The sequence below is a fragment of the Candidatus Benthicola sp. genome (assembly GCF_058719085.1).
In genome coordinates this window covers 1-57,671 of record NZ_JBZQEK010000058.1, presented here as the reverse complement: position 1 = coordinate 57,671, position 57,671 = coordinate 1, and the positions used below count along the sequence as shown (strand labels likewise).

At 67.4% G+C, this 57,671-nt stretch carries 50 protein-coding genes (1 of these 50 running past the window's edge); 31 read left to right on the top strand and 19 right to left on the bottom strand.

Annotated features, from left to right (window positions below; genetic code table 11):
• On the bottom strand, positions 1–412 hold the 5' portion of the coding sequence (locus tag AC36XV_RS04370; protein ID WP_492202523.1) for an alanine/glycine:cation symporter family protein. Its footprint begins 962 nt before the window's first position; the window shows 412 of its 1,374 coding nt (coding positions 1–412); the start codon lies at positions 410–412; its stop codon lies off the left edge, out of view.
• 154 nt (positions 413–566) lie between these two features.
• On the opposite strand from AC36XV_RS04370, the gene AC36XV_RS04365 reads away from it, so the two are divergent.
• Positions 567–2,135: a DbpA RNA binding domain-containing protein gene (locus AC36XV_RS04365; RefSeq protein ID WP_492202457.1), complete on the top strand. Its 1,569-nt coding sequence runs from the start codon at positions 567–569 to the stop codon at positions 2,133–2,135.
• Between the two features lie 22 nt (positions 2,136–2,157).
• Here the strand turns inward: AC36XV_RS04365 and AC36XV_RS04360 are convergent, their stop codons facing one another.
• Positions 2,158–2,442, bottom strand: coding sequence for an HU family DNA-binding protein (locus AC36XV_RS04360; protein ID WP_492202456.1), 285 nt, complete (start codon positions 2,440–2,442; stop codon positions 2,158–2,160).
• 198 nt (positions 2,443–2,640) lie between these two features.
• Between AC36XV_RS04360 and AC36XV_RS04355 the strand changes: the two genes are divergently transcribed.
• Positions 2,641–3,669 carry a potassium channel family protein gene (locus AC36XV_RS04355; protein WP_492202455.1) on the top strand — a complete coding sequence of 343 codons (1,029 nt, stop codon included), beginning with the start codon at positions 2,641–2,643 and terminating at the stop codon, positions 3,667–3,669.
• A 28-nt stretch (positions 3,670–3,697) separates the two neighbouring features.
• Here AC36XV_RS04355 and AC36XV_RS04350 read toward each other — a convergent pair whose 3' ends face one another.
• Positions 3,698–4,366 (bottom strand): PspA/IM30 family protein, encoded by a 669-nt coding sequence (locus AC36XV_RS04350; RefSeq protein ID WP_492202454.1) that lies wholly within the window; start codon positions 4,364–4,366, stop codon positions 3,698–3,700.
• A 124-nt stretch (positions 4,367–4,490) separates the two neighbouring features.
• Here AC36XV_RS04350 and AC36XV_RS04345 point away from each other — a divergent pair, with 124 nt between their 5' ends.
• Entirely contained in the window at positions 4,491–6,806 is a 2,316-nt protein-coding gene (locus AC36XV_RS04345) for a heavy metal translocating P-type ATPase (RefSeq protein WP_492202453.1), read from the top strand.
• Positions 6,807–6,828: 22 nt separating this feature from the next.
• Here the strand turns inward: AC36XV_RS04345 and AC36XV_RS04340 are convergent, their stop codons facing one another.
• Both AC36XV_RS04340 and AC36XV_RS04335 read right to left on the bottom strand, forming a co-directional pair.
• Entirely contained in the window at positions 6,829–7,638 is an 810-nt protein-coding gene (locus tag AC36XV_RS04340) for a hypothetical protein (RefSeq protein ID WP_492202452.1), read from the bottom strand.
• A 63-nt stretch (positions 7,639–7,701) separates the two neighbouring features.
• Positions 7,702–8,916, bottom strand: coding sequence for a 2,3-bisphosphoglycerate-independent phosphoglycerate mutase (locus AC36XV_RS04335; RefSeq protein ID WP_492202451.1), 1,215 nt, complete (start codon positions 8,914–8,916; stop codon positions 7,702–7,704).
• 196 nt (positions 8,917–9,112) lie between these two features.
• Here AC36XV_RS04335 and AC36XV_RS04330 point away from each other — a divergent pair, with 196 nt between their 5' ends.
• From AC36XV_RS04330 to AC36XV_RS04285, 10 genes are all read left to right on the top strand, one after another.
• Positions 9,113–9,652 (top strand): hypothetical protein, encoded by a 540-nt coding sequence (locus AC36XV_RS04330; RefSeq protein ID WP_492202450.1) that lies wholly within the window; start codon positions 9,113–9,115, stop codon positions 9,650–9,652.
• A 37-nt stretch (positions 9,653–9,689) separates the two neighbouring features.
• Positions 9,690–10,484: an ABC transporter ATP-binding protein gene (locus AC36XV_RS04325; protein ID WP_492202449.1), complete on the top strand. Its 795-nt coding sequence runs from the start codon at positions 9,690–9,692 to the stop codon at positions 10,482–10,484.
• Entirely contained in the window at positions 10,484–11,161 is a 678-nt protein-coding gene (locus AC36XV_RS04320; protein WP_492202448.1) for a heme exporter protein CcmB, read from the top strand. The genes AC36XV_RS04325 and AC36XV_RS04320 overlap by 1 nt, the downstream gene beginning before the upstream one ends.
• Before the next feature lies 1 nt (position 11,162).
• Positions 11,163–11,834, top strand: a complete 672-nt coding sequence (gene ccsA, locus AC36XV_RS04315; protein WP_492202447.1) for a cytochrome c biogenesis protein CcsA — start codon at positions 11,163–11,165, stop codon at positions 11,832–11,834.
• Positions 11,827–12,045, top strand: a complete 219-nt coding sequence (locus AC36XV_RS04310; RefSeq protein ID WP_492202446.1) for a hypothetical protein — start codon at positions 11,827–11,829, stop codon at positions 12,043–12,045. Before ccsA ends, AC36XV_RS04310 begins: the two co-directional genes overlap by 8 nt.
• A 36-nt stretch (positions 12,046–12,081) precedes the next feature.
• A complete protein-coding gene (locus tag AC36XV_RS04305; RefSeq protein ID WP_492202445.1) occupies positions 12,082–12,537 on the top strand; it encodes a cytochrome c maturation protein CcmE in 456 nt (151 codons plus the stop codon).
• A 9-nt stretch (positions 12,538–12,546) separates the two neighbouring features.
• The gene (locus AC36XV_RS04300) at positions 12,547–14,580 is read left to right on the top strand and encodes a heme lyase CcmF/NrfE family subunit (protein ID WP_492202444.1); all 2,034 of its coding nucleotides are present in this window, start codon (positions 12,547–12,549) and stop codon (positions 14,578–14,580) included.
• Positions 14,581–14,611: 31 nt separating this feature from the next.
• Positions 14,612–15,175 (top strand): redoxin domain-containing protein, encoded by a 564-nt coding sequence (locus tag AC36XV_RS04295; protein WP_492202443.1) that lies wholly within the window; start codon positions 14,612–14,614, stop codon positions 15,173–15,175.
• On the top strand, positions 15,172–15,735 hold the full coding sequence (locus AC36XV_RS04290; RefSeq protein WP_492202442.1) for a cytochrome c-type biogenesis protein: 564 nt from the start codon (positions 15,172–15,174) through the stop codon (positions 15,733–15,735). The genes AC36XV_RS04295 and AC36XV_RS04290 overlap by 4 nt, the downstream gene beginning before the upstream one ends.
• A 106-nt stretch (positions 15,736–15,841) precedes the next feature.
• Positions 15,842–16,726, top strand: a complete 885-nt coding sequence (locus AC36XV_RS04285; protein ID WP_492202441.1) for a sigma-70 family RNA polymerase sigma factor — start codon at positions 15,842–15,844, stop codon at positions 16,724–16,726.
• A 71-nt stretch (positions 16,727–16,797) separates the two neighbouring features.
• On the opposite strand, the gene AC36XV_RS04280 is transcribed toward AC36XV_RS04285, so the two are convergent.
• Both AC36XV_RS04280 and AC36XV_RS04275 read right to left on the bottom strand, forming a co-directional pair.
• Positions 16,798–17,229, bottom strand: a complete 432-nt coding sequence (locus AC36XV_RS04280; protein ID WP_492202440.1) for a vitamin K epoxide reductase family protein — start codon at positions 17,227–17,229, stop codon at positions 16,798–16,800.
• 25 nt (positions 17,230–17,254) lie between these two features.
• The gene (locus tag AC36XV_RS04275) at positions 17,255–17,938 is read right to left on the bottom strand and encodes a DsbA family protein (protein WP_492202439.1); all 684 of its coding nucleotides are present in this window, start codon (positions 17,936–17,938) and stop codon (positions 17,255–17,257) included.
• A 238-nt stretch (positions 17,939–18,176) separates the two neighbouring features.
• Here AC36XV_RS04275 and AC36XV_RS04270 point away from each other — a divergent pair, with 238 nt between their 5' ends.
• Positions 18,177–19,085: a hypothetical protein gene (locus tag AC36XV_RS04270; protein WP_492202438.1), complete on the top strand. Its 909-nt coding sequence runs from the start codon at positions 18,177–18,179 to the stop codon at positions 19,083–19,085.
• A 39-nt stretch (positions 19,086–19,124) separates the two neighbouring features.
• Here the strand turns inward: AC36XV_RS04270 and AC36XV_RS04265 are convergent, their stop codons facing one another.
• The 7 genes from AC36XV_RS04265 to uvrA all read right to left on the bottom strand — a co-directional run bounded on the left by AC36XV_RS04265 (position 19,125) and on the right by uvrA (position 29,725).
• Complete coding sequence (locus tag AC36XV_RS04265) at positions 19,125–20,534, bottom strand: hypothetical protein (RefSeq protein ID WP_492202437.1); 1,410 nt, start codon at positions 20,532–20,534, stop codon at positions 19,125–19,127.
• Positions 20,527–21,219, bottom strand: coding sequence for an HAD family hydrolase (locus AC36XV_RS04260; protein WP_492202436.1), 693 nt, complete (start codon positions 21,217–21,219; stop codon positions 20,527–20,529). Before AC36XV_RS04260 ends, AC36XV_RS04265 begins: the two co-directional genes overlap by 8 nt.
• Positions 21,210–21,968: a gamma-glutamyl-gamma-aminobutyrate hydrolase family protein gene (locus AC36XV_RS04255; RefSeq protein WP_492202435.1), complete on the bottom strand. Its 759-nt coding sequence runs from the start codon at positions 21,966–21,968 to the stop codon at positions 21,210–21,212. The genes AC36XV_RS04260 and AC36XV_RS04255 overlap by 10 nt, the downstream gene beginning before the upstream one ends.
• Positions 21,965–23,005, bottom strand: a complete 1,041-nt coding sequence (locus tag AC36XV_RS04250) for a threonine ammonia-lyase (protein ID WP_492202434.1) — start codon at positions 23,003–23,005, stop codon at positions 21,965–21,967. Before AC36XV_RS04250 ends, AC36XV_RS04255 begins: the two co-directional genes overlap by 4 nt.
• Before the next feature lie 6 nt (positions 23,006–23,011).
• Positions 23,012–25,546: a DNA gyrase subunit A gene (gene gyrA, locus AC36XV_RS04245; RefSeq protein ID WP_492202433.1), complete on the bottom strand. Its 2,535-nt coding sequence runs from the start codon at positions 25,544–25,546 to the stop codon at positions 23,012–23,014.
• A 251-nt stretch (positions 25,547–25,797) separates the two neighbouring features.
• Positions 25,798–26,829, bottom strand: a complete 1,032-nt coding sequence (locus AC36XV_RS04240; RefSeq protein ID WP_492202432.1) for a glycosyltransferase — start codon at positions 26,827–26,829, stop codon at positions 25,798–25,800.
• Positions 26,830–26,836: 7 nt separating this feature from the next.
• On the bottom strand, positions 26,837–29,725 hold the full coding sequence (gene uvrA, locus AC36XV_RS04235) for an excinuclease ABC subunit UvrA (protein WP_492202431.1): 2,889 nt from the start codon (positions 29,723–29,725) through the stop codon (positions 26,837–26,839).
• Between the two features lie 179 nt (positions 29,726–29,904).
• Here uvrA and AC36XV_RS04230 point away from each other — a divergent pair, with 179 nt between their 5' ends.
• Positions 29,905–31,725: an ABC transporter ATP-binding protein gene (locus AC36XV_RS04230; protein ID WP_492202430.1), complete on the top strand. Its 1,821-nt coding sequence runs from the start codon at positions 29,905–29,907 to the stop codon at positions 31,723–31,725.
• Positions 31,722–31,946 carry a PLDc N-terminal domain-containing protein gene (locus AC36XV_RS04225; RefSeq protein ID WP_492202429.1) on the top strand — a complete coding sequence of 75 codons (225 nt, stop codon included), beginning with the start codon at positions 31,722–31,724 and terminating at the stop codon, positions 31,944–31,946. Before AC36XV_RS04230 ends, AC36XV_RS04225 begins: the two co-directional genes overlap by 4 nt.
• A gap of 1 nt (position 31,947) precedes the next feature.
• Here the strand turns inward: AC36XV_RS04225 and AC36XV_RS04220 are convergent, their stop codons facing one another.
• Positions 31,948–33,288, bottom strand: coding sequence for a 3-deoxy-D-manno-octulosonic acid transferase (locus tag AC36XV_RS04220; RefSeq protein ID WP_492202428.1), 1,341 nt, complete (start codon positions 33,286–33,288; stop codon positions 31,948–31,950).
• A 191-nt stretch (positions 33,289–33,479) separates the two neighbouring features.
• On the opposite strand from AC36XV_RS04220, the gene AC36XV_RS04215 reads away from it, so the two are divergent.
• Genes AC36XV_RS04215 through AC36XV_RS04200 form a run of 4 tightly spaced genes read left to right on the top strand, consistent with a single transcriptional unit; the run spans position 33,480 to position 36,883 of the window.
• The gene (locus AC36XV_RS04215) at positions 33,480–34,568 is read left to right on the top strand and encodes a DNA adenine methylase (RefSeq protein ID WP_492202427.1); all 1,089 of its coding nucleotides are present in this window, start codon (positions 33,480–33,482) and stop codon (positions 34,566–34,568) included.
• 47 nt (positions 34,569–34,615) lie between these two features.
• On the top strand, positions 34,616–35,692 hold the full coding sequence (locus AC36XV_RS04210; RefSeq protein WP_492202426.1) for an aminopeptidase: 1,077 nt from the start codon (positions 34,616–34,618) through the stop codon (positions 35,690–35,692).
• 11 nt (positions 35,693–35,703) lie between these two features.
• Complete coding sequence (locus AC36XV_RS04205) at positions 35,704–36,576, top strand: universal stress protein (protein WP_492202425.1); 873 nt, start codon at positions 35,704–35,706, stop codon at positions 36,574–36,576.
• Positions 36,503–36,883 (top strand): Fe(2+)-trafficking protein, encoded by a 381-nt coding sequence (locus AC36XV_RS04200; protein WP_492202424.1) that lies wholly within the window; start codon positions 36,503–36,505, stop codon positions 36,881–36,883. Before AC36XV_RS04205 ends, AC36XV_RS04200 begins: the two co-directional genes overlap by 74 nt.
• 39 nt (positions 36,884–36,922) lie before the next feature.
• Here the strand turns inward: AC36XV_RS04200 and leuS are convergent, their stop codons facing one another.
• Positions 36,923–39,385: a leucine--tRNA ligase gene (gene leuS, locus AC36XV_RS04195; RefSeq protein WP_492202423.1), complete on the bottom strand. Its 2,463-nt coding sequence runs from the start codon at positions 39,383–39,385 to the stop codon at positions 36,923–36,925.
• Between the two features lie 182 nt (positions 39,386–39,567).
• Here leuS and AC36XV_RS04190 point away from each other — a divergent pair, with 182 nt between their 5' ends.
• The gene (locus AC36XV_RS04190) at positions 39,568–40,203 is read left to right on the top strand and encodes a hypothetical protein (protein ID WP_492202422.1); all 636 of its coding nucleotides are present in this window, start codon (positions 39,568–39,570) and stop codon (positions 40,201–40,203) included.
• Between the two features lie 21 nt (positions 40,204–40,224).
• Here the strand turns inward: AC36XV_RS04190 and AC36XV_RS04185 are convergent, their stop codons facing one another.
• Positions 40,225–41,151, bottom strand: a complete 927-nt coding sequence (locus AC36XV_RS04185) for a cation diffusion facilitator family transporter (RefSeq protein ID WP_492202421.1) — start codon at positions 41,149–41,151, stop codon at positions 40,225–40,227.
• Positions 41,148–41,384: a hypothetical protein gene (locus tag AC36XV_RS04180; RefSeq protein WP_492202420.1), complete on the bottom strand. Its 237-nt coding sequence runs from the start codon at positions 41,382–41,384 to the stop codon at positions 41,148–41,150. The genes AC36XV_RS04185 and AC36XV_RS04180 overlap by 4 nt, the downstream gene beginning before the upstream one ends.
• Before the next feature lie 208 nt (positions 41,385–41,592).
• Here AC36XV_RS04180 and AC36XV_RS04175 point away from each other — a divergent pair, with 208 nt between their 5' ends.
• A complete protein-coding gene (locus AC36XV_RS04175; protein WP_492202419.1) occupies positions 41,593–43,041 on the top strand; it encodes a cytochrome c3 family protein in 1,449 nt (482 codons plus the stop codon).
• A gap of 164 nt (positions 43,042–43,205) precedes the next feature.
• Here AC36XV_RS04175 and AC36XV_RS04170 read toward each other — a convergent pair whose 3' ends face one another.
• Positions 43,206–43,592 (bottom strand): hypothetical protein, encoded by a 387-nt coding sequence (locus AC36XV_RS04170; protein WP_492202418.1) that lies wholly within the window; start codon positions 43,590–43,592, stop codon positions 43,206–43,208.
• A 254-nt stretch (positions 43,593–43,846) separates the two neighbouring features.
• Between AC36XV_RS04170 and AC36XV_RS04165 the strand changes: the two genes are divergently transcribed.
• The 9 genes from AC36XV_RS04165 to AC36XV_RS04125 all read left to right on the top strand — a co-directional run.
• Positions 43,847–44,293 (top strand): Rieske (2Fe-2S) protein, encoded by a 447-nt coding sequence (locus AC36XV_RS04165; RefSeq protein WP_492202417.1) that lies wholly within the window; start codon positions 43,847–43,849, stop codon positions 44,291–44,293.
• 13 nt (positions 44,294–44,306) lie between these two features.
• Entirely contained in the window at positions 44,307–45,539 is a 1,233-nt protein-coding gene (locus tag AC36XV_RS04160; protein WP_492202416.1) for a cytochrome b, read from the top strand.
• Positions 45,536–46,828, top strand: a complete 1,293-nt coding sequence (locus tag AC36XV_RS04155) for a cytochrome c3 family protein (protein WP_492202415.1) — start codon at positions 45,536–45,538, stop codon at positions 46,826–46,828. Before AC36XV_RS04160 ends, AC36XV_RS04155 begins: the two co-directional genes overlap by 4 nt.
• Complete coding sequence (locus AC36XV_RS04150; RefSeq protein WP_492202414.1) at positions 46,818–48,806, top strand: NapC/NirT family cytochrome c; 1,989 nt, start codon at positions 46,818–46,820, stop codon at positions 48,804–48,806. Before AC36XV_RS04155 ends, AC36XV_RS04150 begins: the two co-directional genes overlap by 11 nt.
• Before the next feature lie 101 nt (positions 48,807–48,907).
• Complete coding sequence (locus AC36XV_RS04145; RefSeq protein ID WP_492202413.1) at positions 48,908–50,884, top strand: cytochrome b/b6 domain-containing protein; 1,977 nt, start codon at positions 48,908–48,910, stop codon at positions 50,882–50,884.
• A 263-nt stretch (positions 50,885–51,147) separates the two neighbouring features.
• A complete protein-coding gene (locus AC36XV_RS04140) occupies positions 51,148–53,964 on the top strand; it encodes a hypothetical protein (protein WP_492202412.1) in 2,817 nt (938 codons plus the stop codon).
• A 126-nt stretch (positions 53,965–54,090) separates the two neighbouring features.
• Positions 54,091–55,545: a hypothetical protein gene (locus AC36XV_RS04135; protein ID WP_492202411.1), complete on the top strand. Its 1,455-nt coding sequence runs from the start codon at positions 54,091–54,093 to the stop codon at positions 55,543–55,545.
• Positions 55,542–56,489, top strand: coding sequence for a cytochrome c3 family protein (locus tag AC36XV_RS04130; protein ID WP_492202410.1), 948 nt, complete (start codon positions 55,542–55,544; stop codon positions 56,487–56,489). The genes AC36XV_RS04135 and AC36XV_RS04130 overlap by 4 nt, the downstream gene beginning before the upstream one ends.
• 114 nt (positions 56,490–56,603) lie before the next feature.
• Positions 56,604–57,671, top strand: a 1,068-nt coding sequence (locus tag AC36XV_RS04125) for a c-type cytochrome (RefSeq protein WP_492202409.1), incomplete at its 3' end; no start/stop codon positions are given.

Genomic DNA, 57,671 nt, shown 5'->3' with positions numbered 1-57,671 from the left:
AGTACATCGGTCCGCCGGACTTCTCGCCGCGCGCGTCCGTCTCCCGGAAGCGAACACCGAGCACGGCCTCCGAGTACTTCGTGGCCATGCCGACGAGCCCGGTGATCCACATCCAGAACAGCGCCCCGGGACCACCGGCCGAGATGGCCGTGGCCACTCCCACGATGTTGCCCGTTCCCACGGTGGCCGCGAGTGCCGTCATCAGGGCCTGGAAATGCGAGATGTCGCCGTCCGCCCCTTCTTCCGTGCGCCGGAAGAAGGCGAGGTACAGGGAGTGCGAGAGCTCTCGGAATTGCAGCCCGCGGAGCAGGAGCGTTAGATATAGCCCGGTCCCCACGAGAAGGACGATGAGCGGCATGCCCCACACCGCGTCTCGCACGGCCGTCACCCGCCCCAGAAGTCCGGCGTCCAGGGCTTGCGGGAGAAGGGAAGGCGAGCCTGTGAAGCTGACCAATGTCGCTCCGATCGACGAGGATGTGGACTCGATGAGCGGCCGGTAGACTAGAGAGCCGCCGGTCGCCGCGTCAACCGGCCCCCAGCCACACGCACAGCGAGTGTGACACGATATGTCAGATCTCAACATCTTGACCGAGTTCGCCGACCGGATGGGCCTTCGCGAGGTACCGGAGGTCCTGGAGGCGTCCGCTACCCCGATCCAGCGCGGGCATCACCTCGCCCTGGTGGCTTCGCGGGGATCCGGCATCGAGTCCGTGTACGCTCTCGCCGTCGGCGAGACGTGCGCGCCGGAGGGAGGCCTCCAGGCGCTGATCTTGACGGCCTCGCGGGATCGTGCCGAGGAAGTAGCCCTGTCCGTGCAGCGCGGGCTGGGGCCTCTGGGCCTGCGGACGTGCGTCGCGCCTTTGAGGACGGATGGCAGCCTCGACCCGGCCGGCGCCCCCGGGGAGTGCCTGGTGGGGCGTCCGTCGCTCCTGCTGCCCGAGGTCCGACTCGGCCGGCTCGGACTCGCAGGATTGACGCTGCTGATCCTGGACGGCGTGGCCGACCTCGAGGACATGGACGAGTGGACGTCCGTCGAGCCCATCCTCGACACGCTGAGCACGGACGCGAGACGGGTGGCGGTGACCCGCCGGGTCGACGACACCTTCCGTGAACTCGTGAAACGCCAGCTCCCGAGGGGACGACGTTGGCCGGAGACTTCGCTCGACGATGACCCTCTCGCTCCGGACCCGGTCGCAGGAGGGTATCCGGCTCGGCTGGAGGTCGGCCTCGGCGCGGCACCGAAGGAGAGTCTCGCGGCCCTGGTGCACGCGTTGGACGAGCACGCCGCGGTGACCGTCCGGTGCCGCATGGCCCCGGACATCCCGATGGCGGGCGCAGCGCTCGAGAGCGCTGGCTGGAAGCTGGATGAAGCGCCGGAGGGCTGGGACCTGGCGGCCACCCGTTCGCCGGAGGGTCGACGATCCGGAAGCGCGCGCGCATGGTACGGACTTCCGTGGTCTCTCGCCTCTCTGGTCACGCAGGACTCGGACGCCCCGGCGATCGCCGTCGTCGAGCCCTCCCATTCCGCCCAGCTGGAGTTGCTCGCGGGCCGCGCCGGTTGTGATCTGCGATTCCTGCCGGGTCCCTACCCCGGCGCCGAGCTCAGCCCTCTGGACCGCTATCGAGCTCTCGTGCGGGCCCGCATCGAGAAGGGAGGGATGGACGCGGAGTTCCTCGTGATCGATCCTCTCGTCCGGGAGTTCGGGACGACCCGAGTGGCGGCCGCGCTCTCCGATCTCTATCGCCGGATGCGTGACGGATCGTCCGAGCCGAGACCGTGGGCGGACGTCGAGGCAGCCTCGAGGCGCGGAGAAGATCGTGGCGGGTCGCGGACCGGAGCCGCCGGGCGAAGCGGGTCCGGCGAGGAGGATCGCGCCCATCGGGGCACGCGTTCGGCCTGGTCCAGGATCTTCATCGGGGCCGGCAACCGGGATTCGGTTCGGGCGGGCGACCTGGTCGGAGCCATCACGGGAGAGACCGGCATTCCGGGCGGCCAGATCGGCAAGATCGACATCAAGGGGAGTTTCTCCCTCGTCGAGATCGATTCGCAGGTCGTCGACCGGGTGATCGAGAAGTTGAACGGCACGGCGATCCGGGGCCGCGAGGTGGTCGTCAAGCGCGATCGAGGGCGCTGATCGATCCGGACGACCGGGATCGTCAGCCGAGCGTCTCGCGCAGTGGCTTGCCCGGTCGGAAAGCGATCGATGTGCGGGCCGCGATCCGGATCGGTTCCCCCGTGCGGGGGTCACGGCCGAGCCGGGCCGCCCGCCGACGCGGTTCGAAGCTCCCGAAGCCCGTGATCCTGACCGTGCGACGTCTTCGAAGCGCCCGGGCGATCACGCCTCGCCGTGGGTCGAACAGCGCCCTGACCGCCCGCTCCGCATCGGCCTGCGAGAGGCCGCTCGACCGGGCCAGCGCCCTGGTGAGCTCCGTTCGGTTCATTCCACCACTCCGGTTCGGATGAGACCCCGCGCCTGCGGCCGCCGGTCGGCTCGATGACGGGCAACGTCCGCACCGAGCCGTCACGGAGCAACCCCCGTTGCCGCCTCCGGAAGCGGCACGGCGGGCCGACTGACGGGACCGGTCAGCCGACCCTATATTGCCGACCATGTTCCCGTACGACATGCCGGAGGGCCCCGCGTGAGGAGGTTCCGTCGACGTCTCGCCTGGATGTCGGTCGGCGCCACGACCCTGATCACGATCGGGACGCTGGGGTTCCTCGCCCTTCCCGAGTACGACCTGTCCGACGCGTTCTACATGACGGTGATCACGCTGTCCGCCGTGGGCTACGAAGAGGTACACGAGCTCGGGACGGGCGGTCGCGTGTTCGCCGCCTTCCTCATCCTGGGCGGACTCACGCTGCTCGGCGTCTGGTTCGCACTCGTCACGTCCGCCATCGTGGAGATGGACCTCGCTCACGTCTTTCTGACCCGGCGCACCATGAAGAAGATCGAGACGCTCAAGGACCACTACATCGTATGCGGGGCCGGACGAACCGGGAGGCAGGTCGCTCGCGAGCTCGAGGCCGCGGGTAAGCCCTACGTGGTCATCGAGAAGGATGCGGAGCGAGCGGAGGCGCTCCGCAGTCAGTTCGAGGAGGTGCTGGTCCTGGTGGCCGACGCGACCCGGGACGAGGCCCTCGTGGAAGCGAGGATCGGGAACGCCGCCGGTCTCGTGACCTGCCTGAGCGCGGACACGGACAACCTCTTCGTGTGCCTGAGCGCCCGCGATCTGCAGCCGGGCCTCACCATCGTGGCCCGGGCCTACAACGAACAGACGCTCCAGAAGCTGTACGTGGCCGGGGCGGATCACGTCGTGAGCCCCAACCTCACCGGCGGAATGAGGATGGCCGCGATGCTCCTGCAGCCCCAGGTGGTCAGTTTCCTGGACGTGGCGACGCGGAGCCAGGAGCTCGATCTGCGCCTCGAGGAGGTGCACGTTCCGGAGGGATCCCCGTTCGCCGAACAGACCCTCGCGGAGGCCAGGATTCCGAGCCGGACGGGGCTCATCGTCATCGCCGCGCGACACGTGGATGGAGAGGCGGGCGGCAGAGACGGGGCCTGGGTGTACAACCCGGGTCCCGAATATCGAATCGGGGCGGGCGACGTGCTGATCGTGATGGGAAAGGAAGAACAGATCGACCGGCTCACGCGCAGCCTGCAGGCCTGAGCCGAGCGCGCTCGACCGGGGTACTGCGTCAGCCGTCTTCCTGCATCCGCCTCTTCAGCTCCTCGAGCTGGAGCTCCGCCAGCTCTTCGCGGGACAGGCCACGCGGCTCATCGAAAGCGTCGTCCGGACTCCGGCCTCCCAGCTCGTCCTCGATCGCTCGCGACGCCTCGCCGAGGTCGTCCTCCCGTTCGATCTCATCGACGAGGCGATCGAACTCGTCCACGCTCGACCCGCTTCCGCCCCTCATGCGCCCCGTGGTTCCGGCGCGACGGGCCTGGATCCCGATGACGTCCTTTCGGGCCCGGGCTTCCTTCAACTGCTCGGTCTGCTCGGCCACCATCTGACGCTGCATCGCCAGCTCGGCTTCGGCCGCCTCGATCTTCTGTTCCCAGACGTCGATCGCCACGCGATGCTTCGCTTCGAAACGGAGCGCCACCTCGACGGTCTCATCGTCCCCGATGTTCTGAGCCTGAAGCGCCCGCCGATGACAGTCCTCGGCCTTCCGGGACTCGACCGCGTGCGCCTTGCGGAGCTTCTCCAGGTCCGCCTCCAGCACGGGAAGGCGAGCCTTGTTGTCGATCAGCTCCTTTCGCATGCCCTCCAGGAGCCGGTCGACATCGGCGCTCGAGAAATCGCCGGACTTGCCCTCGAGGGCATCCAGAGCCGATTCGATCGCTTCCCTCAGCTTCTTGAACATGGCTTGAGTCTAACGCCGAGGGTGTCCGGGTGGAACCCGCTCGGGTACACTGAGAAGAGGGCCGTAATGGCGGCCGCACGACCGTCGGCCCGGGTCGGATCGGGGATCGAGGCAAGGCACCAACATGCAAGACACGCACACTTCCGAGGAGCGCGCGGGCCGGCAGGGTGCGCGCGTGGAGACTTTCGCGGTCGAAGGCATGCACTGCGGCGCGTGCAGCGCAGCGGTGGAGCGGGCGCTCAATCGCCTGGAGGGAGTCGAGGCGTCGGTCAGCCTCCCCGCCGAGACCGCCACCGTCCGCTTCCTCCGGGAGGGGATCGGCTTCGAGACCCTCGAGGCCGTCGTGGTCGACGCCGGATACTCCCTCGTGGCCCCCGACCCGGGCGGGGACCGGGCCGAGAGGGAACGCGAGCGTCTGAGGCGGGACGCCGAGCGTGTTCGGACGGCGAAGCGCCGCATGGTCACCGCATGGGCTCTCACCCTCCCGATCATGGCGTGGATGATTCCGGAGATGTTCTTCGGCGGGCCGTGGCCGGGTGCGACGATCTTCCACCTCGGTCTGGTGGTCCTGGCGCTGCCCGTGCTCATCGGGCCGGGCCGCGAGACGCTGGGATCCGGGGCCCGGGCGCTCCTGCGTCGGAACCCGAACATGGACAGCCTGATCGCGCTCGGGAGCGGAGCCGCCGTTCTGACCGGATTCGCCGCCCTCCCACACCAGTTCGGCGCCGGTCCCGAGATCATGAACTACGCGGGTGTCGGTGCGATGATCATGGCGATTCATCTCACCGGCAGGTACGTCGAGACGAAGGCCCGCGGAAGGACTTCGGCCGCGATCCAGAAGCTCCTCTCCCTGGAGGCGAGAACCGCGAGGGTCCTGCGAGACGGACAGGAAGTCGAGGTCCCGATCTCATCCGTGGTCGTGGGAGATCTCATGGTGGTGAGACCAGGAGAGAAGATCCCCACCGACGGCGTGGTGGAGTCGGGAAGCAGTGCCGTGGACGAATCCCTCGCCACGGGGGAGTCCATGCCCGTGGACAAGCGGGCGGGGGATCCGGTGATCGGGTCGACCGTGAACCGCCAGGGCCTTCTTCGCGTGAGGGCGACCGGTGTCGGAGAGAACACCTTTCTCGCCGGTGTGGTCCGGATGGTCGAGCAGGCTCAGGGCAGCAAGGTGCCGATCCAGGAATTCGCGGACCGCGTCACCGCGGTATTCGTTCCCGTCGTCCTGGCCGTATCGGCCGGCACCCTGATCGGCTGGCTCGTCTTCCCGGATTTCTTCCACTCGATCGTGGAGCACGCCGCAGCCCTGATCCCGTGGGTGCAGCCGGATCTGGGACGCGTCTCGCTTGCCCTGTTTGCCGCCCTCGCGGTGCTCGTGATCGCCTGTCCGTGTGCTCTCGGTCTCGCCACCCCCACGGCGCTGATGGTCGGCACCGGTCTGGGTGCCGAGAACGGGGTGCTGATCCGTGACGGTGCCGCGATTCAGACGCTCGAGGGCGCGGACGTGATCGTGTTCGACAAGACGGGTACCGTGACCCGGGGAGAGCCGTCTCTCACGGAAGTCCTGCCCGCCGGGGAATCAGAGCCGGCAGAGGTTCTGAGGCTGGCGGCTTCGGTGGAGCACGCCTCGGAGCACCCGCTCGCCCGCGCCGTGGTCGCGGCGGCCCGGGAACGGGGCCTTTCGCCGGCGGAGGTCGTCGGGTTCGAAGCCATCACGGGAATGGGCGTGACGGGGAAGGTGGACGGGCAGACGGTGCGGGTAGGAAGCGAACGCCTGATGCGGCGGAGCGGCGTGGAGACCGCGGCCCTGCAGCAGAGTGCCGCGGACCTCGAGGCCAGAGGCCGAACGGTGATGCTCGTGGCGCGCGGTGAACGTCTGCTCGGGCTCGTCGCGGTCGCGGATCGCGTCAAGGAGGACAGCCGGCGGGCCATCTCGGAACTGTCGTCGCTCGGTTTCCGCACCCTGATGCTCACGGGGGACAACGAGCGCACGGCACGGGCCGTGGCCGACGAGGTGGGAATCGACGACGTCCGCGCCGGCCTTCTTCCGGACGGAAAGGTCGAGGCGATACGGGAGCTCCAGGCGGCGGGCCACGTGACGGCCATGGTGGGAGACGGCATCAACGATGCGCCTTCGCTGAAGCAGGCGGACGTCGGAATCGCGATCGGTACGGGGACCGACATCGCGATCGAGGCCGCCGACATGACCCTGGTCCGCGGAGACCTCGGCGCGGTCGTTCGGGCCGTCCTGCTCTCCCGGGCCACCTTCCGGAAGATCCGCCAGAACCTCTTCTGGGCCTACTTCTACAACACGATCGCGATACCGGTGGCGATCCTCGGGCTGCTGCACCCGATCCTCGCCGAGGCCGCCATGGCGCTCAGCTCCATCACGGTCGTCAGCAACGCGAACCGCCTGCGTCGAGCTCGCATCGACCCCTGAGCGACCGGACGACCCTCCGGCCTCAGTTCCGGCCGGTGACCTCCCTGGCCCGAACGGCTTCGGCCTCCAGCATGCCATCGTGCATGCGATACTCCGGACGATCCGACACGAGGCCGGCGGGCAGGGCATCGAGGAACCGCCCGTACGCCTCCAGGAGCGCGGTCTCATCTCCCCGCGCCTCGGCGACCCTCGCCTTCAGCGAGAGGGCCAGCAGGTGACCGTCGTCCAGGGACAGGATGAGATCGGCCTCCCGGTCGGCGCCGTCGGCATCGCCGAGCACGAGTTCGAGCAGTCCCAGGTGAAAGCGCGCGTCCTCGTCGATCTCCTCCGGCGGCAGCATCCCGTAGGCCTGGATGGCCATGGTGGCGAACTGCTGAGCCTGCGCCTCGTTGCCCGCCTCGTCCTCACGCATGACCCGATCGAACAGCCGGTCGGCCGCCTGGCGGGGCGTCATGGAGCCGAGGTCCACGGCGCCCGGGCCCGCCCCGGCGATCGGACTCCCGTCGGGAGCGACGCGCTCCGCTTCCGGGAGAGCCCCGCTCAGCGGCATGTCGCCCACCCGTGTGGCGGTCTGGCTCTGTATGAACAGGGTCAGGGCGACGGCGAACGCCACGAGGGCGAATGCGGAGAGGACCCAGGGAAGATAGGCGGCCTTCCCCTTCGCCGGACGGTAGCCCGTCGGCTCCCCGCACTCGGCGCAGAACAGGGCTTCGGACTCGAGAGCGGAGCCACACTTCGAACACGTGCCCGCCCGGGTCTTCGTTCCGAGCCCGGCCCCGCACTGCGAGCAGAACTTCCCGCTTTCCTCGCTACCGCACTTCGGACACCGCATCGTCTCTCCTCTCGAGGCCGCATCCCGGGGGACGGGCCGTGTTCGTTTTCGGGCCCGGGGCCCTCACGCCCCGAACTTCGCCAGCCGGCCCGCCCTCGCCATGGCGAGGCGCATCAGATCGCACCCGCGTATCCGCCCGAGGGAGCCGCGGGCGCATCCGGCCTCTCCGAAGCCGACACCCTCCTCGCCCGGGTGTCCGCGCGAAGGTCCCCCATGCAGCAGAAACGGTACGGGGTGCCAGCTGTGACTTTTCATGAGCGCCGGCGTGGAATGATCGCCCGTGATCAAGGTGACGTCCACGCCCACCTTCCGCAGGGCGGGCAGAATCTCGTCGACCTGCTCGATGATGTCCACCTTGCGCCGAAAGTCACCGTCCTCTCCCGCCTTGTCCGTGCCCTTCACGTGCAGGAAGAAGAAGTCGTGGTCGGCGAAAGCCTCCCGGAGGGCCGGTTCGAGCGCGGACAGGTCATCCTCGATGGCAACCGCATCCATGCCGACCAGGCGGGCGACGCCCCGGTACATCGGATAGGCGGCGATGGCGATCGGGCGGACGCCGAAGACCTCGGGAAAGCGCGGCCAGTCCGGGAGCGTGGCAAAGCCGCGCAGGAGTGCCATGTTCGCCTTCGACTCCCCGGCCAGGGTCTCCCGGGTTCGGTCGAGCCACTCCCGGGTCGCTCGGGCGGCGGGCTCGGAACCCGGGGACGCGGCCGTCGCCTGGAGAGGCGCCGCACCCGTCCGTCCCGGGTCGGTGTCCCCGACATCGGCTCCGGTCGCTTCGTCCAGTCGGAGGACCAGGAGGAATCTGTGCTCCTTTACGGACCGCACGAACGTCTGCGCGCCCGGCACGCGGATTCCGTCCAGGCGCTCGAGGATCGGGAGCGCCTCTTCGGTGGAGATGCGACCGGCACGACGGTCGATCACCCTGCCCTGCCCATCGACCGTGCAGAGGTTTCCGCGGACCGCCACATCCCCCGGCTGCAGGGGAAATTCGATACCGAGAGCCGAGAGCGCCCCCCGTCCCACCTGGTACCGGAGGGGGTCATAGCCGAACAGGGACAGGTGGCCGGGCCCGCTTCCAGGCGTCACTCCTTCCGCCACCGGCACGTGGAGACCGCCACCGCCCGCGCGGAAGAGCTCGTCCATGTTCGGGGTGCGGGCCGCCTCCAGCTCGGTCGGTCCGCCGGTCTCCAGCGGAAGCCCTCCGAGGCCGTCCAGAACCAGGAGCATGATCTTGCCGTCGCCCGCCTGCTCCAGCTTCGCGGTGTCGCCCAGGTCCACGGTTCCTCCAATCCATCCGAGTGCTTCCGTACCACCGTCGCTCCGAACGGAGCCGAACATATCGCCCCCTCGGGCCCGGTTCCAGAAGGACCGGGCGGGGGCCGTGAAGCTTGCGTTGGCGGCCCTCAGGCCGCATAACCAAGTGCTCGTGCCAAGCCGGATCGAGCATCCGGCACATCGAGGGTGAGGAGGTCAAATGCTGGGTTCCCGAACGAAGGTGTGGCTCGCGACCGGCATGCTCGCCGGGCTCCTGGCCGCCTGTGCGTCCGGATCGGGAAGTCAGGGCATGAGTCGCGGGCCCTCGAGGAACGCGACGATCATGCGCATCGCGGCCCCGCCGGACACGGTCATCCAGAAGGCGTGGGAGGTTCTTCGGAACGACGGCATCCAGCCGCGATGGTTCTCCCGGTCGGCCGATGACTCCACCAACGTGGCGAGGATGGAGTCCGACTGGATCTACGTCCCGCGCGTCGTGGAGTCCGCGACGTTCGGCAACCTCACCGAGCCGGAGAAGTACATCAAGCTCCTGTTGTGGGCGGAGCCCGAGAGAGGTGGGACGCTCCTCTATCTGGAGGCGCTGTACAATCCTCTCTCCAATCCGACGGAGCCCGTGCAATGGTCTCTCATGCGGCCGATCCCGGGCGTGCACCCGGCGTGGCAATACGTGTCCCAGTTCGAGAACAACCTGGCGCGGCGGCTGGGGGCAGGAGACTCGGAAGAGGGCACCGGGAACTGACATAGAGTCATGGAGTCGGGGATCCGGGCTCTCCTGTGTGGACCGGCCCGCCCCCCTCACACCCCCGGACAGGTCATCCAGGGACCTGCCGGAGGAGGCGACCATACCGATAGATCGTGAAGTCCGAATCGCCGTCGAGCTGGAAGGGCTTTCCAAGCGGTTCGGATGGAAGTGGGCTCTACGCGACGCGAGCGTGCGCGTGGAGGCCGGAACGACCCTGTGCCTCGTGGGGCCGAACGGAGCGGGCAAGACCACCCTCCTGAAGCTCGTCGCCACGCTGTTGCGCCCGTCCGGTGGGGACGGCCGGGTGGCGGGTCATTCGGTGATGAGCGATCCGGACGAGGTCCGTCGACGAACCGGCCTGCTGACGGTTCGCGGATTCCTGTACGACGATCTGTCGGCGGCCGAGAACCTGCACTTCACCATGCGAATGGCCGGTCTGAAGCCGGACCGTACGCGGATCGCGGGCGTGCTCGAGCGCATCGGCCTCGACGAAGTGGCGGACAACCGGATGCGCACGTTTTCGACGGGGATGCGCAAGCGCCTGGCCCTGGGACAGTTGCTGGTCAGGCCGATCGAGGTCGCCCTCCTGGACGAGCCGTACTCCGGCCTCGACGCCCAGGGCATGCGGCTCGTCGACGAGGTGGTCAGCGAATTCAAGGCGCGCGGCACCACCGTGCTTCTCGCATCTCACCAGGACGGTGAGGCCGTTCGGGAGGCCGAGAAGACCGGCATCCTGCGGCGGGGACACCTGGAGATCCTTCCCGAGTCGGAGCCCCTGAGCCGTCACCTGTCGGTGGGCGGGCCGGCCGGCGCCCCGGAGGCGACCTGATGTCGGTCCTGCGCCGGGCCTGGGCGATCGTCTGGAAGGACCTCCTGATCGAGGCCAGGACGAAGCAGAGCTTCAACGCGATGGTCTTCTTCGCCTTCCTGATCCTCTTCATCTTCAGCTTCGCGCTGGGGGCGGACACCGACCTCCTTCGGGAGGTGGCCGGCGGACTGCTGTGGGTGGGCATCGCGTTCACGGGCCTTCTATCGCTCAGCCGGACCTACCAGAACGAGGAGACGAGCGGGGGACTGGAAGGCCTGAGGGCGTATCCCGGAGACGTGCGCGCGATCTACCTGGGCAAGCTGCTCGGCAACATCGTCCTGCTGCTTCTGGTGGAAGCCATCCTGTTTCCGGCGGTCGGGGTCCTGTTCCAGGTCAACCTGTGGCCGTACGCGGGGGGGCTCGCCACGGTGGCGCTCCTCGGCACCCTCGGCTTCTCGACGGTCGGCACCTTTTACTCGGCCCTCACCGTCAACCTGAGAGCGCGAGAAGTACTGCTCCCCCTGCTCGTGTTCCCCGCCCTCGTCCCCGTCCTTCTCGGCGCGGTCAACGCCACGACCCTCATCCTCGAGGGGGATCTGATGGGCGAGGCGGTGGTATGGCTTCGGGTGTTGGGAGCGTTTGACATCATCTTCTTCGTACTCTGCATCTGGATCTTCCCGATCGCTCTGGAGGAGTGAAGTGGGTCCACAGACGAAAGTCGAGAGAATACTCGGGTCGCTGGCGCTGGTCTCCATGCTGGCAGGAAGCTACGTGGGGCTGGTGGTCGTTCCCGCGGACGCAGCCCAGGGCAACGTTCAGCGACTCATGTACGTGCACGTCCCGGCGGCGTGGCTGGCGTTCCTCGCCTTCTTCATCGTGTTCGTGATGAGCGTGCTCTACCTCATCCAGAGAGACCCGAGGTGGGATCGCGTCGCGGCCAGTTCCGCGGAGATCGGTGTGGTGTTCACGGTCGTGACGCTCCTGCTGGGCATGATGTGGGGCAAGCCCACGTGGGGCGTGTACTGGACCTGGGACCCCAGGCTCACGACCACCGCGATACTGCTCGCCATCTACGTGGGCTACCTGGCGCTGCGCAGCTTCGCCGACGAGGAGGATCGACGGGCGCGATGGTCCGCCATCGTGGGGGTGATCGGCTTCGCCAACGTTCCGATCGTCTACATGTCGGTCACCTGGTGGCGCACCCTGCACCAGCCGCCGTCGAGTCCGAGGAGCGTGGCGCCGGACATCCTGTGGACGTTGATGCTCAATCTGGCGGCGTTCACGGTCGTCTACGCCTATCTGATGGTGCGACGGGTGCGTCTCGCGAAGCTCGAAGGGGAACTCGAGAAGAGAATGGCGTACAATGCGTAAGTGGAGCGTCGTCACCGTGCTGTACGTGCTGGCCCTGATCCTGCTGTGGGTGTACACGGGCCAGGTGCAAATGGAGAACCGTGGCTTCGTGGTCGTGGGCTACGGACTCACATGGGGCGCGCTCCTCTGGTACGCGTACAGGCTGGATTCAAGGGGACGGACGACAGCGCGCGCCGTCCATTCGTTCGAGGTTGCGGGCCCCGGGGACTGAAGCCGGGACCACTACAGGCAAGGGACAATCCGTCACATGAACAAGTCCAAGAAGATATGGGCAGGGCTCGGTGTGCTCGCGATCGTCGGTGGGATCGCGCTCCTGATCGCCGGGGGACTGAGCAGCAACGTCGTCTACTTCCTGACGCCGAGCGAGCTGCGGGCCGAGCTGGCCGAGCGGGGGAGCGAGATCGTCGATCAGCCGCTGCGCCTCGGTGGACAGGTGAAGGCCGGCTCGCTGATCTGGGATGCGGAGGCGCTCAACCTGCAGTTCGTGGTCGCGGACAGCGTCGGTGAGGTGCCGGTCCGTAGCACGGGTGCGCCCCCCGCCATGTTCAAGGAAGGCATCGGTGTGGTGGTCGAGGGTCGGTACACTCGCGATGGCGTGTTCGAATCGACGAATCTCATGGTGAAGCATTCGAACGAGTACGAACCGCCGCACGGCGAGAAGCCGGAGCAGATGTACGAGTCCCTCATCAAGTCCGAAGGGTAAAGGGCCACCATGCTCAATCTCATCGGAAGCACATCGATCGCCGCGGCCCTGGTCGGCGCGCTGGCCGTCACCGTCACGGGGCTCGTCGGCGGCTTCACCCGCAAGCCGGGGCTGCTCCGGGCCGCTCGCTACGGCACCTATTTCGTGTTCGCCGCGATGACGACGGCCCTCGTCACCATGGAGGTCGCCCTTCTGACGCACGACTTCAGCGTGTCGTACGTGGCGCGCGTCGGAAGCCGTGAGACCCCGACCTACTACACGGCGATCTCGTTGTGGAGCAGCCTCGAGGGTTCGATTCTGTTCTGGGGCTGGATCCTCGCGGCCTACGCAGCGCTCGTCGCCTTCGTGAACCGGAAGTCCGATTCGCGGCTGGTGCCCTTCGCGTACGGCGTCCTGGGTTTCGTCGGCCTCTTCTTCTACGGCCTGCTGACCGGCCCCGCCAACCCGTTCGGCGAGGTGTTTCCGGTTCCGGCGAACGGGCCGGGCCCGAACCCCCTGCTCCAGAACCACCCGCTCATGGGACTTCACCCGCCGATGCTGTACCTCGGCTACGTGGGGCTCACGGTCCCGTTCGCATTCGCCATCGGGGCGCTGCTCAGCGGAAAGCTGGACGAGGAGTGGATCCGTTCGACCCGCCGCTGGACCGTCGCTGCATGGGCCTTCCTGTCCGTCGGCATCGTCGCCGGCGGCTGGTGGTCGTACGAGGTGCTTGGCTGGGGCGGCTACTGGGCCTGGGACCCGGTGGAGAACGCGTCCTTCCTTCCGTGGCTCACGGCGACGGCCTTCCTCCACTCGGTGATGGTGCAGGAACGACGGGGGATGCTGAAGACCTGGAACCTCTCCCTGATCATCGGGACGTTCCTGCTCACGTTGTTTGGGACATTTTTGACCAGATCGGGCATTCTTGACTCGGTACATGCCTTCACGGAGGGGATGATCGGGCCGATCTTCCTCTCGTTCATCGCCCTCGTCATGGTCCTGTCGCTGATCCTCATCGCGTGGCGGTCGGATCGGCTTCACGCCCCGGGCTCCCTCGACGCGGTGGTGTCGCGGGAAAGCACCTTCATCTTGAACAACCTCCTGTTCGTCGCATTCACCTTCACGGTGCTGCTCGGTACCACCTTCCCGTTGATCGTGGAGGCGGCGAACGGCAACCGCGTGAGCGTCGGCCCGCCGTACTTCAACATGGTGTCGATCCCGATCGGCGTCCTGCTCCTCTTCCTGATGGGCATCGGCCCGGCGCTTCCGTGGCGCCGCACGTCGCCCGAGAAGCTCAAGCGGACGTTCGTGGTTCCTTCGGTCGTCGGGCTGGTCTCCGTCGTCGCGGGCTTCGCGCTCGGGGTACGGAGCTTCTGGCCGCTGGTCACGTTCGCCTTCGCCGGCTTCGTGACCGCGACGATCGTGGACGAATTCCGGAAGGGAATCCGCGCGCGGCGTCGAATTGCCGGAGTGTCCGCTCCCGTGGCGCTCGGTCAGATCCTCACCCGCAACAATCGCCGCTACGGCGGATACGTGGTGCACGCGGGGATCGTCGTGATCATCGTGGCTCTCGCCCTCTCGGGCACGTACCGGTTCGAGCGCGAGGTGACGCTGCGGGAAGGTCAGCTCATGCAGCTGGGCGACTACGGCGTGGTCTTCGATGAGCTGTGGGCGGAAGAGGAGCCGCAACGTTTCGTCGTGGGCGGGACGTTCAGCGTGTTTCACCGCGGAGAGGAAAAGGGCACGCTCACTCCGAGTCTGAACTACTACAAGAACTCGCAGCAGCCGATCGGCACGCCGGCCGTCCGCTCCACGCTCAAGGAGGACCTGTATCTGACGCTGATGGCGTTTGATCAGGAGGCGGGAAGCCATGCCACCATCCGGGCGATCGTGAACCCGGCCGTCCCGTGGCTGTGGATCGGAGGCATGATCGTGGCGATCGGGGCGATCCTGGCCGTCATGCCCCAGCGGGGCAGCGGGCGCCCTGCGGTGTCCGCGGCGGAGATCGCCCTCGGCGAAGAGTCCGCCGAGCTCGCCGATGAGCCTGCGGCGGCGACCGTTTGATCAGCGTACGGGAACCTCGGATACGATTGACATGAAGAAGAAGCAGCTTCGATGGCTCCTCCCCCTGGCCGCCGTTCCGGTGCTGTGGCTGCTGTACTGGGGAATGGGCCGGGATACCTACGTTCTTCCCTCCCCGATGGCGGGACTGGAGGCTCCGGCCTTCGAGCTCGTGTCGTTCGAGGGGGACACGCTGAGGCTCGCCGACCTTCGCGGACGAGTCGTGATCCTGAACTTCTGGGCGTCCTGGTGCGTGCCATGCCGCCAGGAGCACCCGGTGCTTGTGGAGACCGAGCGCACCTGGGACGATTCCGAAGTCATGCTGCTCGGGGTCGTGTACCAGGACTCGCGAGCGAACGCGGAGCGCTTCCTGCAGCAGTACGGGGGCGACTGGACTCACGTCATCGACCCGTCGCAGCGGACGGCCATCGACTACGGGGTATACGGGGTGCCGGAGACCTTCTTCATCGGCACGGACGGAACGATTTCGCTCAAGAAGGTGGGACCGGTCACCTGGGACCTCGTCCAGTACCAGGTCGACTCCCTGCTCGCCGCGCCCATGCAGGCGAGGGCAGCCGGCGCCGGCGGTGCCCCGTGATCCGGGCGACGCAGGCACGGCTTGTCGTCTGGCTCTTCCTGTTCGGGTTGATGGCCGCGCCCGGAGCCCTGGCCCAGGAAGCCGCGGCGGATTCGGGGGCCCGCGGGGCCGTCGAGACGGGTGCGGACTCGATTCAGGATGCCAGCGCACTCACCGATCCGGAAGCCGCCGAGCTGGATGCGCTCGCGGCAGAGGTGGCCTCCGGTCTCCGGTGCCCGGTGTGCCGGAACCAGTCGGTGGTGGAGTCGAATGCGGACCTCTCACGTGAGATGCACGCGCTGGTCCGCGAGAAGCTCGCGGCCGGACAGACGCCGGACGAAGTCCGCGAGTACTTCGTGAGCCGCTACGGAGAGTGGATTCTGCTGCAGCCTCAGGCCCGCGGCATCAACCTGCTGGTGTACGCACTGCCCGTCGTCGTTCTGGTGCTCGGCTTCTTCTTTGCGCGGAATCGGCTCCGCAAATGGGCCGCCTCGGGCGAGTCCGGAAGCGGCCCGACGCCGGCCGTGGAGCTGGGAGCGGAAGACGAGCAGTGGCTCCAGGACGCGCTCCGCGAAACGTGAGGGTTGACGGAACCTCACGTTTGTTCAGTGTATTAGAGTGGCTCTGGAGCCGTCGAACGGCTCCTGGCGATCGAATGCACGTTGTACAGGAAGAGAATCGGAGCTTATGAACGCTGCCTCGAAGAAGATCTTCTTCGACTCTCGGGCCCTCGACTCGTTCGACCAGTACCTGCAGGACGTGGAGCGGTATCCACTGATCGAGGATCCCATGGAGGAACGTGAGATCGCGCGTCGGGCGCGCGCCGGGGATCGCGCGGCGGCCGAGCGTCTCGTCACGGCCAACCTGCGATTCGTGATCTCGTACGTGAAGAAGTATCAGGGCCGGGGGCTGAACCTGGCCGAGCTGGTATGCATCGGGAACGAGGGCCTGCTGAAGGCCGTGAAGAAGTTCGACCCGGACAAGGGAGTGAAGTTCATCTCCTACGCGGTGTGGTGGATCCGTCAGACGGTGCTGCAGGCCCTGGCCGAGCAGACACGGTCGGTGCGGATTCCGCTCAATCAGAATTCGAACCTCGTGAAGCTCTCTCGAACGGAGACGGCGCTGACGCAGAAGCTCGGACGGTCGCCCACCGATCGCGAGATCGCCGAGGAGATGAAGGAGCCCGTCGAGACCGTGCGCGCGCTGCGGCGTGTGGCCTCGGCAGAGTTGAGTCTCGACGCCCCGCTCGACAAGTCCGACCGAGACAGCGCCTCCTTCGGGGAACGCTTCTCGGGAGCGGACGAGGCGGACATCGAGATCGACGTCGAAGCTCAGGCTCGGCGCGAGTTCCTCGAGAAGATGTTCGAGAGCTATTTGACCGAGCGCGAGCGCAAGATCCTCGTGCTCTACTACGGTCTGGACGACGGAGAGGAGATGACGCTCGAGCAGATCGGAGAGCTCCTGGGCGTCACCCGTGAGCGAATTCGGCAGATCCGGAACCGGGCGTTCGACAAGCTTCGCGGGTCGGAACACGGAGATGCGCTCGAAGGCTTCTGGCGAGCGAGCGCCTGAGCGGCACACCGCCGTCAGGGCACCGCTACCCGGCGGTGTGAAGAGGGGCGGCCGATCGGCCGCCCCTCTGTTCATCCTGGAGAAGCCCCCCGAGACCACAGCTTCCATGGGCAGGCGAGCAGGAAGATCAGCACGGTCAGGACCGCGCTGAGCACGCACCACCAGCATACCGCGTGGAGCACCAAAACCTCGACCCCCGTCAGGTAGATCGAGAACAGGAGACCTCCCGTCGCCGCGAGCCCTAGCAGCCGGTCCACCCACGGCCGACCGTACGCGGGGCCGAGCCCGATGAGGCCGAGGCAGAACACGCCGGCGTACCAGGCCGTTCCCCATGCCGGCACGGGCTGCCCCAGAAAGCGGGCGTACTTCGAGGTCTGCACCACCTCGCACGATCCCGCCCCGCACACCAGGGTCCCGTAGAAGCCCAGGTGGTATAGGAGCAGGTACAGGGACACGAACAACCCGACCAGCGCCACCACCGTGAGCGCGCGCAACCGGATCACCGGATTCACGCGGACGACCGCACCTTCAGTCGGAGGCCGCGGCGGCGGCCTGAATGCGCTCCTCGAGGCGGGCATAGCTCATGTCCTGCCCGCCGAGCGGCTCCCCGTTGAAGAACAGGGTCGGCGTCGAGCTGACCCCGAGCCGTTCGCCGAACGCGCGAGTGGCCCGCACTTCCGAGAGCGTTTCCTGGTTGTCCACGCAGGTTTCGAACGCGGACGCGTCCATCCCGAGGTCCCTGGCGTAGTCGACGAACTTCCCGTTCGGGTTCCCGTCCGTCCGCCAGCTGTCCACGCGAGCGAACAGCAGGTTCTTCATGTCGTAGTACCTGCCCTGCCGACCCGCGCAATGTGCCGCGATCGCGGGCGCCCACGACTCGGGCCACAGGGGAAAGTCATACGAGATCCAGCGGAGTGCCCCGGTGCCGGCGTAGTTCTGCCGAAGCAGCCGACCGCTCAAACTGTTGAACTGGCGGCAGTGCGGGCACAGATAATCCGAGAACTCCATGACTACCGCGGGTGCATCCTCGGCACCGACCGGCGTGCCGGACGACGCATCCGCGACGATCTCGTCATCGGTGATGTTGACGGGCTCCAGGTTCGGAGCTTCGGCATCCCCTCCGGCATTGAGAATGAAGAACCCTCCAGCGGCAACGACGACCAGGATCACGAGCAGGAATCCCTTACCGCCAGCTCCCTTTGCTTTAGCCAAGACACGCTCCTTGTCGAGCACCGATCCGTTTCACTATGATCGGGCCCGGCCGCAATGCCGGACCCCGCAACCTCGGCCGCACAAGATAACACGCGCGGAGTTTCACGCGACCTCGGAGACGAGAAGGCGACCCGACCCCGAGGACGGGAACGAAGGCGGGCCATTCGGGTGGAAACGGTGGCTCCGGGCTCGCCGGTCTACGACGGAACGATTGATCCCTCCACCGGGATTCTGAGACATGATGGGTGTTCACAACTCGAAACGCGCCCGCCGCTTCGGACTCGGCGTTCTCCTGCTGGTGGCAGCCGCATGCGGAGGCGACGACGAAGGAACGACGGCCCCCGGAGAGCGAGGCAACTTCTCCGTCCTGACCGTCAGCACCGGGCCCGAGCTCGACGCGGACGGCTACGAGATCCTGGTCGACGACATCTTCGCGGCGATCATCGGACCGAACGACAGCGTGCAGTTCGGGAACCGGGCAGCCAACACGTATACGGTCGCGCTGGGGGATGTGGCAGGTAACTGCTCGGTGGCCGGGGAGAATCCGAGATCGATCACCGTAAGCAGTGCCGCGGAAGCCGTGACGACGTTCGACGTTGCCTGCACGGAGACGGCCGGCGTGCTCCAGGTGGTGACGGAGACCGGCGGCCCGAATCCGGACGAAGCCTACACGCTGTTCATCGACGACGACTTCACGGGCGCGATCGGCGCGAACGACACGATCAGCACATCAGGGCTGGTCACGGGAACGCACACCGTCCGTATCGGCGACATCGCGCTGAACTGCCAGCTCGTCGGAGACCCGGAGAGAAACGTCGCGGTGCCGAGTCAGGACACGATTCGGACGACCTACGAAGTGCTTTGCACGGACAGGGTCGGGTACGTCCGGCTCATCACCTCCACGACGGGAACGCTGCCCGACGAGGATGGATACGAGGCGGTCATCGAGTTCGGGTCCCCGATCGCGCTTCCCGCGACGGGGGTCCGGACGGTGGGCTCCGTGGCGGCCGGGGTCGCCACGGTCCGTCTGGTGGAGAGCAGCGTCGCGGACAACTGTTCCGTGGAGGGACCGAATCCCCGTTCGGTGACGGTTCCATCCGGCGGCCTGGTCGAATCGACGTTCGAGGTCAGCTGCACCCTTCCGTGAAGACCGCAGCCGGCACCCTGCGGCGGTCGGACGGACGGGTCAGCGGGCGAGCACGAAGACGAGCACGGCGGCCAGCAGCAGGGTGACCACCGCCAGCGCCGTCAGCTGCACCCATTCCGGAATCCGGCGTCGTTCCAGCCGCCCGACCTTCTCGAGGCGAACGAGCAGGTCCGTGGACCAGGCGCGCTCGATCTCTTCCACCATCTCGCGCCACGCGCCCTCGTAACCCCGGTCCAGCCTGACCATGGCGGCTCGCCACTGCTCGGCGGCCCCGTGCACTTCCGAGTCATCCTGATCGGGATGGCCAGCCTCCAGATCAGCGATCCGCTGCCGCAGCTCCTTCTCCTGCCCGGCGAGGTCCGCGAAGCGCTCCCACAGTCGATCGAACGGCCCCTGCATGCGTTCGAGGAGGAAGGCCCTGTCCGCCTCGCCGAGCACGAGATCCCGGTGATCGGTTGAAAGGTCGACCCCCCGAGAGGCCGCGACCCGTTCCAGCTCTCCCGCATACACTTCGGCCAGTCGGTCCGCCGCGGTCGCCACGGCCGCCCGCGTGTCCTCCTGCAGGCCTCCGGAGTTCATCGCATCGATCGCCTTCTCGAGGCTGTAGGCACCCCCGGCGGCCGACTTTCGAAGCAGGAGCGGACCGAGGGCGATCTCCCCGAGCTCCTGGAAATGGGTCTCGAAGAAGTACTCGCGCATACCCACGCGGACCTGTAGCTCGCCCGGCACGTTGGCGGCCGCCCTCTCGGCCACCTCCTGCAGGGACCCGGCAGCGAGCGAGAAGGGAGGCAGCTCCGCCTGCGGTGGCGGCGAGACCTCACCGCGGCTGAACAGCTCGAGGGAACGGGGCTCGGCGCCCTCCGGTGGCTCGTGGGAGGCCGCGTACAGGACCGCACCCAGCTCCTCCGGGAAGAGATATCGGATCGTCAAAGACGTGTGAGGCTTACCGATTACCAGATAGTCATCGTCCCGCTCGCCCGACTCCGCGTTTCTCGCCGGGCGCCGGCTCGCCGCGCGCGCAGGCCACGCGACCTCCCGCTGACGGTCGCGGGACATCAGGTACAGAGCCCGTCGGGTCGCGGCTGCCACGTACAGCCCACCGATCTTTTCGCCCTCGATCTCCCCGGACGCGGCACATCCCGCGGTGAACAGGACGACCTCGTGCCCGAGTTGTCGGACGATCCTCCGTCGGAGCTCGGTCAGGTCGACGCGCTCGGTCAGCTGCTGGTACAGCCCGTCCAGCTCCTCCGCCGTGCCCTTGATCGCGAGGGTGGCCCGCCCGGCGAACAGGAGCAGCATGCCCTTGCGGCGCGACAGCCAGAACACCTCGCCGTACGGCACCATCAGCTCATCGCACAACAGCGCGACGCCCGCCACGGTGAGCCGCGCCATGCGGCGTACCCCGCTGCCCTCGATGAACACGTCCGTCTTCATCGACTGACTACTCATCGGCCAGGACCCGCAGCACTCGTTTGGTGTCACCCAGGTCTTCGAACACGGCATCCGCACCACAGTCGCGCAACTGCTCCGAGGTGTGTCGACCCGTGGCCACGGCCAGCACGCGCGTTCCGTTCCGGCGGCCACACCGGACATCTTCCGGGGTGTCGCCCACCACGACCGCTGCGCTCAGGTCGAAAGACCGCCCATGAAGCCGCTCGGCCCGGGCGCATGCGATCGGGGGTAGATCTTCCCGATGCTCGGAATCGGAGCCGTACGCCCCGAATCCGAATCGGTCGGCCAGCCCCGCCGCATCCAGCTTCCTTCGAGCTCCTTCCATCATATTACCGGTCACCAGTCCGCAGGCGAACCGGTCATCGTCGTCGAGGGCATCGAGGAGTGCCACCACTCCCGGAAACGGGGCGACACGACCCTGTCTCCCGGCCAGCTCCCGCTCCAGCGCCTCGAAGTACAGCTCCCAGGCCGCCCCGAAGCCCGCCTCGATGTCCGTGTCCGACCATCCCACGACTCGGAGCAATCCCCTCACGATGGACGGGTCCGTGCGGCCGTGGAAGTCGAAGGAATCGACCGGGCCGGTCTCGCCGTACACCTCGAGCATCGCCGACCTCAGGGCCGCCTTGCCGGCGCCCAGCGTATCGACCAGGGTCCCATCCACGTCGAACAGGATCAATCGCACCGTCCGCTCCTGTCCCCCACGGGCACGGTGTGTCGCACCTGTTCTCCGAATACCTCGAACAGCCTGCGGTTCGTCCCCGTCGCCTCTTCGATCTTCCGCTCCGGATGCCACTGCACGCCGCAGGTCCAGGCCGCCCCGGGAGCCCGGTATTCGACGGCCTCCACGAGCCCGTCTTCGGCCCAGGCGACGGCCGTGAGATCGGGTGAGAGTTCGTCGATGCCCTGGTGATGCGCGGAGTTCTGCACGAACGTCTCCGTGGTGAACGCCGCCGAGAGGAGGTCCGGCCCCGACGTGTGGATGGCGTGGATGTGGCCATCGAACTCCCGATACCGGTCGTGATCGATGGCCTGACCCCGCTGGGTGAACAGGTCCTGAAACAGGGTGCCGCCGAGGGACACGTTCAGCAGCTGAATGCCCCTGCAGATCGCCAGAATGGGAATCCCGTGCTCGATCGCCCGGGCCACGAGGTCCAGCTCCATCGCATCCCGCTCGGGAGACACGGAGCGCGCCCCGTCCGGTTCCTGGCCATAGCGGGACGGGTCCACGTCCTCCCCGCCCGACAGCAGGAGCCCGCTTACCCTCGACAAGATGCGATGACGGGTCGAGAGGTCGTCCAGCGGCGACAGCACGAGCGGCAGGGCCCCGGCCACCCGGGCGGCCTGCAGATACCCGGCCTCGATGACGGCGCGGGGCATCCCGATGTCGCTGTCCCGGACGGGGACCGTGATCCCGATCAGCGGTTCCTTCATTCGGCCGTCCCCGATCGGGAATCCGTGGACCCGCTCAGCCAGTCGCGGAGGATCGACGGATCCAGGTTGCCACCGGAGAGCACGGCGACCGTGGCTCCCTCCCCGAGCTTCCCGACGCGTCCGGAGCGGATCGCCGCCACCGTGGCCGCACCGCTCGGCTCCACGACGAGGCGCTGACCGAAACACCAGAGCACGGCGTCGCGGATGGACGGATCGTCGACGGTCACGACTCGATCCACGAGCTCCCTGGTATGGTGGAAGGTCAGCTCTCCGGGACGTACGGGCTTCAGACCGTCGGCGATCGTGTGGACCCGATCCAGCGTCACCGGGTGACCGGATTCCAGTGAACGGCTCATCTTCGGTGCACCCTCGGGCTCGACCCCCACGATCTCGGCCGAAGGGGCCAGAGCCCGGATCGCAGCCGCCACGCCCGATATCAGCCCGCCTCCACCGATCGGGACCACCACGGTCCCGAGCCGCAGCTCTTCCCCGCGCCGACCCGCCGCCTCCTGCAACTGGTCGACGATCTCGATCCCCGCGGTGCCCTGCCCCGCGATGATCTCCGGGTGGTCGAACGGTGGGACCATCGTGCCGCCGATCTCGGACAGCAGCTCCTCCGCACGCGCCTTCCGTTCGATCGTCGTGGTGCCGGCCATCTCGAGTCGGGCGCCCAGACGACGGACGGCCGCCACCTTGATGGGCGGCGCATCGACGGGCATCACCACGAGAGCCGGGATTCCGAAACGGCGCGCCGCATAGGCCACACCCTGGGCGTGATTCCCCGACGAATAGGTGACGACACCGGCCGCGCGCACCTCGGGGGAAAGGGCCGATATGAAGTTGTAGGCCCCCCGGAGCTTGAAGGCCCCGGCGAACTGCAGACACTCGCACTTGAGCCACAAGTCGGGAACGTCTTCGTCGATCCCGGCGGCCGACCGGTCCACGGGCAGAAGCGGGGTCCTCCGGATGATCCCAGCCACCCGGCGAGCCGCGCTGCGGATCCGATCGATCGTCACGAGGCCCGGGCTCTCCGACATCGAGCGCTACTCGCTTCCCTCGGGGGCCTCCACCTCTTCGCCGGCTTCCTCCCCGGCGCCCTCCTCCGCGGCGGCAGCGGCGGCCTCTCCCTCCTCGACCTCATCATCGTCCAGATCGACGGCCACTTTGGCGAGATCCACCAGTTCGTCGCCCTCATCCAGCGTGATCAGGCGTACGCCCTGCGTGGCCCGTCCGATCACGCGAATCTGCGCCGCCGGCTGCCGGTTCACGACGCCGCCCCGCGTCACCAGCATGAGCTCGTCTTCGTCCGTGACCTCACGCACGCCCACCACATCGCCCGTCTTGGCGGCCAGCCGGAAGTTGATCAGGCCCTTCCCTCCCCGCTTCTGGACCCGGTACTCCTCGACCCGGGTCCTCTTGCCGGCGCCCCGGCTCGTGACCGTGAGCAGACTCGCGCCCTCGCGCACCACGACGGCGCCGACGACCTCGTCCCCGGACTTCAGGCGCACGCCCCGCACGCCGCGCGCCGCGCGACCCATCTCGCGAACATCCGACTCGTTGAACCGGATGGCCATGCCCTTCTTCGTCGCGAGGATCAGGTCGTTGTTTCCATCCGTCAGCCGGGCGTCGATGAGGCTGTCGCCCTCGACGATGTTGATCGCGTTGATGCCGCGTGAGCTGACGTGCCGATAGGCCGCGAGGCTCGTCTTCTTCACCTGGCCGCTACGGGTCGCGAACAGCACGTAGCGGTCCGGCTCGAACTCCCGCACCCTCAGGATCGACGCGATCTTCTCGTCCTTCGAGATGTCCAGGAGGTTCACCACCGGTTTGCCGCGCGACGTGCGAGACGCCAGCGGAATCTGGTGCACCTTGAGCCAGTAGAGCTGCCCACGGGCCGTGAACACGCACAGGTAGTCGTGCGTGTCGGCGAGGAAGAGGTGCTCGACCCAGTCCTCCTCCTTCGTGTCCATGCCCGCGATGCCTCGCCCACCGCGACGCTGCTGGCGGTACGTGTCCGGCGGAAGGCGCTTGATGTAGCCCTGATGGCTGATCGTGATCACCATCTGCTCGTCGGCGATCAGATCCTCCGGATTGAAGCTGATCTCCGCGTCCACGATCTCCGACCGGCGCTCGTCCCCATACCTCTCGGCGAGATCGACGAGCTCCTCTCGAACCACCGCCATGCGAGCGTCCCTCGAAGCCATGAGCGCCTCGAGACTCTCGATGGTGGCCCGGATCTCCGCCAGCTCCTCTTCCAGCTTCTCGATCTCCAGCCCCGTCAGACGCGAAAGGCGCATGGCGAGAATGGCCTCGGCCTGCTTCGCGGTGAGCTCGAAGCGCTCCTGCAGCCCGGTGGACGCCTCCTCGGTGGTCTTCGAGGCCCGGATGAGCCGGACCACTTCGTCGATGTTGTCCACCGCGACCTTGAGTCCCTCGAGGATGTGCTCCCGATCGCGGGCCTCGCGAAGGCTGTACTCCGTTCGGCGGAGAACCACCGTGTGCCGGTGCTCGATGAAGTGGACCAGCATGGTCTTGAGGTCCATCACCCGCGGCACGCCATCGACGAGCGCGAGCATGATCACGCCGAACGTGCTCTGCATCTGCGTGTGCTTGTACAGGCGGTTGAGCACGATCTCCGGAATCGCATCTCGCTTCAGATCGATCACGACCCGAATCCCGTCACGCGCCGACTCGTCCCGCAAGTCGGAGATGTCCTCGACCCTGCGATCCCGGACGAGCTGGGCGATCTGCTCGACGAGCCGGGACTTGTTCACCATGAAGGGAACCTCGGTGACGATCAGCCGCTCCCCACCGTTCGGACGCTCTTCGACGTGGGCCCGGGCCCGCATCACCACCCGTCCCCTGCCCGTCGTGTACGCGTCGCGAATCCCGGTCCGTCCGTACACGAGGCCACCGGTAGGGAAATCGGGGCCGGGCACGCATCCCAGGATCTCTTCGATCCCGGTCTCGGGATCTTCGATCAGAAGCTCGCAGGCCGCGACGATCTCCCTGAGGTTATGCGGTGGAATGTTGGTGGCCATGCCGACCGCGATTCCGGATGAGCCGTTCACCAGCAGGTTCGGGAGACGGGACGGGAGCACGGTCGGCTCCTGGAGGCGATCGTCGAAGTTGGGCGTGAAGGCGACCGTCTCCTTGTCGATGTCCGCCAGCATCTCGCTGGCCAGCGGTGCCAGGCGGGCCTCCGTGTATCGGTACGCGGCCGCCCCGTCTCCGTCGATCGACCCGAAGTTCCCCTGCCCATCGACCAGCGGGTAGTGCAGGGAGAAGTCCTGCACCATCCGTACGAGCGAGTCGTACACGGCGGAGTCGCCGTGCGGATGGTACTTGCCGAGCACATCGCCCACGACCGTGGCGCTCTTCTTGTACGGTCGGTTGGGAGCGAGGCCGAGCTCGTGCATGGCATACAGGATGCGCCGGTGGACGGGCTTCAGGCCGTCCCGCACGTCGGGCAGCGCGCGCTGCACGATCACGCTCATCGAGTAGTCGATGAACGACTCCCTCATCTCGTCTTCGAGAAGCCTCGCCTCGACTCGCTCGCTTCTGTCGGTCGTCTCCATGTGCGTTCTGCAGGATGGGGTTGTGGGCGCCCAGTCGGCCCCCAGGTTTGCTGGACGGTCCCGTCACGAGTTCGGCCGGGCGAGCCCGGCCGATGGTCCCTGGAGCGCGGCGGATCCGCGCCGCGATCGAATGCTCAGAATAACCCAAGAAATATAGCCCTCGAGGACGCCCGGCGCGACCGGACGGGACGGGACGGAGAGAGGCCCGGGAGGGCGGCCGGAGTGGGCCGGCGAACCCGCCCGCCCCCTGTTCAGGCGCACACCCGGTAATCCCTCAGCTCCCGGTAGTCCAGCGCCTCGAGAGCCCCTCGAATCTCCTCTCTGGCGCCGGGTGAACCGACCGCCACGAGGACGAAGGGGCGCCCCCGGGGGCGGCACGCCGCGAAGCCATCCGGGTCCAGCACCGGCGCCCCGTGCACGTGCTGTCCGATCTTCCGCGGATCCAGGTCCACGAAGGCAGCCACCGGGCGACCGTGTCGGGCGAGTTCTCGGGCGAGCGGCTTGCCTACCTTCCCTGCCCCCCACACGACCAGCGGACGCGAATCCGGAAGAAACGCCTCGACCAGGAAATGACACTTGCAGCGTCGGAAGGCGGCCGGTGAGTAGCGATCCGAGGTTCGGGAATGACGCTCCTCGCGGACGCGCCAGCGGACGAGCGGCTCGGAGAGGTTCGAGGCGTGCATCCCGGCAGCGTGCAGCCTGAGAACGAGATCGTAGTCCTCGGGCCAGCCAGCGTCCCGGTATCCCCCGAGGGCCAGGTATGCCGAGCGGCGGATCATCAGGGTCGGGTGCGCGAGTGGGCATTCCACGAACAGATCGCGCTCCACCCGCACCGGATCGCCGAGCGAGTTCAACCACGCCTCGTATCGCCGATACCCCATGCCCACCAGACGGGTGGGAAACAGTTCCACTGCCGTCCCGCAGGCCGCCAGATCCCTGTGCGTGGCCAGGTACGCCAGCTGCTTCGCGAACCGATCGGGGTGCGCCACGTCGTCCGCATCCATGCGGGCGAGCAGGGCGCCGCCGGATTCTTCCACCGCCCGGCGAAGTGCACGGACCAGGCCGGTCGAGTCCGACCGCCCGGAGCGGTCCGTGGATACCACCCGGACGCGCCCGTCCCGTTTCGCCCACCTCCGGAGAAGGGCCCCGGTCTCGTCGGTCGACGCGTCGTCCACCGCCACGACTTCGAAATCGGTGTGCGTCTGCCTCTCGAGACTCGCGATGCAGTCCGGCAGCCACTCCGCCGCGTTGCGGCACGGCAGCAGAACGGAGACGCTCGGCAAGGAACCGTCAGCCGGCCCGGGCTTCGGCATCGCTCGCGGCAGCCCCCGCTTCGCGGGAGGGCCCGGGTCCGTCCGCCAGGCCCACGTGCCGCGCAAGGTACCGTCCGGTCGTCGACTCCGATGCTGCGACCACCTCGCCCGGCGGGCCGGTCACCACCACGCGCCCCCCCCGCTCCGCGGCGCCGGGCCCGAGATCCACGATCCAGTCGGCCGCCGCGATCACGTCCAGGTCGTGTTCCACCACCAGGACCGTGTGCCCGGCCTCGACCAGCTCACGCAGGACCCCGAGCAACCTCTCCACCTCGCCGAGGCCGAGGCCCACGGTGGGTTCGTCCAGGATGTAGAGACGGGCCTTGCTCGATGCGCGCCGTGCCAGTTCGCGCGCGACCTTCAGGCGCTGCGCCTCGCCGCCCGAAAGAGTGGTGGCTGGCTGACCGAGCCGCAGGTATCCGAGTCCCACGCGCTGGAGCTGCCACAAAGCCTGACCGAGTCGGTCCTGGCGGATGAAGAAGCGGATCGCCTCGTCGACCGTCAGATCGAGCACATCGCGGATCGTACGTCCCCGGTAGCGGACCTCGAGGATCTCCGGCTTGAATCGATTTCCCTCGCACAGCTCGCAGGGAACCGATACGTCGGCGAGGAAGACCATTTCGACCACTTCCTCGCCCGCGCCCTTGCAGGCCTCGCACCGTCCGGCCTTCGAATTGAAGCTGAAATGGCCCGGCCCGAAGCCCCGGCGCCGGGCCTCGGGCTGCTCGGCGAACACGCGCCGGATCTCCCCGTAGGCCTTGATGTAGGTGATCGGGTTGGAGCGCGGTGTGCGTCCGATCGGGCTCTGATCGACGAGCACCACGTCCTCCAGGCTCTGCGCTCCCGAGAGCGAGCGCCAGCTTCCCAGTGGCTCCCCCAGGTGGCGCCGCGCGGAGGAAGTCCCGCGCAGCTCCTTCTCGAGCGCCCGGTACAGGATGTCGTGCACCAGGGTCGACTTGCCCGATCCGGACACGCCGGTGACCGCGGTAAGCCGACGGAGCGGGACTCGCACATCGAGGTCGCGCACGTTGTGCAGCGTCGCCCCCTCGAGCCGAAGCCACTCGTCCGGTGGGGCGGCCCGGCGCTCGAGCGCGGGCGACCGCCGTCGAAGCGCCCGACCGGTGGCCGTATCGGCCCTGCGCAGTTCGGCGAACGTACCGGCGAACACGAGCTCTCCGCCGTGCTCGCCCGCGCCGGGGCCGAGCTCCAGCAGGCGGTCGGCCTGGCGCATCACGGTCGTCTCGTGCTCGACCACCAGCACCGTATTCCCGCGGTCTCTGAGACGTCGGAGCACTTCGGTGAAACGCTCGACATCGCTCGCGTGGAGCCCGATCGTCGGCTCGTCCAGCACGTAGAGCGTATCCACCAGGCGGCTGCCCAGACTCCCGGAGAGGCGGATCCTCTGCATCTCACCGCCGGACAACGATCGCGCCTGCCGGTCCAGAGTGAGGTATCCGAGTCCGACCGCGACCATGAAGTCGAGCCGATCCGAGAGCTCGCGCAGGATCGTCTCCGAGACGCGGGTCTCGAACGGAGTCAGGGTCAACCCGCCGATCCATCGGCGCAGGTCGTCTACCGTCAGGGCCGACGCCTCCGCGATGTCGAGACCGCCCACCCGGACGTTGAGCGCGTCCGGTTGCAGCCGGGCGCCTCCACACGAAGGGCAGGTTTCTGGCAGCTGGTACTGCCGCAGGAAGACGCGAATGTACTGCTTGTACCGCTTTCGCTCCCGCGACCGCAGGAAGGGAATCATGCCTACGAACTCGGGCGACCCTTCGAGCAGCTCCTCCCGGAATGCCTCGGGGAGCGCACCCCACGGCAGGGTGGGATCGATCCCGCGACGGACCGCCAGGTCCAGCACGTCGGCCGCCTCACGGTAGTACCTGGGCTTCGTCCACGGGTCCAGCGCACCGTCGGCCAGCGAGCGTGCAGGGTCGGGAACGATCAGGTCGAGCGCGTATTCGAGGGTGGCGCCGAATCCATTGCAGGTAGAACAGGCTCCGGTCGGATGGTTGAAGCTGAACAGCAGCGGAGTGGGCTCCGGGAAGCTCCGCTCGCAGTTGGAGCATCGGAAGGACTCCGTGAACGGGAGCTTCCGCTCGATCTCGGCCGCCTGTCCGGGCTCGCGGCGGACCTGGAGAACTTCCGCGTGTCCGTGCCCTTCCGCGAAGGCCGCCGACAGCGAATCCGCGAGCCTCTCGCGATTCTCCGTCGAGGCGAACAGGCGATCGACCACCACGAGCACGTCGCGCGCCGAATCGAGCCACTCCGGCTCCGATGAGGCCTCCGCGGTCTCGAGATCCTCCACGTGATGCTCCACTCCGTCGACCATCACCCGGATGTACCCGCGGGCTCGGAGGTTCTCGATCGCCGCTTCGTGGGTGAGCCCTTCGCTCCGCTCGAGTGGAAACGCCACGTGGATGGGCGTCCCGTCGCCGAGCGTCAGAACCTCGTCGGTCGCGGACTGGACCGTGTCCGGCAGGACCCGCTCCCCGCACCCCGGACACAGGGTGTGACCGACCCGGCTCCAGAGCAGCCGCATGTAATCGTACGCCTCGGTCGTGGTGCCGACGGTCGAACGGCTCGACTGCACGGAGTTCCTCTGGTCGATCGCCACGGAGGGAGCCACGCCATCGATCCAGTCGACGTCGGGCTTCGGCATGCGCTCCAGGAACTGTTTCGCGTAGGAGGACAGGGATTCGACGTACCGCCGCTGTCCTTCCGCGTACACGGTGTCGAAGGCGAGGCTCGACTTGCCGGACCCGCTCGGACCCGTGAGCACCGTCATCGCCCGGTGGGGGATCTCGACCTCGACGCCTCGGAGGTTGTTCTGGCGGGCGCCGCGGACGCGAATCGAGGTCAGCATGCCGCGATGATGCGGGAGCGCGGCAGAAGCGTCAAACCGGGTGGCTGGAACCGTATCGGAGGGCCGGGTATCTTCGTTGCACCGAAGCCCGAGTCACAGGAGATCCGACCCTGCAGACCTCCCCCGAAGGTCCGATTCACGAAGAGGAAGCCCTCGGCAAGGCGTACGACGCCCGGCTCATGCGTCGCCTGCTCACCTATCTGCGTCCCTATCGATGGCAGGTGGCGGCGGCCATCGCGATCCTCATCGCCGCCTCCGGCCTGGCCCTCGTCGGCCCGTGGCTGACGAAGCTGGCGATCGATGAGGCCTTCCCCGCCGCCGACACTCGGCTGCTGGCGCTCCTGGCTGCCGCCTACGTCATCTCGATGCTTCTGGCCGGAGTGCTCGAGTACATCCAGACCCTGCTGACCACGTGGATCGGTCAACGGGTGATGGAGGACCTCCGAAGTCAGATCTTCGCGCACCTGCAGCGCCTCGAGCTGGCCTTCTTCGATCGCAACCCGGTGGGGCGGCTGATGACCCGCGTGACCAGCGACGTGGAAGCCCTGAACGAGATGTTCACGTCGGGCGTGGTCACGATCTTCGGCGACGTGTTCACGATCGGCGCCATCGTGACCGCCATGCTGATCCTGGACTGGCGCCTCGCGCTCGTCACGTTCACGGTGCTCCCGCTCGTCTTCGCCGCCGCGTGGCTGTTCCGGACGCGCGTTCGGAACGCCTACCGGGACATCCGGCTGCGCCTGGCCCGCATCAACTCCTTCCTGCAGGAGCGGATCACGGGGATGAGCGTCACCCAGCTGTTCCGACAGGAAGGGGAGACCTTCGGTCGGTTCGAGGAGATCAACCGCGACTACCTGTCCGCCCATCTGCGATCGATCACTTACTACGCGCTGTTCTTCCCGGCGGTCGAGATCCTGGCCGCCGTGGCCATGGCGCTGATCATCTGGTACGGCGGGTCCGAATCCATGCGGGGCGCGATGACGGTAGGGACGATCGCCGCCTTCCTGCAGTACGCCCGTCGGTTCTTCCGCCCGATCCAGGACCTGTCGGAGAAGTACAACATTTTGCAGAGCGCCATGGCGAGCTCGGAGCGTGTATTCAAGCTGCTCGACCGTGAGCCGCACCCGGTCGAATCGGAGCCCGCCGGGGAGACCCGCGTCGCGTCGGATCGCCCCGTACCGTCGAACGCTGCGGCCTCCCGCTTTCCCACCCGTGGCGGTCGGATCGAGTTCCGTGACGTGTGGTTCCGCTACGGTGAAGACGCGGATCGCCGCCCCGAGGAAACCGCCTCGGACCGGGAGCACGACTGGGTCCTGAAGGAAGTGACGTTCACGGTGGAGCCAGGACAGCGGGTCGCGATCGTGGGAGCGACGGGCGCCGGGAAATCCACGCTCATCAACGTGCTCATGCGCTTCTACCGGCCGCAGCGCGGCTCCGTGCTGCTGGATGGAGTGGACATCTCGACCGTGCCCGCGTCCGAAATCAGGCGCCGGATGGGCCTCGTGCTGCAGGACGTCTACCTGTTCTCGGACACGGTGGCTCGCAACATCGACCTGGGACGCGTCGGGATCGGAAAGCGGGAGGTGGCGGCCGCCGCCCGGAGAGTAGGCGTGGAGAGCTACATCGAGCGGATGCCGGATGGATACGAGCAACGACTCGGAGAGAGAGGCAGCAACCTGAGCGCCGGGGAGCGCCAGCTGCTCAGCTTCGCGAGGGCCCTGGCCGGAGATCCGGACCTGCTGATCCTGGACGAGGCCACGAGCTCGGTCGACAGCGCGATCGAAGCGAGGATCGAGCGGGCGCTGGAGGAGCTCATGTTCGGAAGGACGAGCCTGGTGATCGCGCACCGGCTCTCGACGATCCGAAGCGCAGACCGCATTCTGGTCATGCACCACGGGGAGATTCGCGAGACCGGGACCCACGAGGAGCTCCTGGCGCTGGATGGGCTCTACTCGCGTCTCCACAGGCTCCAGTTCGCCGGACCCTCGAGTGCCGCATGACCGACATCCTGGAATTCGTGGTCGGGTTGGATTCGCGCTGGGTGCTGGCCGGCTTGCTGGTCATCCTCGACGCCTGGGCGATCGGTCTGATCATCCGCGCGAAGCCGGCTCGCAAGGTGGGGCTGCTGTGGAGCGCCATCATCGTGCTCTGCCCGATCATCGGGCTGCTCTTCTGGTACGCCCTCGGACCCAAGCCGCTGCCGCCCGGAGCGCGGCCCTGAATCAGGACTTCGGCGAGTCGATCAGGGCGAGGACCAGCTCTGCCGACGATCTCGCTGCTCCTCGCCCCTCCTCCACGTAACGACGGGCGTCGGCTCCCATGGCAGCGCGCTGCTCCGGGGCCGCGATCAGCTCCGACAGGACGCGATCGATCCGGTCCGGCTGCGTCTCCACGGCCACTCCTCGTCGAACCATGTCGCGAGCTTCCCATCGATCGTGGACCGGCCCGAAAAGCACCGGGACCCCGGCGGCGGCCGGCTCCACCACCGAGTGGAGCCCCTCTCCTCCGATGCCCCCGCCGACCCACGCCAGGTCGCACTCCAGATACAGCTCCGCCAGAAAGCCCACCGCGTCCACCACCAGGGGCCTGGAGGCATCCGCGGGGCCCGCGTCGGAAGGCGACGTCTGAAGATCGGACCAGACTCGCGGCTCCACCCCGAGCAGACGGCCGCAGAGGTCCCGAATCCGTCGGACGGCCTCCTCATCCGGCTCGTGCGGCACGAGCACGAGCTCCAGCTTCCCCCCATCCCGGCTCCCGCCTCGAGATTGGAGTCTCGAACAGGCCTCGATCAGCGCGCGCTCGTCCTCCGGCCACGTCGACCCGGCGCACAGTCTGACCTCACCGTCGCTCGACGGCGCGAGTCGCGTTTCCTCATCCGCGACGGCCCGTCGGGCCCGGTCGAGTCGCTCCAGGGCGCGCTCGAAAGAGGCGTCGCCCGTCACCCGGATCGCCCCCGGGCGCGCACCGAGCGACTCGAGCCGCCCGACTTCCTCGGCATTCACGGCGCCCACGCCAGCGAGCCTTCGGTAGCTCGGTTCTAGGAGCTGCCGGCCGGGTCCGCGGAGTCGGGTGCTTCCCGGCCTGACCGTCGCGTTGATCATGCCGAGAGGAACGTCCGCCTCGGCGGCGGCCCGGGTCAGGGCCGGCCACGCGTCCAGCTTGGCGAATACGATCGCGTCCGGTCGAACGGCACCGATCGCCTCCCGGCAAGCCGCCATGGTCTCGAGGGGCGGATAGCCCGCGTAGTCCGGCGCGAGCTCCGGCAACACGGCTTCCGCCGACGGAGAGGAATACGTCACCATCAGTTGGATCCCGGCCCGCTCGGATCGCACCTCGTTCACGATGGGAATCGCCCCCGCCAGCTCGCCCGCGGACGCCCCGTGCATCCACAGGAGCGGCCGGAAGGGGTCGCGGCCGCCTTCGGCCCACCGCCGGATCGCGCCGGCAGCGGCTCGTCGCCCTTCCACGGCGGCAGATACCTTCGGCGAAGCCGCACCGAAGGCCGGGAGCAGAGGCCGGAGGGCATTCACCGCCACGTTGTACGCCTTCTCGAGCAGACTCACGAATCCTCTGCGGTCAATGCGCCTGGATCCGGCGATTCCGGGAACGAAGTCCGCCGGGCAACGGGCTCAAGGTACATCGTCCCAGTCTCCGTAGCACCGTTCGCTGCCGGGGTGGACCGTGCTCATCGGGGTCGCAGGCCGCGCCGGAGCCAGCGTACTATGAATCGGATCGATCCTTCGAAAGGGCTGGCGTGCGATACATCGGAAACAAGACCCGATTGGTTCCTTTCCTCCTCGAGACGATCGAGGGGCTCGGGCTGTCGCCCGGCGTCGCATGCGACCCGTTCGCCGGGACCGCGAGCGTGGGTCGTGCGCTCAAGTCCGCCGGGTGGCGCGTGGCATCGGGTGACCTGATGGCCGCCTCGTACGCCTATCAGGTGGCGCGGGTGGAACTGGACCGCACGCCGCGGTTCGAGACCCGCCTGCTCGGGAACGGGAAGACGCGGGGCTCCGTGAGCTACCGGGCCGTGTTGAGCCACCTGGAGGCACTCGAGCCGGTGAGCGGATTCGTCACCGAACACTACACTCCGGCCGGCACAGAGGGGGCGCGGCACGGCCGCATGTATTTCACGCCCGCGAACGCGGCCGTGATGGACGGCATCCGGGAACGCATCGCGAACTGGTCGGACGCCGGTCTCCTGGACCGTCCCCGTGAGCAACTCCTGCTCGCGACTCTGATCCAGGCGGCGGACCGGGTAGCGAACACGACCGGCGTGTACGCTTCCTTCGTGAAGTCCTGGCAACCGAACGCCACGCGGCCGATTCACCTCCGGCCGATCCGGCCCACGGTGCCCGCGGTGCCGTCCGCGCGCGGCTGCTCGGCGTTCCGCGGCCCGGCCACCGAGCTGCTCGCAAGGGTGGGACCGGTGGACCTCCTCTACCTGGATCCCCCGTACAACGAGAGGCAGTACCCGGGCTACTACCATGTTCCGGAGCTGCTCGCGCAGGGCTGGGACCCGCCGCCGGCGCTCCGTGGAAAGACGGGCCTCATACCGGACGAAGACCTGCGATCGGACTGGTGTCGTCGCGGACGCTGCGAGGAGGCTCTCGGCCAGGTCCTGGACCGGGCCGACGCGAGGCACGTGCTGCTCAGCTACAACGATGAGGGGCTGCTCGACCGCACGGTCATCGAGGCCCTGTTCAGGGACTCGGGAGATCCGGACAGCTTTCGAACGTTCACCCGGGGGTATCGACGCTATCGAAGCGACTCGGACAGACCTGGGCGGCGCTACCGCGGGGACTCGGTTCGCGAGCGCGTTTATTACGTGAGGCGCCCGTGAGCCTGCGGAGGGCGGGCACGTACGCCGGCCCCCGGCGTATACGAGGCATGACCGCAACACACGCACCGTTTCTTGCGGTGGGCCTCGTCCTGTCCCTTTCGGCATGCTCGCCGGGCTTCGTGCTGCGGGCCGGGTGGGAGGAAGCCAAGATCCTGTCCGCCCGGAGAGACATCCACGCCGTCGTCCACGACACCACCACTCCGGCGACCCTGCGGGCGAAGCTCCGGCTCGTCCAGCAGAGCAGGGCCTTTGCGGACCAGGCCCTCGATCTGGACCCCGGGGACGCATTCACCAGCTACGTGAAGCTGGACCGTGACACCCTCGTTCTGGTGCTCACTGCCGCGCCGGAACTCGAACTGCGATGGAAGACGTGGTGGTTTCCGATCGTCGGGCGGCTGCCGTACAAGGGGTTCTTCGACTTCGACGGGGCGCTGGACAGCGCCCGGGACCTCGACGAGCGCGGCTATGACACCTGGGTCCGGCCATCGAGCGCCTTCAGCACCCTCGGCTGGCTTCCCGACCCGCTGATGTCCACGACGCTGCGAGCCGACAGCATCGGGATCGTGGAGACGGTGATCCACGAGATCACGCACACCACGTTCTTCCCGAAGGGTTACGCGCGCTTCAACGAGAGCTTCGCGAACTTCGTCGGGCACCGGGGCGCCATCGAGTTCTTCTGTGATGCCGCCCGGGATGAAGACCTCTGCGAAGCGGCACGAGGACGATGGCACGACATGAGGGTCTTCGGCCGCTTCTTCCACTCGATCGTCGATCCGCTCGAATCCCTGTACGCGAGTGATCTGTCGGCAGACGAGATGCGAGAGGAGAAGAGGCGCATCCTGGAGGAAGCCGCCACACGCTTCGAGCTCGAGGTCCAGCCGGAGTTCGTGTCGGGACGGTACCGGGGGCTCGATCCCGCTCGGATCAACAACGCGTGGCTGCTGTCGCGGATGCTCTATTACACGCGCCTCGACGACATGGAGACACTGTACCGCCGGGATCCCGATCTGGCCGGGCTGATCCGTGACGTCATCCGGGAGACGGGCGACGGAGACCCGTGGGAGGCCCTCGATCGGCTGGTCGCCGGAACGAGAGATGGTGCGGCCGGAGCGGCGGATCGATAGGTTCGAGCGCCATGTACAGAAGCATCCTCATCGGTGTCGATTTCTCGGACGCCTCGGTCGAAACGGTCCGGTGGGCGGTCAGCCGCTTTCCGGACGCGGAGATCACCCTGTTCCACGCGATCGAGCCTCTCGGCATTCCCGGCTACCTGGTGCGGGAGCTGGGCTCCAGGCTCGAGGTGCTGCGGGAGCGCGACCTCGACGCGCGGGCGAATCTGGACGAGATCGCCAGCCAGTGCGGGATCGAAGCGAGGGTGGAGGTTCGCGCCGGATGGATCCCGGAGGCGCTCTCTTCGGTGGTGGAGGAGATCGGGGCCGAGCTGGTGGTGGTGGGCGCTCACCAGAAGCGGGTCTGGCCGTCGGATGAGGTCGGAAACACCTGCGTGTCCATCGTCCGGAAGGCCACGGTGCCCGTGCTGGTCTGGAGGCCGATCCGCCAGGAGAAGGACAAGACGATCCTCGCGGCCCTCGACCTGCGGGACGGAAGTGCGCCGATCGCGGCCACGGCCGCGCGGTATGCCTCCTACTTCCACACGCGGCTGGTGCTGTTGCACGCCATGCCGGGCACGCTGCAGGCGTACGTGCGAGCCGTGAGCTCGCCCACCAAGACGGACGACACGGTTCGCTCCCTGGAGGAGCGGGCGCGGCGTGAAGCTCTCGCCCGGGTTCCGAAGACGCTGCGGAGCGAGCTCGAGATCCAGACGAACATCGTGCGCGGGCGCCCGATCGTGAACCACATCCTGACCGCCGCCGAGACGGAGGCCGTGGACCTGATCGTGATCGGAAAGTACCACGCTCCGGGTCTCTCCGGCCGTGTTCTGCTCGGCGGGATCACCGGGCAGATCATCCAGGGAGCGAACTGCTCCGTGCTCACCGTACCGGTCTGACCCGGTGACCGAAGCCGGCGCAGCGAGCGGCGCGTTCGAATGCGCGCGGTGCGAGAGGGCCGACCGCGAACCCCTCGGCCGAGCCCCGTTCCCCGATGAGCTCGGCGCGCGGTTGGTCGCGGACATCTGTTCCGAGTGCTGGGAGGAGTGGAAACGGCGGCAAATGCTGCTGATCAACCACTACGGCCTGAACGTGCGGGATCCCCGGGCGAGGGAGTTCCTCCTCACCAACCTTCGGTCGTTCCTGTTCGACGAAGGCGAAGAAGCCGACATCGATACGAGCCGGGAGGGCGACGTCTCCTGGTGACCCCGGCGGGACGGCAGGTTCCGCCGGCACTCCCTCGGATCAACCCACCACGAGGTTCAGCAGGCGATCCGGCACGTAGATCGTCTTTCGAATCTCCGACTCCCCGACGTGCCGCTGCACCGATTCATCCTCCAGCGCGACGCCGACGGCCGCCTCCTCGCTGGCGCCCCGCTCGACGGAAATGGTGGCTCGAAGCCGGCCATTCACCTGAACCGGGATCTCCACGGTGTCCGTTGCGAGCTTCGCCGGATCGAACTCCGGCCACGTGGCGTGGTCGAACAGGCTGGCCTCTCCTCCCAGCACGCCCCACAGCTCCTCGGCGAGGTGCGGAGCCACCGGTCCCAGCATGATCACGAGGGGTCGCACCTCATCGATCGTGGGAACGCGGCCACCGGCCCGCAGCACGTTCAGCAGCTCCATCAGGGCGGCGATCGCCGTGTTGAAGGAAAGACCCTCGAAGTCTTCCGTCGCCTGTCGGATCGTGGCGTGGACCGCCCGTTCGACGGCCGGGTCCGGAAAACCCGCCCCGCCCCCCTCGACGGCGGCCTCGACCGCGTCTGACACCCGGGACAGGAAGCGCTGCGGCCCCACGATCCCGCTGTCCCTGAAGTCTCCGCCCTCCTGGTACGGCCCGAGGAACATCAGGTAGGTGCGGAACGTGTCGGCGCCGTATCGGTCGATGTAGTCGTCGGGGTTCACCACGTTGCCCTTCGTCTTCGACATCTTGGCGCCCTCCCGGATGATCAGCCCGTGCTTCCGGAAGCGCAGATACGGCTCCTCGAAGGGAATGTGTCCGAGGTCGTGAAGCACCATGGTGATGAAACGCGAGTAGAGGAGGTGCAACACGGCGTGCTCTTCGCCTCCGATGTACATGTCCACCGGAAGCCAGCGCCCGGTTCGGGCGGGATCCATGGGCTGTTCCGTGACATCGGTGCTCGGGTAGCGCAGGAAGTACCAGGCGCTGTCGAGGAAGGTGTCGGACACGTCGGTCTCCCGCCTCGCGGGGCCGCCGCATTCCGGACATTCGGCGCGATGGAACGACGCATCCTTGGCCAGCGGCGCGATTCCATCATCCCCCGGCTTGAAGTTCTCGAGGTGCGGAAGCACCACGGGAAGGTCCGACTCGGGAACCGGGACGATGCCGCACGCATCGCAGTACAGGATGGGAATCGGGGGGCCCCAGTAGCGCTGCCTGGAGATGCACCAGTCGTGCAGACGGTAGTTCACCTTCGGCTCGCCGAGCCCGCGCTCGGCCAGCCATTCCACGATGCGCCCGGCACCCTCGGCCGCCGGTAGACCGCTGAACTCACCGGAGTTGATCAGCCGCTCGCCCTCGGTGTGCTCGACGAACGCCTCATCTCCCAGGTCCAGCTCCACGGCGGAGGGGTCGGCAACGGTCTCGACCGTCGCCGCCGGGGCGACCACCGGAACGATCGGCAACCCGAAGCGGCGCGCGAAGTCGAAATCCCTCTGATCGTGGCCCGGAACCGCCATGATCGCACCGGTGCCGTACTCCATCAGCACGTAGTCCGCGATCCACACCGGGATGCGATCTCCGGTGGCCGGATTCACGGCGTGGCCGCCCGTGAACACACCCGTCTTGGTCCGATCCTCGGTCTTGCGCCGCTCCACCAGGTCGACCGCAGCCGCCGCGGTCCGGTACGACTCGACCTCGGCGCGACGATCGTCCGTGGTCAGGATCTCGACCAGCGGATGCTCGGGGGCCAGGACCATGAAGGTGGCACCGAACAGCGTGTCCGGCCGGGTCGTGAACACCTCGATCGTGGCCTCCTCCTCCCCGGCGAGTCGGAATCGCAGAAGCGCACCCTCCGATCGGCCGATCCAGTTGCGCTGGGCGGTCAGTGTGGACGGCGACCAGTCGATCCAGTCGAGGTTGTCCAGGAGCCTCTCGGCGTATTCCGTGATGCGGAAGAACCACTGGCTGAGAAGCCGCTGACCGACCTCCGAGCCGCACCGCTCGCACTTCCCTCCCTCCACCTGCTCGTTGGCGAGGACGGTCTTGCAGGAGGGGCACCAGTTCACCGGAGCTTCCTTCTTCACCGCCAGACCGGCGTGATACAGCTGGAGGAAGATCCACTGGGTCCAGCGGTAGTAGTCCGGATCCGTGGTCTCCACCGTGTGGGACCAGTCGTACATGATCCCGGAGCGCTTCAGCTGGCGTGTGAAGTTGGCGGTGCTCCGGGGAATCAGGTCCATCGGGTGCGCGTTGACCTTGAGGGCGTAGTTCTCGGAGTGGATCCCGAACGCATCGAAGCCGATCGGCTCGAACACGTCCCGCCCCCGCAGCCTCTGGAAGCGCCCGTGAAAGTCGGCGCCGGTGAAGGCGTAGAGATTCCCGACGTGCAGGCCCTCGGCCGACGGATACGGAAACATCATCAGGTTGTAGAACGGCTCGGCGGCCTCGTCGAGATCAGGCTCGTTGATCCCGTGCTCGGCCCAGAAAGCCTGCCACTTCTGTTCCACGCTCGTGGGGTCGTACATGTCACACTGCCGGATCCTCGGACCGTTGAAATGCGCCCGATCGCCGCCCGGTCCGGACCGGCGGCGGCGGCGGGCGATCGTCGAGGCGGAGATTATGGTGCCGCCCTTCCCGGGTCACAAGCCGCTGGAGGTCGCTCGCCCGTCTTGCTCCGCTCGGATGTCCGCCCTAGCGTAGGTCCGTTATGGATCGGAAGGTCGAATTCGACGGCTGGCTGAGCCCCGGTGTGGCGCTCGTGCTCCTCGAGTCGCTCCGGGACGTGGACACGCCTCCGGAGGTGCTCGAGGACGAGGCGTTCCGCATCAGCCTTCCGCGCCGTCTGGGTCTCAGCGACGTCATCGACGGGCAGATGCGCCGGTACGCGGACATGCGCAAGCGGCGCCGACAGCTCGAGGCGAGCGAGTTCCTGGACCTGCTGCGGCTGATCGCCCGGCGCCCGGACGCTCGCATGGTGTTCGAGGCGGCCGGTGACCGGCTGGGCTCGGAGTACGCGTCCCGGACCTCGCGGGTGGCGGGGCTCGCCCGGCGGGTGGCCCCCGCGGCGCTTCGGCGACGAAGCCTTCTGAGGCACCTGCGCCGCATCGCGGTGGCGCTCAGCCCGGGCGGGCTCGTCCAGGCGGACCGGACGGATCCTTCTCTCTCCGTGGCGCGCTGTCTGCCCGCCGCGGCGGACGATGCGGGTACGGCCTGCGGCATGATCACGGCCGCCTTCACCGCATGCGCTCACGGTCTGGGCGAGTCGGTTCCCGTGCGTCACCCGCACTGCGAGAGCCGGGGTGACGAGGCCTGCCTGTGGGAAGTCGCCCCGGCCGACGCGTAGGCGACGTGGAAAAGGACGAGGTCAGGCCCGCGGCGGGGAGGCGGCTCCGACGCGCCCCTGAGGCTCCCGCGGCTCGACGTGCACGACCGCCCCCGAGAAGCCCGCGTCCCCGATGAGCCGGCGCTCCACGGCGTCGGCGACCCGATGACCCTCTTCGACCGACCGGTCGCCATCCACTTCGATCGTCAACTCCACGAACGCCGCGCCGGGGAGCTCTCCGCGGCTCCTCACGTCCGAAACGCCCCGGACACCGGGGACATCCTCCACGAAGCGGACGATCCTGTGGGCCTCCACCGCGGCGGTGTCGATGAGCGCAGGCACGGCATGCCTGAGGATCTCCCAGCCGCTCCGCGCGATGAGGGCCGCCACGACCAGGCCCAGCCACGCATCGGCCTCCGCCCACCCCCGGCTCACCAGGAACAGTCCACCGATCACGGAAACGGTGACGAGCACATCGGAACCCGTGTGTCGGGCATCGGCGGTCAGCAACACGCTCGAGAGCTTCCTTCCCGCGCGGTTCTCGGTCCACGCGACGACCGCGTTGACCAGGAGGGTGGCCGCCAGCACGCCGAAGGTGATCGCATCGGGCCGCGGGGGCGTGGGATCTCCGAGCAACAGCCGGCCGACGGCCGCACTGACCAGCTCGAAGCAGGTGATCGAGAGGAAGGCCACCACCGCCAGAGCGCCCAGCATCTCGTACTTCTCGTGACCGTAGGGGTGCTCCTCATCGGGCGGCAGGGCCGCGGCGTGGATGGCGGTGAGGCCGACCACGTTGTTGAGTGCATCCACGCCCGAATGGGCCGCATCGCCCAGCACCGCGAGGGACCCGGAGCGGAGGCCGACCCATACCTTGGCGCCGATCACGGCCAGGTTCGCGAACAACACGATCCACAGCACTCGGCGGACCGCGGCGTGACGCTCCTCGCGCGTCGGCGGCCCCGGGGTCACCGGCGGGACCAGCGGCCCGTGCCGGGGCTCCGTCCGCGGCCGCGCCGCGACGATCCCGAAGATCGCCGGAGGCGGTCGAGCAGCATTCGGATCGGCGCCTTTCGTTCCGCGCGGGCTCCCGTGTCCTCGTAGCGGTTGTACAGACCGGGATACCCGAGGCCGATCCAGATGCCGAGCGCCAGAGCGAGCCCGCAGGCCAGCGCCAGCAGGACCAGGAATGTCCGATCGCTCATCCGCTCTCTCCGGATTCGGTTCTCCGCGCCTTTCGGGGCGTTCCAATCTCGTGTACGGCCCGCCGGGCGCAAGCGCAGGCCACGAACGCACGTCCCGGCATCCGGGTGCTTGCACATCGGGCGAGGGACAGCCAGCTTTTGGCAGGACGTCAGCGCGCGACGTCGACGTCTGGCCGGATCCGGCAATTTCAACTCAGGAGAGGTCACCGTGGGCGACTCCTACTTCCGTCGTGGCTCCCGCTTCCGGACATGGGGGACCAGCCTGGCCGTGCTCGCCATCACCGCTCTGGCGGGCGGATGCGTGGACGAGGACACCGTGTTCAACGACCGTCCCTTCGGCGACGACCCGCCGCCGTCCGCGGGCGGCATGCTCGGATACCTCCAGGGCCAGCCCGGGCAACCCACGTGCGCCCAGTGCCACGCCACGCCGAGCTCCAGCTGGACGACCACGGCCCACGCGGACGCCTGGAACACGTTGCAGGAATCCGGGCACGCACAGGCGTTCTGCGAAGGTTGTCACACGGTGAGCCAGCTCGGCAACGCCGCCACCGAGCCGGTCGGGTGGACCGCCACCGGTGACGCACGGTACCACGACGTCCAGTGCGAGTCCTGCCACGGCCCCGGCGCGACGCACGTGGCGGATCCGCAGGCGACGCAGCCGCTGGCTTCCCTGGCGGTCGGAACGGACCTCACGAACGGTTGCGGCGAGTGCCACAACGGCACGCACCACCCCTTCGTCGAGCAATGGGAGCTCTCCGCACATTCCCAGGTCGTGACGTTCGCGGCGGCCCGGGAGGAGTGCGCCGGGTGTCACCGGGGCCAGGGTACGCTCCTGGCCTGGGGCGTGCGTTCTCCGTACCTGGAGCTGGGTAGCGAGGAGCCGCTTCCCGTGGTGTGCGGGGTCTGTCACGATCCCCATGACGCCACCTTCGAGGGTCAGCTCCGGTTCCCCGTGAACACCGCCGACGTGGAGGTCCACCTCTGCGCCCGGTGTCACAACCGTCGATCGGTCCCGGACCCGAACTCGTCGCACGGTCTCGAGCCGCATTCACCGGAGACGGAGCTCCTGGTCGGCGAGGCCGGCTGGATCCCGCCCGGCGCCGAGCTGGACTACGGTTCGATCGTCGCCTCGCACGGGACCGAGAACAACGAGAAGCTCTGCGCTACCTGCCACGTCGTGATGTACGAGATCACCGATGCGGCGTCGGGGCAGTTCCTGTTCAACTCCGTGGGGCACACCTTCGGCGCGGCGGCGTGCGTCGACGAGAACGGAATTCCGACGGGCGAGCATGACTGCCCGATCGACACGCAGTCCCGGTCGTTCGCCGGCTGCCTCGGTTCGGGCTGCCACTCGACGGCGGAGGGGGCCTCGGCGATCATGAACCTCCGGGTGGATTTCGTGGCGAATCAGGCGGCCACGCTGCTCGCACAGCTGGAGGTGGTCGATCCGGGACTGGATGAGCCCGGCGGCGAGATCGACTCCGAGAACTCCACCTTCACGGTCGCGGAGGGGGCGTACTTCAACTATAACCTGGCCCTCCACGGCGGCGACGTACACGCCTCGACGGTTCACAACTCGCCGTGGATCCGAGCGCTGCTGGCGGCGAGCATCGCGGCCGTGGAAGAGGAATACGGGGTGGCGCCGGCGGCGCTGTAGCTCCGACGGACCCGACGGGCTCCCGGCGCACGGACGGTCAGGCCTCCGTCGCCGATCCCGACCGCCCAAACAAAGACGCCCTCGCTGCCGGATCCGGCAGCGAGGGCGTCGTCGATTCTCACCGGACGCCGAGGGAGAACGACCCCGTCAGCGTCGCAGTCCGATCATCCGGCCGGCGCGTGACACCACTGGCAGGTATCCGCTTCCCGACCCTCGTGGCTGGCCGGCGCCGCCGGGATGCCCTCCATGGCGCCGGAATGGCACATCGCGCAGTTGTCCTTGCCCGCCAGGTCGTGCGGAATCGCGGCGGCCTCGGCCGTCTGCATCTCCGCATCCGGGGCATGGCACATGGCACAGTCATCGACCTCGAAGGCCGCATGACTCTCCGGAGCCGCCGGGATTCCCTCCATGGCGCCGGAGTGGCACATCGTGCAGTTCTCCTTGCCCTCCGTGTCGTGCGGCATGACGGGAGGTTTTGCATCCTGTGCGAAGGCCGTCCCGGCTGCCAGGAACAGCATCGCCGCGGTGGTCACTACGACGTGTCGAATCATGCTACGCTCTCCTTGCTGCTGGTATCGCGCCGGCCGCGCATGTTCGCACGCGCTGAGCCCCTCCGGCGCTTTCCAAGTGCGTTGGAAACTAGAGTGCCGTTGTCTCCGCCGCGAGTATCCGCCCGACCGCCGGCCCGTCTCTCGAGTTCTGGCCCGGACACACCCGGCAGGGTAGTTTTCCGTGCCCGGAACGTGAGGCCGCAGTGAAGGTTGCCCGCGGCCCTGAACAGGGTAAGCGAGAGGCCCGACCCACCATGGAATCAGCTTCGCACGGTCGCCCGCGCGACCTCGGCAGCATCTTATTGAACTCCATGATCGCGGTGGTGTTCCTGTGCGCGCTGGCCATCTTCGCGCTCTACACCAATCCGCCCGAGCACCTCATCATCCCGCAGCACGAGATGGCCGTCCGGGTGACGCGGGTCGATGCCCTCCCCGTCGGCAGCAGCCGCATCACCACGTGGGGAGAGCAGGCCATCCTCGTGGTCCGCAGGACCGAGACGGACTATGCGGCCCTGCAGGGTGTCTCTCCCGTGGACGGGTGCATCCTGGAATGGGACGCGGACGCGCTCCGGGTCACCTCCCCGTGCAGTCATCAGCTGTACAACCTGCGCGGGCACGCGGTGGAGGGTCTGACCACGGAGCCGCTTCAGCGATACCGGGTATACGTCCGGAACGACATCGTCTACGTGACTCGAGACTAGGGCAGGAGCTCGCATGTTCAAGAGAGTCCGGACCTGGCTCGGACAGGTGAGGGAGGATCTCCGGGAGAGCACGGACGCCAGCCTGCTGTCGTCTCTGCGATTCCTCGGGCTGCTCTACGGTCCGATCGACCGCAAGCTCCCGATCGACCAGGCGCTCCGGAAGTCGTGGAGTCGCAGGCTCCCCCCGTATGTCGGGTGGCGCCACTCCTTCGGCGGCATCGCGTATCTGCTCTTCATGATGCTCGTCGTGACGGGTGTTCTTCTTTCCTTCTACTATCGGCCGTCGGTGGACGAGGCGTATGCCAGCGTGCAGTACATCACCACGGAAGTGCCGTTCGGGTGGCTGCTGCGAGACCTGCACGTCTGGTCGGCGAACCTCATCGTGCTCGCGATCCTCGCCCACATGGCTCGCGTGTTCTTCTCGGGAGCCTATCGTCCTCCGCGAGAGACCAGCTGGCTGGTCGGCGTGCTCCTGCTCTTCGTGGTGCTCGCATTCGGCGGTACGGGGTACCTCCTTCCGTGGGACCAGTGGTCCTACTGGACGGCCACGGAGGTGATGAACGTCGTGCGGGGGCTTCCGATCCTCGGGGAGCCGATCGCGGGATTCCTCACCGGCGACGTCTTCGTCTCCGGCGCGACGCTCAGCCGCTTCTTCGCACTGCACGTGATCGTTCTACCCTGGGCCGCGTTCGGGCTGCTGGTCCTCCACTTCGTCGTCGTGCGGAGACACGGCGCCGCGCCACCGCGGGGATACGTGGACCGGGGTGAAGAGGGCACTCCCTTCTTCCCGAACCACATGCTTCGGATCGTGATCGTATCCGCTCTGGTCCTGGCCGCCTCCATCTCCCTCGCGGCGCTGTATCCGAGACCGATGGGAGATCCGGCCAGCCCGTTCGACGTTCCCTCCGAGCTGGTTTCCTCGTGGGTGGTCGTGGACGTTTCGCTCGGTCTGATCCGCACTCTCGGAGCGTGGGGCTTCGTGGCCTTCTCCGCCCTCGGCCTCCTTCTGGTCATCCTGCCGCTGGTGGACCGCGACAGCGACAAGCCGGTGCGCAAGAGGCCTCTCGTGCTCGGGGTCGGCCTCCTGTTCTTCCTCGGCTTCCTCGCCTTCTGGGCGGTGGGTAGACAGGAGACGTCGGTACCGGCGGGCGCAGAGATCGAGAGCCGCATCCTGGAAGAACGTGCCGTTCCCCGGCCGCCGGACTCGCAGCCGGATTCCGGCATCGAGGAGGAGGGGCAGCGATGATGAGGCAATCGGTACTTCTCGGTCTACTGTTGTCCACCGCGCTGTGCGCGAGCGAGGTACGGGCGGACGCCGCGATGGCCGCCGAGTCGCTCGCCGTCGTTTCCAGGATCCAGGAAGCGAGCGGGAATCAGGAGTACGGCTGCCTCGTCTGCCACGCGGACAAACGGCGGGCGTTTCTGCAGGGCGTGCACTCGGAGCGGGGCGTCCGCTGCCACGACTGTCACGGCGGCAACCCGGCGAGCTACGAGGCCGTGGAGGCCCACGGCGGTGACTTCAAGGGCGCCCTCGGCAAGCTCGAGGCGCTGGAGGTGTGCTCTTCCTGTCACAGCGATCCGGATCAGATGCGACAGTACGGGCTCCCCGCGGACCAGATCGCCGAGCTTCGGACGAGCCGGCACGGGCAGCTGCTGCTGGACGACGGGGACTTCAACGCACCGACGTGTTCGGACTGCCACGACCCGCACACGACCCTCAGAGCGGACGATGCCCGCAGCGGCGTCCATCCCCTCAATATCGCGGCGACCTGCGCGCGGTGCCACGAGGACGAGGCCTTGATGGCCCGGTACGGCATCCCGGCGAACCAGGTGGCCGAGCACCGTCGCAGCGCGCACGGAGTGGCGTTGTATCGAGATCACAACTTCGCGGCGCCCACGTGCATCGGCTGTCACGGCTCCCATGCCGCTCTGCCCCCGAATGTCCGTGAGATCTCGAACGTCTGCGGGCGGTGCCACGTGAACGTGCGACGGGCGTTCGACGCCGGCCCGCACGGGTCCTCATCCGGCACCCCGGCTCTTCTCGGGTGTACGGCCTGCCACTCGAATCACGACACCGAGCGGGTGCCGGCGGATGAGGTCGCCGAGACCTGCGGCAACTGCCACGACGAGGGGAGCGCGCAGATCACGCTGGGACTCGAAGTCGAACAGCTGCTGCTGCGAGCGAGATCGGAGCTGGATCGTGCCGACGAGGCGATTCACGAGCTCGTCCGGGGCGGACACGAGGTGTCCGACGAGAGATTCCGATTCGAAGCGGCGCTCACCGACTTCCGCAAGCTCGAGACGATGCAGCACTCCCTCGATCTCGAGGAGATGACGGACCTCGAGCGCCTCGTCACTTCGGCCTCGCTGGACATACGCAACAAGGCGGAGGTGAGCGCCGAGGAGAAGTGGGAGCACAAGCTGTTCCTGATCCCCGTTTGGTTCTTCGCGCTCGGTATCGTCTTCCTCGCTGGATACCGGCTGAGACAGGTCGGCCGGCACAGCACCGAGCCGGGAGAGGTCGATGGCCGGTAAGAGAGGATGGAAGCGCTCGAAGCTCCTGCTCGGAGGGGTTCAGGTCCTGATCCTCTTCATCCTGCTCGCGGGGCTCGGGACCTTCGGTTTCATCGAGTACAGCGCGCAGCCGAGCTTCTGCACGAACTGTCACAACATGGAGCCCTACTACGAGTCGTGGACGACCTCGAGCCACAACGACGTGCCCTGCATCAAGTGCCATTACGCCCCCGGAATCAAGGCCGAGGCCATGGGCAAGCTGCAGGCCGCGAACCAGGTGGTGAAGTACGTCACCGGGGCGTACGGAACGCGTCCGTGGGCGGAGATCGAGGACGCGGCCTGTCTGCGCTCGGGGTGCCATTCCACCCGCAAGCTCGAGGGTGAGCTCGTCTTCAAGGGTGTCCGATTCAACCACAGCCATCACCTGACCCAGCTCCGGCGGGGCAAGCAGCTCCGCTGTACGAGCTGTCACTCCCAGATCGTACAGGGGGAACACCTGTCCGTGACCCAGGAAACCTGCTTCCTGTGTCACTTCCGTGGGCAACCTCCCGGCGAGCCGATCGCGGGCTGCACCGGGTGTCACGCATCCCCCCCGCGCCTCGAGGTCGAGGGCAGGGTGATCGATCACCCGCAGTACGTGGAGGACATGGTGTCCTGCGTGTCGTGTCACGACCGGGTCATGGAGGGCTCGGGGTCCGCCGACATCGACCGCTGTTACGTGTGTCACAACGTTCCCGAGCGGCTGGAGCAGTACGAGAACACGACGCTCCTCCACGAGGTGCATCTGTCGGAGCACAACATCGAGTGCCAGCTCTGTCACAGGCCCATCGACCACAAGATCGTCTCGTTGACGGAGAAGCTCGAGCTGGACTGCGAATCCTGTCACCAGGGCACGCACGCGGCGCAGCAGCGCATGTTCTCGGGGACCGGGGCCCATGGAACGGAAACCGACCCGAGCAGCATGTTCCTGGCCCGGGTGACGTGCCAGAGCTGTCACGGGCTGCCGCAGGACGTGCCCGGGCACGCGGAGGTGAAGGTGGCGGGCGAGGCGACCTGCCTTTCCTGCCATGGCATCCGGTACGCCAACATCCTCCCGGGATGGCAGGCGGAGACCTCCCGCAAGCTCGGGCAGGTGGCGCCGGTGGTGGACGCGGCGTCGAACGCTCCTCGGGTGGGCAGCGCCGAGCAGCGGAGGGCCGCCGACAGCCTCCTCTCCCTGGCGGCCGAGAACGTCGAGCTGGTTCGTGTGGGTCGGGGGGTCCACAACGTGGGATACGCCGATGCCGCTCTCAGGGCCGCGCTCGATCTGGTGGCGGAGGCCTCGGCCACCGGCGGAATCGGCTACCGGCCACCCGAGGTGAACCTCGGCCCCACCGTCGAGGAGAACCAATGCCTGCGCTGCCACATGGGCATCGAGGAGCAGCAGGGAAGCTGGGAGGGGCGGCGCTTCGAACACGAGCCGCACGTCGCGCGGGCCAACCTCTCCTGCGAATTCTGTCACTCGTCGATGGACGACCATGGCAAGGTGACACTCGCCTCGCCGAGTATCTGCTCGGACTGTCACCACAGCGGAGCCATCCAGTGCGAGACCTGCCATGGAGCAGGGTCGGGACCACAGCCGGCCACGATCGTGACCCCGACGGGAGATTTTCCACACCCGCTTCACGTTCAGATGGGCTTCCCGTGCCAGACCTGTCACGGGTCGCCCCCGGGCCGACCGCGCCCGGAACTGTGCGAGACCTGTCACGGAGCGCACCATCAGCCGGAGGCGAACTGCCTGGCCTGCCATCGGGAGGGCGTGCTCGACCTTCATCCTCCGGTGGCGCACCAGGGTTGTGCCCTGTGCCACGGCGACGCCGTCGAGGGAATCGATGAGTGGTCACGCAACGTGTGCACCGTGTGTCACATCGACCGCGTCGACCACTACGCACCGAACGATTGCGTGTCCTGCCACCCCCAACCGGCGCTCGGAGAGAGCGCCGAATCCGGAGGCTCCTGACGCTGCGCCGGCTCGCACCGGAGTGCGGGCTGGCTGGCACGATTGATGCCGTGTGTGACCCGTAGAAATCCCTCGACGGGTCACATAATCCGGAGATCCCAATGCTCCCCCATCTCCCTCGCCCTTCCATCCGTTCGGTGGCGATTGCGAGCCTCGTTCTTCTCCTCCCGGACGTCTCGCAGCTGGCCGCACAGGACCAGGAACCGGACGATCCGAACCGCACCTGCTTCGTGTGTCACGGCGACCCGGAGAACTTCGCCGGCAGAGAGGACGGGGAGCGACTCATCGTCACGGAGGCGAGCTTCGACGAGTCCGTTCACGGCGGGTTCGGCTTCGCGTGCACGACGTGTCACCGGGGATACGCGTTTCCGCACCCCGAAGAATACACGCCTGTCGCCTGCTCGACCTGCCACGCATCGGAGGGTCGACAGTACCGGGAGAGCGTTCACGGATACGCGCTGGAGCGCGGTAACGAGCGTGCTCCGACGTGCGCCGGCTGTCACGGGAAGCACGACATCCGGAGAAGCGACGACCCGGAGAGCCACACGTACCACACCCGGGTCGCCGAAACCTGCACGGAGTGTCACAGCACCGGCGGACTGCTCACCGACCAGTACGTGAAGCTCCCATCACCGTCGCTGCAGTACGCCCAGTCCGTGCACGGTCAGGCCGGGGCCCAGGGAGACATGGACGCCGCGACCTGTACAGACTGTCACGGCGTACACGACCTCAAGGGACATAACGACCCGAGTTCGCGCATCAACCGGCTGAACGTTTCGACCACCTGCGGTGCCTGCCACGGCGACGCTGCGGAGGAGTACGACCGGTCCATCCACGGTCGCGCCCTGAAGGCCGGCGTCGGCGACAGCCCGACCTGCACGGATTGCCACGGAGAGCACCTGATCCTTCATCCGGAAAGCCCGGATGCGAGCACCCACGCGAATCGGCTGGCCACGCAGCTCTGTGGCGACTGCCACAACGACCCGGTGATCATCGCCAAGTACGACCTGCAGCATGAGGTCGTCCACAGCTACGAGGACAGCTACCACGGCTGGGCCACCGCGCGGAACAGCGCGAGCGCGGCTTCCTGTGTCAGCTGCCACCGGACGCACCTGGTGCTGCCGGCCGCCGACCCGGCCTCGTCCGTTTCCGAACAGAACGTGGTGGAGACGTGCCGGCAGTGTCACCCGGATGCCACCGCGGACTTCGCCCGCTCCTACAACCACATCGCCGCATCGGCGGCGACGAACAAGGGCAAGAGGATCGTCACCGGTCTCTACATCGTCCTGATCCTCGTGGTGATCGGCGGGATGGCCGTACACAACGCGCTCATTCTCAACTTCTACATGACGGAGAAGAGGCGCCGCGAGCGGGCCGAGCGCAGCGTGATCCGCTTCGACAAGATTCAGATCGCGCAGCATGCGACGCTCGCCCTGACGTTCATCCTCCTCGTGCTGACCGGGTTCGCGCTGCGCTACCCGGATGCCCTGTGGGTGAAGGTGACCGGCATCGCCTTCATCAGCGAGCCGGTGCGTTCGTGGAGTCACCGGATTCTCGGGGTCGCGCTGATCCTGTTCTCGGTCGTGCACGTCTTCTACGTGGCGCTGTCGAAGCGAGGGCGGGAGGAATTCCGGGCCATGCTGCCGACCTTCCAGGACATCAAGGACTTCGGCGACAACATGGCCTATCACACCTGGCTCCGGAAAAGGAAGCCTGGGTTCGGCCGGTACGACTACACGCAGAAGGCCGAGTACTGGGCCCTGGTGTGGGGCACGGGCCTGATGGCGATCACCGGGCTCGTTCTCTGGTTCCCGGTGGTGGCCACGTCATGGGCGCCGGCCTGGATCGTTTCGATCTCCGAGACGATCCACTTCTACGAGGCCTGGCTGGCCATGCTCGCGATCGTCGTGTGGCACTTCTTCTTCGTGATCTTCCACCCCGAGGTCTACCCGATGAGCTGGATCTGGCTCACCGGCAAGATGCCGGAGCACGAGGTGGAGTCGGTGCACGGCCGGTGGTACGAGGAAGAAGTGCGAGATCTCCTCGACGATGAGGACGCCGGCGGAGCCAGGGCGTAGGCGTTCGATCGGACTCGCAGACTCCCGCATCGGGCGCCCGTCGCAAGCCGACCGGTGGGCGCCCGCTCCACCTGGGACACATTGACCCATCTGAGTCGTGTGCCGTTGCCTCTGCAGACCCCACAAACCGCTTAACCACAGGTCAGGCAGCAACTTATCTGATTGCGTCCACTTCTTGCAGTAGGCTTTCGTGGGCGCAGGCCCGAGGCTCTGGTGAACATCGATCGATAACGATTGGCCGCATGAATCTCTCCGGAGGAACGATGCGAATCCGGATGTACGATAGAACCCTGTGGATCGCCGCCATCGGCGCGGCGGCCCTGCTGGCCCTTTCCGCCGGACCCCGGCCGGCCGTGGCGCAGGAGATCAACTGCGTCATGTGTCACGAGAACCCGGCCTTCTTCCAGAGCATGGAGAACGGCGAGCGCCTGGTGGTCACCCAGGAGTCGCTGGCGGGATCGGTGCACGGCAGCCTCCGCTGTCAGGACTGCCACGCCGGTCTCGAGTTCCCGCACCAGGCAGATGCTCCTCCCCCGAGCTGCGCGCAGTGTCACGGTCGGCAGACGCGGCAACACCGCGAGTCCCTGCACGGGCAGGCCGCGGCCCGCGGTGATGCCCTGGCGCCCGGTTGCGCGGACTGCCACGGAACGCACGACATCCTGTCGCGGAGAAACCCGGCTTCCCGGACGTCCGTGATGAACGTCCCGGTCCTCTGCGGCGAATGTCACCAGGAAGGGACGGAGGTGTCCGAGCGCCGGGACATCCACCAGGACAGCATCCTTCGGAACTACTCCCTCTCCATTCACGGAGAGGGACTGTACGAGCGGGGTCTGGCCGTCACGGCGGTGTGCACCTCCTGTCACACGTCCCACTTCATCCTGCCGCACACGGATCCGCGATCGAGCATTCACGTGAACAACGTCGCGGGCACCTGCACGGCCTGTCACTCGCGGATCGAGGAGGTCCACACTCAGGTGATCGAGGGACGGCTGTGGGAGGAAGAGCCGCACGTCATCCCGGCCTGCGTGGACTGCCACCAGCCCCACGAGATCCGGCGGGTCTTCTACGATGCCGGAGTGGCCAACGCGGACTGCCTGAGCTGCCACTCGGATCCGGAGCTCACGGGCACGGCGCTCGACGGCAGCACCGTATCGATGTTCGTCGATGAGGGGGTCTACGCGGTGGGGGCGCACCAGACCACGACGTGCGCGCAGTGCCACACCGACGTGAGCGTGATCTACGACGAGCGCCCGTGCGAGGCCGTGTCCTCGCCGGTGGACTGCTCGATCTGTCACGCCGGACCGGTGACGGAATACCGTGCCAGCCAGCACGGGACGCTGGCCGCCGAGGGGGTGGCCGACGCCCCGGTGTGCCTGGACTGTCACGACAAGCACGCCACGCTCAAGCAGGACAACCCGGCCTCGCCGACGTATCCGCGGAACGTCCCGGAGCTGTGCTCCACCTGTCACCAGGAAGGCGAGGTCGCGGCGGAGCGCATCCACCACGAGGGCGATCCCATCGTCCGCAGCTACGAGATGAGCATCCACGGGAAGGGGTTGCTGGAGAGCGGTCTCGTGGTGACGGCGACGTGCAGCGACTGCCACGGGCCGCACTCGGAGCTTCCGCCTTCGAACCCCGCCTCGCGAGTCAATCCCAACAACCTCGCCGCCACCTGCGGTCAGTGCCATCACGGCATCGAGGAGGAGTTCCGGGAGAGCATCCACTATCCCGAGGGCGGCATCTACGAAACGGGAGGCGAGCAGACCTATCCGACGTGCGAGGACTGCCACACGTCCCACACGATCAGCCGCACCGACCGGGATGACTTCCGGATGCTGATGATGAGCCAGTGCGGCCGGTGCCACGAGGAGGAGTCGGAGACCTTTTTCGACACGTATCACGGCAAGGTCTCCCGGCTGGGCGGGGCGCGCGCCGCCAAGTGTTACGACTGCCACGGAACGCACAACATCCTGCCGACATCGGAACCGGCTTCGATGCTGAGCCGGAACAACATCGTGGAGACGTGCGCCCAGTGCCATCCGGCGGCCAACGAACGCTTCACGGGATATCTCACGCACGCCACGCACCACGACCCCGACAAGTATCCGTTCCTGTTCTGGTCGTTCTGGCTGATGACGGGACTGCTGGTCAGCGTGCTCACCTTCTCGCTCATTCACACGGGAGCGTGGCTATTCCGCCTGTGGCGATCGCCCGAGCACTGGAAGGGTCACGTGGAAGCCGTGACGGCGGAGCGAAAGCAGCTGTATCGGCGCTTCACCAAGTTCCAGCGCACCATGCACCTGGTGATGCTGCTCAGCTTCATGCTGCTCGCCGCCACCGGTATGGCGCTCAAGTTCTCGTGGATGGGCTGGGCCAAGCTGTTCTCGCGCATGGTCGGCGGCTTCGAGGCGATGGGCATTCTGCACCGCCTGGGCGCGATCATGTTGATCACCATCTTCATCGTCCACCTGTGGGACGTCCGGAAGCAGAAGCGGGCCTCGGGCAGGACCTGGAAGGAGTTCATCCTCTCGCGCGACTCGCTGATGTTCAACGCGAACGACGGCCGCGAGCTGGTGGCTTCCATCAAGTGGTTCTTCGGCAGGGGTGAACGGCCCCGGTACGGACGGTATACGTATTGGGAGAAGTTCGACTACTTCGCCGTGTTCTGGGGGATGTTCATCATCGGCTCGACGGGATTGTTCCTGTGGTTCCCGGAACTCTTCACCGTCGTCCTCCCGGGCTGGCTCGTCAACGTGGCGACGATCATCCACAGCGACGAGGCGCTCCTGGCGGTGGCGTTCATCTTCACGATCCACTTCTTCAACACGCACTTCCGCCTGGATAAGTTCCCCATGGACCCGGTGATCTTCACCGGCCGCGTCCCGCTGGAGGAGCTGAAGCGTGACAAGCCCATGGAGTACGAGCGAATGAAGGCGGAAGGGAAGCTCGAGGAACGTCTCGTCGAGCCGCTCCCGCAGGAGTTCGAGACCGCGGCGAAGGTCTTCGGCTTCACCATGCTGGGCATCGGCCTCACCATCGTAGGGCTGATTCTGTACACGATGCTGTTCGGATACCGTTGATCCGGAGCATCCACCCTCAGGCCGGTCGGGCGCGCGGGCTTGATCCGCTTCGCCCGGCCGGCCATGTTCATACAGCCGTTCAGGAAACACCGTGACCGGTCACCTCAAGCGCGTCGGAGCAGGACCATGAAAGTCCATCGCCGGCCGTTCCTTGCGTTCCTCGTCCTCGCCCTGGTCTCTCTGCCTGCCGAAGTGGCGGCGCAGGGCGTTCGCGGAGACATCACTCTGAACTGGGGCTGGCTGCAGCTTCGACCGTTCGTGGTCGATTCGGTCCCGGCTGCGGACGTCGGCGGGACGGGTCTCCAGCGGCAGCTTCCCGATGGAACGGTAGTCACCTGCTCGGACGGCGAGTACTGCCGCTGGTACGAGGACAACGGCGACCGCGAAGACATCACCCCGTTCACGCAGGACCTGCGATTCGCCGGCTGGACCGGCGTTCAGGGACTGTCCTTTCACGCCCAGATGAGGGGCCGGTACGGAAGCGATGATCTTTGGCCTCGCACGGAGCAGAAGTTCGATCTCCTGACCGGGTACCTCAGCTACTCCCGGTCGTCCTACGTGATCAAGGCGGGGCGCCTGTACCGGTCCTCCGGCCTCGGCTACTACAACTTCGACGGCGCTTCCGTCCTGTGGCGCGGGCTCGGCTGGCTGTGGCTCGAGGGCTTCGCCGGGTGGAGTCTGGAGCGGGGCGTGAACGCACCGGTGGACGGAACGCTGATGCAGGAGTCGGACTACCTGGCTCCCGACCGCAACGCCTACCTGTTCGGCGGTGCAGCCACTTTTCGGGCGGGGAAGGTCTTTTCGGGATCCGCCACCTATCAGCGGCAGTTGCGAACGGACGAGCTGGCCCTGTACGGTGAGAGGGCCGCTGTCGACCTGCGGGCGATCGTGGGCAAGTGGGCGTTCGACGGCGCCGCCGCATACGACTTCGCGTACGACAACTTCAACGAGGCCCGGCTGCGAGTCACCACACCGCAGCTATTGGGAATACGATTCGCAGCGCAGGCCCGCCACTACACCCCCTTCTTCGAATACTGGACGATCTGGAGCGCCTTCTCGCCGGTCGGATTCAACGAGGGCCGCCTGACCGGCACCTGGAGCTCCCGGTCTCTCCCGCTTCTGCTCGAGGCCGGCGGCGCGTACAGGGAGTACGAGGACACGGACGTATCGGCGTCGGTCAACACCGTGAAGACGGACGGCTGGAGGGCGTTCGGCCGGGTCTACTGGAGTCCCGAGCAGTGGTACGTGGATGCCCGCTACCGGATCGAGAACGGATTCGGTGGGGCGCGCTATGGGGGAGATCTGGCGATCGGACGCTACCTCGACGAGCGTTCGATTTCGTACGTGGCGCTCCGGGGAACGTCGACCGAGACGCTGTACGAGTTCCGTTCCGGTGAGCGCTACGTCACGGGCGGTGCGATCGAGGGCGCCTACGACCTTCCCGGGGCGAACATGACGCTGAACGCCAGCATCGGCGCTTATCGTATCGAAGACAAGAACCGGCCCCTGGCCGACACATGGACCGAGGGACGCGCCCACGTGGGACTCACCTGGCGCTTCAACACCGGAGGTACCCGATGAGGCGGCTCGCTTACCTGAGCGCCCTCGCTCTCACCATCGGCGCGGGAGCTCTCTTCGCGGCCTCGCGCGGGACGTTCCAGTTTCCGCATCAGAAGCACGCGGCGCTCGCCGGAGGCGGGTGCGAGAGCTGTCACGCTGGAATCTACTCGGGCGAGTCTTCGCTCAACGTGTCGGTGGAGCCGGCGTTCTGCTCCGGATGTCACAACGGGCAGGCGCTTCCCGCCGTCGACTGGCAGGGCTACGCACCGGAAGAGAGCGGCTTGAAGTTCGAGCACGCGACGCACCCGAAGCTCGGCTGTCAGACCTGCCACGGGGTGCCGGACGCCGAGGGCGACATGGCGGTTCAGGCTGCCCGGGCAGAGACCTGCCTGGCCTGTCACGGGAATGGCGCCTCCAATCACTTCGAGGTCGGCGTCAACCCCTGCGAGACCTGTCACTACGACCCCGCTCCCGGTCACACGCCCGAATTCAAGACGGGACACGGCACGGCGGCGGCCGCGGCGCTTCCGACCTGCTCACAGTGCCACCGCGAGACGTTCTGCGTCGACTGCCACGACGGTCCGGTCAACCCGGAATTCCAGTATCATCCGGCCAACTTCGTGGCCCGTCACGGAGCCGAAGCGTGGGCCGAGCCGGTGGAATGCGCCCAGTGTCATTCGCGTGAGGTCTTCTGCCGGGACTGCCACACCAACCAGGCCGTCGCTCAAGACGGCCGCACGGGCGGCGGCTACCACGACGGCATTTCGAACTGGCTCCAACAGCATGGAATGGCGGCTCGCCAGGGCATGGACAGTTGTGTGTCGTGCCACCAGCAGACCGAGTGCCTGGCCTGCCATTCGGCCAAGTCGGGTTGGCGAATCAACCCGCATGGCCCGGACTTCGACCCGCAGCGGGCGGCCGATCGTAGCACCGAGGCCTGCGCGGCCTGTCACACCGGGTACTAGACCTCCCGAGCAGATTCGGGATCTCCGATAGATCGAGGCGAAACGTTCGACCCCGCGGCTGAGCCCGCGGGGTCGAACTCTCGGGATCGTTTGCGCGTCGAGGAGGAACCGACCGTGCAGACCGCTCGCACGACCCGAATTGCAGGCATTCGCGTGCGCATCTTCGCGCTCGCCGCGGCCGCGGCGGGCGGCTTCTTCCATGCCTCCCAGTTGCCGGCCCAGAGAGCGCCGGCCCCGACCCAGAACGCGCTGGCGGGGGCGGCCGTCTTCGGCGAGAAGGGGTGCGTTCGCTGTCACTCGATCAGCGGCGGCGGTGGATCGATCGGTCCCGATCTCTCGAGCGACGCCGGTCGTCCGTTCCCGGATCTCACCGCGGCGATGTGGAATCACATCCCGGACATGAGTCGTCGGATGGACGAGCTGCAGATCGAGAGACCCTATCTTACGGCGAGGGAGGCCGGCGACCTGTTCGCCTACGTGTACACGCTCGGCTATTTCGCCGGGGAGGGAAGCGCCGAGCGAGGGGCATCGATCTTCGTCGAAGCCCGGTGCATCGCATGTCACCAGGTGGACGGCAAGGGCGGAGTGATCGGCCCGGTGCTGGACCGCGTGGGCGACACGGGCGCTCCGATCGAGATCGCCGCCGCGATGTGGAACCACGCCCCCGCCATGGCACGCGAAGCCGAAAGCCGGGGAATTCGAAGGCCCCGGCTGACGGGTGAGGATCTCACCGATCTGCTCGCGTTCCTGCGAGAGGATTCGGAGGTCACGCCGAGCGACAACCTGGTCGTATTGCCGGGCAGTCCCGATTCCGGACGTGAGATCCTGACGGAACGGAAATGCGTTCTGTGTCACGGGGCTCCGGGAGCCGGCGGCGGCTCCGCACCCGACCTCGCAGCCGTCAGCCGAGGGATCAGCCTCATCGACTTCGTGGCGCTGATGTGGGCCAAGACGCCGCCGATGATCGATGCGCTCGAGAGCCGCGGAATCGAGTTCCCCCGGCTGGGTGCGGGCGATTTCGCCGACATCGTCGCCTATCTCTACGCCACCAACTACTTCGCCGATGCGGGTCGGGCGGATCGCGGAGCCTACCTTCTCGAGAACAAGGGGTGCGCCGCCTGTCATGACCTCCGGGGACTGGCCGCGACGGCGGGCCTGGATCACCCGGCTTCCGTCACGGCG

Bases quoted from the DNA above. Each gene is read 5' to 3' on its own strand.
- AC36XV_RS04365 (WP_492202457.1), top strand. From the start codon at position 567: ATGTCAGATCTCAACATCTTGACCGAGTTCGCCGACCGGATGGGCCTT.
- AC36XV_RS04360 (WP_492202456.1), bottom strand. From the start codon at position 2,442: ATGAACCGAACGGAGCTCACCAGGGCGCTGGCCCGGTCGAGCGGCCTC.
- AC36XV_RS04350 (WP_492202454.1), bottom strand. From the start codon at position 4,366: ATGTTCAAGAAGCTGAGGGAAGCGATCGAATCGGCTCTGGATGCCCTC.
- AC36XV_RS04345 (WP_492202453.1), top strand. From the start codon at position 4,491: ATGCAAGACACGCACACTTCCGAGGAGCGCGCGGGCCGGCAGGGTGCG.
- AC36XV_RS04340 (WP_492202452.1), bottom strand. From the start codon at position 7,638: ATGCGGTGTCCGAAGTGCGGTAGCGAGGAAAGCGGGAAGTTCTGCTCG.
- AC36XV_RS04330 (WP_492202450.1), top strand. From the start codon at position 9,113: ATGCTGGGTTCCCGAACGAAGGTGTGGCTCGCGACCGGCATGCTCGCC.
- AC36XV_RS04320 (WP_492202448.1), top strand. From the start codon at position 10,484: ATGTCGGTCCTGCGCCGGGCCTGGGCGATCGTCTGGAAGGACCTCCTG.
- AC36XV_RS04310 (WP_492202446.1), top strand. From the start codon at position 11,827: ATGCGTAAGTGGAGCGTCGTCACCGTGCTGTACGTGCTGGCCCTGATC.
- AC36XV_RS04305 (WP_492202445.1), top strand. From the start codon at position 12,082: ATGAACAAGTCCAAGAAGATATGGGCAGGGCTCGGTGTGCTCGCGATC.
- AC36XV_RS04300 (WP_492202444.1), top strand. From the start codon at position 12,547: ATGCTCAATCTCATCGGAAGCACATCGATCGCCGCGGCCCTGGTCGGC.
- AC36XV_RS04295 (WP_492202443.1), top strand. From the start codon at position 14,612: ATGAAGAAGAAGCAGCTTCGATGGCTCCTCCCCCTGGCCGCCGTTCCG.
- AC36XV_RS04285 (WP_492202441.1), top strand. From the start codon at position 15,842: ATGAACGCTGCCTCGAAGAAGATCTTCTTCGACTCTCGGGCCCTCGAC.
- AC36XV_RS04270 (WP_492202438.1), top strand. From the start codon at position 18,177: ATGATGGGTGTTCACAACTCGAAACGCGCCCGCCGCTTCGGACTCGGC.
- AC36XV_RS04265 (WP_492202437.1), bottom strand. From the start codon at position 20,534: ATGAGTAGTCAGTCGATGAAGACGGACGTGTTCATCGAGGGCAGCGGG.
- AC36XV_RS04255 (WP_492202435.1), bottom strand. From the start codon at position 21,968: ATGAAGGAACCGCTGATCGGGATCACGGTCCCCGTCCGGGACAGCGAC.
- AC36XV_RS04250 (WP_492202434.1), bottom strand. From the start codon at position 23,005: ATGTCGGAGAGCCCGGGCCTCGTGACGATCGATCGGATCCGCAGCGCG.
- gyrA (WP_492202433.1), bottom strand. From the start codon at position 25,546: ATGGAGACGACCGACAGAAGCGAGCGAGTCGAGGCGAGGCTTCTCGAA.
- uvrA (WP_492202431.1), bottom strand. From the start codon at position 29,725: ATGCTGACCTCGATTCGCGTCCGCGGCGCCCGCCAGAACAACCTCCGA.
- AC36XV_RS04230 (WP_492202430.1), top strand. From the start codon at position 29,905: ATGCGTCGCCTGCTCACCTATCTGCGTCCCTATCGATGGCAGGTGGCG.
- AC36XV_RS04225 (WP_492202429.1), top strand. From the start codon at position 31,722: ATGACCGACATCCTGGAATTCGTGGTCGGGTTGGATTCGCGCTGGGTG.
- AC36XV_RS04210 (WP_492202426.1), top strand. From the start codon at position 34,616: ATGACCGCAACACACGCACCGTTTCTTGCGGTGGGCCTCGTCCTGTCC.
- AC36XV_RS04205 (WP_492202425.1), top strand. From the start codon at position 35,704: ATGTACAGAAGCATCCTCATCGGTGTCGATTTCTCGGACGCCTCGGTC.
- leuS (WP_492202423.1), bottom strand. From the start codon at position 39,385: ATGTACGACCCCACGAGCGTGGAACAGAAGTGGCAGGCTTTCTGGGCC.
- AC36XV_RS04190 (WP_492202422.1), top strand. From the start codon at position 39,568: ATGGATCGGAAGGTCGAATTCGACGGCTGGCTGAGCCCCGGTGTGGCG.
- AC36XV_RS04180 (WP_492202420.1), bottom strand. From the start codon at position 41,384: ATGAGCGATCGGACATTCCTGGTCCTGCTGGCGCTGGCCTGCGGGCTC.
- AC36XV_RS04170 (WP_492202418.1), bottom strand. From the start codon at position 43,592: ATGATTCGACACGTCGTAGTGACCACCGCGGCGATGCTGTTCCTGGCA.
- AC36XV_RS04165 (WP_492202417.1), top strand. From the start codon at position 43,847: ATGGAATCAGCTTCGCACGGTCGCCCGCGCGACCTCGGCAGCATCTTA.
- AC36XV_RS04160 (WP_492202416.1), top strand. From the start codon at position 44,307: ATGTTCAAGAGAGTCCGGACCTGGCTCGGACAGGTGAGGGAGGATCTC.
- AC36XV_RS04155 (WP_492202415.1), top strand. From the start codon at position 45,536: ATGATGAGGCAATCGGTACTTCTCGGTCTACTGTTGTCCACCGCGCTG.
- AC36XV_RS04150 (WP_492202414.1), top strand. From the start codon at position 46,818: ATGGCCGGTAAGAGAGGATGGAAGCGCTCGAAGCTCCTGCTCGGAGGG.
- AC36XV_RS04145 (WP_492202413.1), top strand. From the start codon at position 48,908: ATGCTCCCCCATCTCCCTCGCCCTTCCATCCGTTCGGTGGCGATTGCG.
- AC36XV_RS04140 (WP_492202412.1), top strand. From the start codon at position 51,148: ATGCGAATCCGGATGTACGATAGAACCCTGTGGATCGCCGCCATCGGC.
- AC36XV_RS04135 (WP_492202411.1), top strand. From the start codon at position 54,091: ATGAAAGTCCATCGCCGGCCGTTCCTTGCGTTCCTCGTCCTCGCCCTG.
- AC36XV_RS04130 (WP_492202410.1), top strand. From the start codon at position 55,542: ATGAGGCGGCTCGCTTACCTGAGCGCCCTCGCTCTCACCATCGGCGCG.